Raw genomic sequence first — 57,371 nt, forward strand, 5'->3', positions numbered from 1 at the left:
GCAGTGCAAAGGTGTTCGAGATACTCGTCCAGATCTGCCAAATTGTCCATCTTCACCCCCATCGTCATGGAAGGTTTCAGTATACACAAGGGCTAATAGTTTACAATGCTTTTATGACACAGTAAGACTAAGGGCTCGTCATGAAACCATTTTTTACCAGTGCCCCGGCGCTGGGGATCCTGCTCGCCTGTACCGCCAGCGTGGCGCAGGCCACCCACACGCCCGACAAACTGCCGGTGGTCACCGTCAACGGCGGCCGTCCCAGTTCGCTCCCGACCCAGATTCCGACCACGATCGAATCGATCAGCGGCGCCCAGGTGGAACAGCGCATCAACGCCACCGACAGCGAAGACGCCCTCAAATACTTCCCCAGCCTGAATGTGCGCAAGCGCTATATCGGCGACTACGACCACGCGGTGCTGGCCAGCCGCGCCTCCGGCACCGGCAACAGCGCGCGTTCGCTGGTGTACGCCGACGGCATTCTGCTCTCCAACCTGCTCGGTAACGGCGCCACCTTCACCCCGCGCTGGGGCATGGTCTCGCCCGAGGAAATCGAGCGCGTCGATGTGCTCTATGGGCCATTCTCGGCGGCGTATCCGGGCAATTCGGCTGGCGCCGTGGTCGACTTCCAGACCCGCATGCCGACCCGCCTGGAAGCGCATGTGAAGCTGTCCGCTTTCAGCCAGCGCTATCGCCAGTACGCTACCGACGACCGCTTCGGCGGAGGGCAGGGCAGCGCCTCGCTCGGCAACCGCCAGGGCGCGTGGTCGTGGTGGGTCGATGTGTCGCGCCTCGACAGCCGAGGCCAGCCGATCGCGTTCGCCAACAAGCTGGTGTCAACGGGCGTGAACAGCGCCGCCGGCCTGCCGGTCAGCGGCGCCGTGCCGGACAAGAATTCGGCCAACAAGGACTGGCTGATCATCGGCGCCAGCGGCCAGTCGCACACCGTGCAGGATCACGCCAAGATCAAGCTGGCCTACGACGTGACGCCGGTGCTGCGCGCCAGCTACACGCTGGGCTGGTGGGACAACGACGCCCATCGCGCCGCCGACACCTATCTGCGCGACGCCAACGGCGCGCAGGTAGTCCGTGGCGATGCCAATGGTTTCATCAACATGGGCGGCAAGCGCTATGAGCTCAAGGCCTCGGACCTGGCGCCGAGCATCGGCAAACTGGAACACCTGATGCACGGCTTCTCGCTCAAGCAGCACAGCAAGGGTGTGTGGGACTGGGAAGTCGCGGCCAGCAAATACGACTACGCCAGGGACCTGGTGCGCACACCGGTGGTGCCGGTGGCCGGCATCGGCCAGACGGGGCGCGGCAACGTGACGGACATGGGCGGCAGCGGCTGGACCACGCTGGCGCTCAAGGGCATCTGGCGCCCGATTGCGGCCCACATCGTCGACATGGGCGTGCAGAGCGACACTGCTGCCCTGCGCACGCGCGTGTTTTCAAGCAGCGACTGGATCGGCGCGGGCGATGGCGCCACCGTGTCCACGTTCAACGGCAACACGCGCCTGCGCAGCCTGTACGCGCAGGACACCTGGCGCTTTGCGCCGCAGTGGAAGACCACCCTCGGCATGCGCCTCGAGCGCTGGAGCGCGTACGGCGGCGAAGTATCGAACGCCGCCTCGGTGGCGCCGCTGCCGTTCGGCGAGCGCGGCGAAACGAGCTGGTCGCCGAAAGCGGCGCTGGCGTGGCAGGCCACGGACAAATGGGCGTTGAAGGCATCGGCCGGGCGCGCGGTACGCAACCCGACCGCGGCGGAACTGTTCCAGGGTTCGATCGTGGACCAGCAGATCGTCAACCGCGACCCGAACCTGCGCGCCGAACGCTCCTGGACGGGCGAACTGACGGCCGAACGGATGACAAGCGACACCTCGCTGCGCGCCACCCTGTTCCACGAAACCACGCGCGACGCCCTGTACTCGCAACCGCTGACCAACCTGGTGAACACGGTGCAGAACGTCGACAAGATCCGCACCAACGGCGTGGAAATGGCATGGCAGGGCGACGATGTGATGGTGCATGGCCTGACCATCAACAGCAGCCTGACCTACGCCGATTCGAGCATCGCGCAGAACCGCGGCTTTGCGGCCAGCGTCGGCAAACGCCAGCCGCGCGTGCCGCAATGGCGCGCCAACCTGCTCACGACGTACCATCTGGGCCAGGACTGGGCCGGCAGCGTGGGGGTGCGCTACAGCGGCAAGCAATACGGCACCCTGGATAACACCGATCCGAACGGCGCCACCTACATGGGGGTATCAAGCTATCTGGTGGCCGACCTGCGCGTGCGCTACAAGATCAACAAGCAGTGGAGCGCGGCGCTCGGGATCGACAACGTGAACAATGCGCGCTACTGGGCCTTCCACCCGTACACCCAGCGCACCGCCGTGGCGGAACTGCGCTTCGACCTGTGAGCGCTCAGCGCGGCGCGTCGCCCAGGCGGCGCGTGTTGCCGGAGCCGGCGATCGACTTGCTCACCGTCGGGTCGCCGTAGTAGTTCACGTTGCCCGAACCGGCAATCGACGCATGGAGTCTGGTGCTGGCCCACACGGTCGCCTCGCCGGAACCGGCCACGCTGAGGTTGGCGTCACGCGCCTTGACCTTGCCCAGGTCGACGTCGCCCGAGCCGCCGATCGAGATTGATGCCTTGTTCAGCGACCCGGCGCTGCCCGACAGGCTGCCGCTGCCGCCAACGGCGATGACGGCGTTGTCGGCCTCGATGTTCTTGATGAAGACGCTGCCCGATCCGCCGACGTTGATGCTGACCTTGTCGCCGCGCACGGCGTCCGCACTGATGCTGCCCGCGCCGCCCATCGACAGGTGGTCGATACTTTTGGCCTGCACCACGATCTTCATGTTGCGGGTCATGAGGTGCAGGTTGCGTTTGTTGGGGCGTACTTTGAGCGTGCCGTCTTCGATCACGGTGTCGATCAGCGGCATCAGGTTGCCGTCGGTTTCGATGGTGATGCTTTCGGTGTCGCCGATGCGCACTTCCAGCTTGGCCGGAAGGCTCAGCGCCACGCCGTTAAAGCGGCCCAGCGCGCGTGTTTCGCGTTTCAGGATGTTGCTGCCCTCGACGCGCTCGCCGCTGAACCAGTCGCCGGCCGCCTGCGTGGCGGGCAGCGCGCACGCGAGGGCGGCCGCCAGGACGAGGTAGCGCAGTGGGAAACGGGGTGTTTTTGCTCGGGTCATGGCGGCTTCCTCTGGATAGGTGGATGGACGGGCTCCTGACCAGCATACTAGGCAAGCGTTGATCGCGCCGCGCGCCGTTTGCGACAGACTGCAGCGCGCGCCGGACAGGCCGCAATCTAGCGCGACGAAGCGGCCGGGCGAATCCGTCCGTGCTGTTCCAGCCAGCCGAGCGCCCCTTCCCACAAGGGTTGACAGTGGGCCTTGAAATAGCCCATGTGGCCGATCGGCCCCAAGCCGGCCTGGCGCGGGTCGATGTCGGTCGACTGCCAGGCGGCGTTGCGGTAAGCCGACATGAAGGCGTTGCGCGAGGGCGGGCGCGCCCACAGGTCGTCGAGCGCGTTGCAGGCCATGATCGGGCTGCGCACGCTCTCGTAGGACGCGGCGATGTGGGTCATGTGCGGGTCCTGGAAAAAATAGCGCGGAAAGGTGCACCAGCGCTTCCACTGGCGGTACACATCGATCGGCAGGTCTTCCCCCATCCCCAGCCAGTTCCAGGCCAGGTAGCCCTTGATGCGGACGATGACCGGGCCGACCACGCGCCACATGAGCAGCACCCGCAGGCGCTCGGCCGGCGGCATCCAGCCGTGCCAGCCGGCGCCGGTGGCGAAGGTGTACAGGCCGTCGACCTTGTCGTGGTTGGGCAAGAGGCCGAAGGCGTGGCCGCCGTAGGAGTGGCCGACCATATACAAGGGCAGTCCGGGCACGCTCATGGCGTCGACGGCGGCGGCCAGGTCCTGGCGGCCCCAGTCCAGGTAATCCATGCGAAAGCCCTTGAGCGAGGCTGGCCTGGACAGGCCGATGCCGCGATAATCGAGCGTCATCACGGTGTAGCCGCAACTGCTGGCGTATTTGGCGAAGCGCCGGTAAAAGCCCTGCGGCACACCGGTGGCGCCGGCCACCACCAGATGCCCGCGCGTGGCCCCGGTGGCGGGGTAGCGCAGCGCCGCGATCGGGTAGCCGTCGGCGGTGGTCAGGGTCAGGGATTCGGCATCGACTGGCTTACTCATGATCGGGCTCCTTGGGGCGCTGCAGTTTCAGATAGGTGAGCAGGGCGGCGCTGACCAGCGCCATCGGTTCCGGCGTGCCGGCCACGCGCGCCTGCAGCAGACCGCCTTCGTAGGCGGCCAGCAGCAAGGCGGCGGTGGCGTGGGCGCCGGCGGCGTCGTAGCCGGCCTGGGTCAGGCTGTTGGCGATGCGTTCGCGCAGCGCGGCGAAGCCCTTGGCCAGCGCTGCGCGGATGGCGACATCGTCGGCGGTGGTTTCGAGGGCGATGGTGGCCAGCGGGCAGCCGCGTTCGTAGTGGCTGGCGTCGAGCCGCTTCTGGGCGCCGTTAATCCAGATCATCAGCGCGGCGCCCGGATCGCCGCTCGCGGCCATGCTCGCTTCCATGCTGTCGCACAGGCGCGCGATGGTCGCTTCGATGGCGGCCACCGCCAGTTCAGTCTTGCCGCCCGGGAAATGATGGTAGAGCACGCCTTTGGGCGCGTCGGCGGCGGCCAGCAGTTCGGTCAGGCCGCTGCCGTGCAGGCCACGGCGTTGCAGGGCGTCGATCATGGCGCCGATCAGGCGCTGTTTGGCATCGCTTGGTTTCATGCAATTCATCCTATAGACTGATCGGTCTAGGCGCAAGAAAAATCTTTGCGGGGTAGAGGAGGGGCTCTAAATGGGGCGGCAGGCGGTATCATTCGGTATTGCAATGCATTTTCACTGGAACCACATGCTGATCATCACCATCAAACAGGGCAAGGAAAAGAGCCTGCTCGCCGGCGAGCCCTGGATTTACGCGTCCGCGATCGACAAAGTCGACGGCAAGCCGAACGAAAAAATGAAGGCGGGCGGCACGGCCATTGTGCAGTCGTCGTCGACCAAATTCCTGGCGCGCGCGGCCTACAATTCGAAGTCGCAGATCCGCGCGCGCGTGTGGACCTTCGACGAAGGCGAGCCGGTCGACCATGCGCTGATCAAGCGGCGTGTAAAAGCGGCGCTGGCGAAAAGCGCGGCGGCGGCGAAAAAGGCGCGTCCGGACCAGGTGGTCAAGCTGGTCAATGCCGAGGCGGATAGTTTGCCGGGTTTGCTGGTCGAGCAGTATGGCGGCAAAGACGGTTATCTGATCTGCGAATTCCAGGCCGCCGGCGTCGATGCGTGGAAGGTGCCGATCGTGCAGACCCTGATCGCGGAGACCGGCTGCCGCAATGTGTACGAGCGCGCCGATGAACTGGTGCGCAAGGGCGAAGGATTGCCGTTCGTCGAAGGCGCGCTGGCGGGCGACGAGCCGCCCGATGAAGTGCCGGTGACGGAGAATGGCGTGAAGTATGCGCTGGATCTGAAGACGGGCGAACGCTACAAGTTCCGCTGATACTCCGACACATGGTCGGCAAGAGCGCAGGCCATGCGTCGAATCAAAAAGTGATCGACGGTATTGCCGAATTCGAGTGGCATTGTACGTCTATCTCTGCGCAGAACGATGCGCCCGGCGTCTCTCATCGGAAAGGATAATATGGCTGACACAATGAAGGCATTCTGGCAGGACCTGCATGAAATTGTTGATGAATCGGAAGCGCGCGCATTGACACTCAATGAAGCGCTCGATACATGGGCGGATGGCAGGGCAGTTGAAGGCAACTTTTTTGGCTTGATTGACGAGCAGGACCGCACCATCCAGTTCTGCTTTGTCGACGGCATACCAGACCATGTAGAGGATGCGCGACATTTGCGCATTGTGCACGCCGACTTTCCGGTACCTGATCGCGCGGGCTCGTTTACTGCGCTAATAACGATAGGGGAAGCGTCGGCGTGGATCGAAAAGGCTTTCAAGGTTGGCGCGAACCCTGACAGCTACGAGGGTCTCGGATTTTCATCCTGGCAATAAGTGCTTACATGCCCTGTGCTGCGAACAGGAGCCCTTCGTTGCAAATACGGAGGCTGATCCTGGTTGCCCTGAATTAGGAAAACATGCTGGCTTAAACATTGAAGGGGATTTTTTGATCCCGTGCAGCTCTGCCAGAACATGCCGCACGATAGTGCAGGCAGTGCAGATGGACGTGCCGGACGAAATGACAGCGCGGCCATCAACCCGCAGTCATCGGCGTAACGATTCCCACTGCGGTGCGCACCACCCATTACTCCCTTTTAGGTCCGGTTATGTTGTCTGAACTTGTAGCGCTGTACTGTAGTGAGCCGTGCAGAAACAAGGAGGTAGTCCGGTCATTCGGTATCTGCCCTGAATGCAATAGCGGTTGGGATGGACGTACCCGCGAGCATTACCGAAATAATGCGTGGAAAATATGTGTCAGTTGTTCCGCGACCCAATGCCGATGCATCGTCTGCGGCGCAAAAACAGACGATCTTCTCCCGGATTCTGCTTCAGCGCACTTCCCGACTTAGCCCCGCCATCGATCCTCAATATAGAGGACGCGCATCGTGCACGCCGACGCTCCTGTGCCCGATCGGGGAAGCATCGGCCTTTAGCCGTTGAGCATTCGGCCGCCATCGACCACGATTTCGGAACCCAATGTCCATGTGGACTCGTCCGACGCAAAGTACAACACCGCCTTGGCCACTTCTTCCGGCGTGCCGAAACGGCCGAACGGAATGCTCGCGGTGATTTCCTTGTTGAGCTGATCGCGGTAGGCGGCAGGGATGCCGAGTTTATCGTACAGCGGGGTGTCCACCGGGCCAGGGCTGACCGCGTTGAATCGAATGCCGCGCCCCAGCAATTCGCTCGACAGTGTCTTGGACAGATTCAGGAAGGCTGCCTTGGTCGCGGCGTAGACCGACGAGCGCGCCATGCCCACGTGTGCGTTGACGGAGGTGTTCAACACCACCGAAGCAGGATTGGCAAACACCGGCAACAGCGACTGGATCAGGAAATACGGCCCCTTGACGTTGATATCGAATGAGCGGTCGAACAGCTCTTCCGTCCATTCTTCGATCGGCATCCAGACCGACACGCCAGCGTTGAGGAAGGCGACGTCGAGCTGGCCGTAATGATCCTTGACCGCTTGCGCCAGTTCTTGCTGTGCCGCCACGCTGGCAGAGTCGGCACGTAACACCAGCACGTCGGACCCCAGCTCGGATTGTGCTTTTTCGATGGAATCGGGGTTGACGCCGGTAACGACAACGCGCGCGCCTTCTGCCAGGAATTGCTTGGCTGTTTCAAGACCGATACCGCTGGTACCGCCAGTAATCAGGGTACGTTTTCCTTGTAAGCGAGACATTGACATCCTTTGTTTGGTTCGTTGACATGGACGCAAGCGCCTCCGCTGCATCTCGACCGTCAGGATGGACCTCTTTACAGGAATCGATAAGTGGCTGTATTTGTATATAATTCATGCTTTCAGTGCATGAATGAACGATGGACCGCTTCTTGCTGATGACATGTTTTGCCCGCACGGTAGAGATGGGAAGCCTGTCTGCTGCCGGGCGCGACCTTGGGCTGAGTCAACCCAACGTCAGCCGGTATGTGGCGGCGTTGGAAGAGCATCTGCAAATCCGGCTTCTGCATCGTTCCACGCGCAAGCTCAGCCTCACGCCGGAAGGCGAGCGCTATTACGCGGAGGTGAGGCGTATTCTGACCGCCGTGGCGGAATCGGAAACGGCGCTTCGCGACAACGTGGAGCCATCAGGCCTATTGCGTGTTGCTTGCCCCACCGCACTGACGCATGCGTTCGTATTGCCCCACGTCCTGGAGTTTCTTCGGCGCTATCCGGCAGTCACGCTTGATCTCCAGCTCAACGATGGCTACGTCAATCTGGTCGATGAAAGCACCGAGCTGGCAATTCGCATCGGCCATCTTGAAGACAGCGCATTGCGCGCGCGCCGCATCGGCCAATTCGAGCGGGTCTGTGTTGCAAGCGAGGGATACATCGCTGCGCGCGGCTACCCGGAAACCCCTGACGATTTGCGCGGCCACGACTGTCTGCCCTACACGTTTCTCTCATCGGGCAATAGCTGGCGTTTCCGGACTGCCGAAGTCCCGGTATCGGGCCGGGTGAGTGTCAATTCGCCCGATGCCGTGCGCGAACTGGTCGCAGCCGGTCTTGGCATCGCTTATGGGCCGCAGTGGCTGTTCGAGGCTGGATTACGCGACGGCAGCTTGCGCCTTCTGCTGCGCGAGCATGTGCCGCCACCGGTGCCGATTCATATTCTGTATGTGGCAAATCGCCTCATGCCACGGCGTGTCAGCGTGTTCATGGATTTCATCGCCGGGAAATTCTCGTTAGTCCCCGCATTCAGTGGCACTGTTGCATCGTCCTGTCCAGCGTGACTGCTGGCGATGACGCAAAACCCCGGACCAGATAACACGCACGGGTGCTGCCGCACTTAACTTCCCAGGGTAGCCCCGCCATCGATCCTCAAATCATGCATGGTGATGTGGCGCGCGCTGTCCGACGCCAGATACAGCACCGCGTCGGCAATATCGTCCGGCGTCGCGATCCGCTTTAGCGGAATCCCCAGCCGGAACGACTCCAGCGAACCACCGATAACGCCCTGCGACCCGTCAGCCCCATTCCACAACTGGCGCTGCATCTCGGTATCGGTCGATCCGGGCGACACCACATTGCAGCGAATCCCATGCGGCGCCAGTTCCAGCCCCAGACAGCGCATGAACTGCGTGGACGCCGCCTTCGAGGCCGCATACGCGCCCATCTGCATACGCGGCACGGTGGACGCATTCGAGGCCACCGTCACGATGGCGCCGCGCTTGCGCACCACCATGCCGGCCGCCACCGCGCGGCACAGGCGGAACACGCCGCCGGCGTTGACCGCGAAGGTCCGCTCCCAGTCGTCATCGCTGTAGTCGAGAATGGACCCCATGCGCAGGATGCCTGCCACGTTGACCAGCACATCGATCTCGCCCAGTTCGCGCCGCACGCGCGCCACCGCCGCGTTCACGGCCGCGCTGTCGGTCACATCGACCGCGATGCCGATGGCTGGGCCGCCTGCGGCGCGCAGCGTGGCCGCCATGTCCTCGACCGCTCCAGCCTTGACATCGACCACCGCCACCGCCGCGCCGCCGGCCGCCAGCTTGCGCGCCACGGCCGCGCCGATGCCCTGCGCCGCACCGGTGACCAGCGCGACCTTGCCTTCGAATTGATTTGTCATTCCGTTCCTTTTCTGATTAATGAAAACGCCTGACCGGCACCACCACCGGGGCACCGTCGCCGGGCGCCGACAGCACGTCCACGTCCAGCTCATACAACTGGCGCACCAGCCCAGGGGTGACCACGTCGCGCGGCGCACCGGCGGCGACGATGCGGCCGTCGCGCATGGCCACCAAGGTGTCGGCATAGCGCGCCGCCGCAGCCAGGTCGTGCAGCACGATCACCACCGCGCGCCCATTCGAGGCCAGTGCGCGCACCCGGTCCAGCACATCGACCTGATGCCCCAGATCGAGCATGCTGGTGGGTTCGTCGAGCAGCAGGATCGGCGTCTCCTGCGCCAGGGTCATGGCCAGCCAGCAGCGCTGGCGCTGCCCGCCGGACAGCTGATCGAGCCGGCGCTGCGCCAGCGAGATGACGTCGGTGGCCGACATGGCCGCGTTCACCGCCAGTTCATCGTCGCGCGACCACTGGCGGAACAAGCCCTGATGCGGATGGCGGCCAAAGCGCACCAGAGCGCTGACGGTGATGCCTTCGGGCGCCTGCGGCGTCTGCGGCAGCATCGCCAGGCTGCGCGAGGCCTGCTGCTGACGCATCTGCCACAGGTCCTGCGCGCCGAGGGTGATGCTGCCTTGCTGCGGCCGATGCAGGCGCGCCATGCAGCGCAGCAGGGTCGATTTGCCGCAGCCGTTCGGGCCGACGATGGCGGTGACCTTGCCCGGCTCGATCGCCAGGTCGATCCCGTGCAGCACAGGGCGGCCCGGATGGCCGGCATGCAGGTTCCGCACCAGCAGTTGTGTCATTTGTTTGTCCATTACTGCGTTTCTCCGTTGCGCTCGTGAAGGAGCAGGTACAGCAAAAATGGTCCGCCGAGCAGGTTGCAGATCACGCCGACCGGCAGTTCGGCGTCGCCCAGCACCACGCGGCCAAGGGTGTCGGCGGCAGCCACCAGCAGCGCGCCGCACAAGGCCGACGCCAGCAGCGCGCCGCGTCCGTAGCCCACCAGCCGCTCGCCGATGAAGGGCGCGGCCAGCGCCACGAAGGCAATCGGCCCGCACACGCCGACCGCCATCCCGGCCAGCAGCACGGCGCACAGCAGTACCTGCCACTGGGTGGCGCGCACCGGCAAGCCAAGGCTTGTCGCGATGTCCGCGTCAAAACGCAGCAGCGCCAGGCGGCGGCTTGCCAGCAGCGCGGGTGGCAGCAGCACGAGCAGGGCGACGGCCAGCGGCAGGGCCGAGCCGTAGGTGCGCCCGCTCAGGCTTCCGATGCTCCACGCGTACAGCGCGCTGGCGTGCATCAGCTCCTGCTGCGACAGCACCAGTTCGGCGCCGGCGCGCAGCAGGCTGGCAATCGCGATGCCGACCACCAGCAGGCGCTGCCCACGGCTGTCGAGCGGACCGCTGGCCAACAGCAGCAGGGCCACCGCGCCCAGGGCGCCCAGCGGCCCAACCCACCATGGCCCCAGCATGCCGGTGGTGCCGGCGATGAGGGCCATGAACACGCCCAGCATGGCGCCATCGGCCACGCCGAGCATGTCGGGCGAGGCTAGGCGGTTACGCGTGAGGGTCTGGATCAGGCTTCCGGCCAGGCCGAGCGAGGCGCCGGCCAGCACGCCGGTGAGCACGCGCGGCAGGCGGAATTCCAGCACCATCAGGCGCGTGCCGCCGGGTGCGTCGCCATTGATGACGGCCAGCAGCTGCGATGGCGACAGCCACGCGGGGCCGGCCGACAAGGCCACGCCGACCGCCAGCGCAAGCGCCAGCAGCAAGGCGAATGTGGCGACCAGCGAGCGCCTGGCCACCAGCACCGACAGCGCGCCGCCGCGCAGCACCACCAAGCCTGTTTCGGGCGCCATCATCTAGCGCTCCCGCGCGCCAGCCACACCAGCAGCGGCGCGCCGAGCAAGGCGGTGAGGACGCTGATCGGCGTTTCGAACGGCTGCGCCACCAGGCGCGCGCCCAGGTCGGCGAACAGCAGCACAATCGCGCCGACCCATGCCGATGCCGCCAGTTGCGCCGCCAGTCCCTGCGCCAGCGCGCGTGCCAGGAAGGGCGCCAGCAAACCGAGAAAGGCGATCGGCCCGGTCAGGGCGACCGCGCTGCCGGTCAGCAGCGTGGCCGTGAAGGCGACGGCGCCGCGCAGCATGCGCGGCGAGTGTCCGAGCGAGCGGGCGATGTCGTCGCCGAGCAGCATGGCCGACAGCGGGCGCGCCAGGAACAGCGCGGCCAGCAGTCCAAAAATGATGAAGGGCGCGGCCAGCAGGAGCATGCCGCCGTTCGAGCCAGCGAGCGAACCGAGAACCCAGAAGCGGTACTGGTCGTAACCGGACGGCTGGCTAAGCAGCATGGCCGAACTGAGGCCATGAAACGTCGCGCCCAGCGCCACGCCCGCCAGCACGAGGCGCAGCGGACTGCTGGAGCCGCGTCCGGCGTTGGCCACGCCAAGCACGCAGGCGTTGCCGAGCAGGGCGCCGGCGCCGGCCCACAGCAGGTACGCAAGGCCGGACTCCGCGCCGGCCCAGGTGATGCCGGCCACCACGCCGAGCGCGGCGCCGGCGTTCACGCCGAGCAGGCCCGGTTCGGCGAGGCGGTTGCGGGTGACTGTTTGCATCAGCATGCCGGCCACGCCAAGGGCTGCGCCGACCAGCAGCGCGGCCAGCGTGCGTGGGGCGCGCACGTCGCGCACGATCATGTGCAGGGGCGAGTTGTCGCCGCCGGCCAGCACGGCGCGCAGGTCGGCCATGCCGGCGTCGCCGGCGCCGGTCAGCATCGATGCCAGCAGCAAGGCTGGCAGGATGGGCGCGAGGAGCGCGATGCGGCCGGCTGGACTCAAGGCGCGGCCAGGGCTTTGTCGACGTCCGCCAGGATCGCCAGGGCGGCCAGCGGGCCGCCGGGACTGGTCCAGAGCGAGCCGTCCACCGCGCGCACCTGGTTACGCTGCGCGGCGCCAAGCTGGCGGAATGGCGGCGACTGGCGCGCCGCGGCCAGGGCGTCGTTGGCCGGTCCGCTGGTGCTCAGGGTGCCGACAAAAATCCAGTCGGCGTCGATGGCCGCCAGCGCTTCCAGGCTCAGTGGACGCGAGTGCGCGGCGCCCGGCTGCATCTGCGCTGCGGGGCGGCGCATCTTGAGGTCGGCCAGCACCAGGCTGGCAAACGAATCGCGCAGCATGTACGACGGGCCTTGCGGATTCCAGCGCACCACGCTGACCGTGGTGTCGGCGCGCTCGCCGAGGCGCTTGCGCAAAGCGTCGGCCCTGGCGAGGTAGTCGGCCAAAAATGCGTCGGCTTCGGGCGACTTGCCCATGACCGCGCCGATGCGGCGGAAGGTGGCTTGCCAGTTTTCGCCCGGCTGGTAGGTGACCACCGTGGGGGCGATCTTGGCCAGTTGGGTCAGCAGTTCGGGGTCGCTCATGCCGCCGGCGAGGATCAGGTCGGGCTGCATGCCGACCACCAGGTCGAGCACCGGCGCGGCAAAATTGCCGGCGCTCGGGATCGCGTTAGCCGCCGCGCCGAGGTAGCGCGGCATGGCGGTCTGGCCACGCCCTTTGGTGGCGCCGGCGGGTTTGATCTTGAGCGCCAGCAGGGCGTCGAGATCGAGTTCGGACAGGGCGACCACGCGCTGGGCGCGTTCGGGCACGGTGACGGCGCGGTTGGCGGCATCCACGATCTTGCGCTGCGCCAACGCGGGCGCGGCGCACATGGCCATGAGTGCGAACAGGGCTACGCGGAGCAGGGGTGAGAATGTGATCATGATTCGGCTTCTTCCAGTTCATCCATAATGCGGTGGCGTTCGGCGTGGTACGCCTCTTCGGTGTGTTCGTCTTTCCAGTACGGGACCGCGTACATGCCGGCGCGGGCCACGCCGCGCTCGTGCAGCAGGAAGTCGCGCACGGCCAGCAGCTGGTTACTTTCGCCGGCCAGGGTGACGGACACGCGGCCCGCCGGCCACGCCAGCGCCTTGACGGCGTCGAGCAGCAGGGTGCTGGCGCCAGCGCGCGCGCCACGGCGCGACAGCCAGTGCACTGTGAACGCGGCCGGGTAGGGCAGGGCCTGGACTTCGGAGTGGTCGGGCACTTCGATCAGCACCGTGCCGCGCGCCTTGCGTGGCACGCCGCGCAGGGCGGCGGCGATCGCTGCCAGCGCGCTCGGGTCGCCGATCATCAGGTGGTAGTCGGCGTCGGGCACGAAGCGCGGCGGGCCGCCGGGACCGGCCACGCCGACGGCGTCGCCCGCCTGGGCGTGCACGGCCCAGCGCGAGGCGGGGCCGTCGTCGCCGTGCAGTACCAGGTCCACATCGAGTTCGCCGGCGTCGGCGTCGTAGCGGGCCACGGTGTAGGTGCGGGCGATGGGGCGGATGTCGGCCGGCGGCCACACCGGGCCGTCGGGGCCGAGCGTCGGCAGCACCGGTTCGCGCTGGCCTTCGCGCGCCAGCAGCAGCTTGATGTGGGCGCCGTCGCTCTCTGGCGGGAAGCCGGCCAGCGCGTCGCCGGCCAGGGTGATCCGGCGCATCAACGGGGTCAGTTGCAAGGTGCGGCGCACGTACAGCATCCTTGGCGGTGTGCGTTTGGGAGTGGTCATGATTTGCCTTCCGGGTGAATGCGTTGGGCCAGCACGCGGCCGATGTGCCCGAGGGGCGCCGGCTGGCTCATGGACGAATGGGTGCAATCGACGTCGATGCGTTCGAGCTGGCCGCTCACGTACGGCGTCCAGCCTTTCCAGTCGGGGGCCTCAAGCCCGCGCCGGCTGGCATGGAAGAACAGCACGTCGCCCTCATAGCGCGGATGGCGCAGCTGGCGGTACAGGCGCATCGACAGCAGCGCGGTGGTGGTGATGCGTTCGAGGTGGGCGTCGTCCGCCGTGGCGAGCGAGCTGCCCGGCTGGCGGAACTGCGCCAGCAGCGCCTCGCGCCCGAGCGGCTGGCCGTCGGCGTCGACCGAGGGCGCGCCGATCACATCGAGCATCGCGATCAGGGCGTCGCGCTCTTCGGCTTCCGGCTTGCCTTCCCAGATGTCGCTCGGGTAGGAGTCCATCATCGCCAGCAGCGACACCGTTTCACCCAGCGCTTGCAGGCGCGCCGCCAGCGCGTGGGCGAGGCCGCCGCCCGAGGACCAGCCGATCAGGCGGTACGGGCCGTGCGGCTGCGCGCCGCGCACCAGGCCAAGGTAATCGTCAATCTGCATGTCGATGTCGGTTGGTGGAGTGCCGCTCATGCCGCGCGCTTGCAGGCCGTAAATCGGCGTATGCGGCAGGTAGGCGGCCAGCCCCAGGTAGCACCACGACAGGCCTTCGGCCGGGTGCACGCAGAACAGGGCGGGGCCGCTGCCGCGCTGGATGGTCAGCAGCGGCGCGAACTCGCCACCGGCGGCGGCCGCCGGCGGAGCATGGCCGACGGTGCCGAGCGAGTGCGCCAGCGCGGCCACGGTACGGTGGCGGAACAGGGCCGATACCGCCACTTCGCGCTTGAGCGCCGCGCCGAGGCGGTTGGCGACCTGGATCGCCTGCAGCGATTTGCCGCCGAGGGCAAAGAAGTCGTCCAGCGGCGTCAAGGCCTCCACGCCCAGCACTTCGCGCCAGACGGACATGACCGACTGTTCGAGCGGCGTGGCGCCGATTGCCGTTGGCGCGGCATCGAGCTCCCTGGCGCGCAGCGCGGAGCGGTCGATCTTGCCGTTGGCGTTGCGCGGCAGGCGCGCCAGGCTGGCGTAATTGGCGGGTACCGCCGCCGCCGGCAGGCGTTCGGCCAGGAAGGCGCGCAGGGCCGGTGCATTGAGCTTGCCGGCGGTGGCGACAAAGGCGCGCAGGTGCTTGGCGCCGTCGCTGTGCGACTGGCACACCACCGCCGCTTCGCGCACGCCGGGGTATTGCAGCAGGGCCGCTTCGATCTCGGTCGGATCGATGCGGTGGCCACTGATCTTGACTTCGTCGTCCAGCCGGCCCAGGTAGCGCAGTTCTCCATCGTCGCCCAGCACCACGCGGTCGCCGGTGCGGTAGGCACGGCGGCCGTCGGGCAGGGTGACAAAGCGCTGGGCGGTCAGCGCTTCTCGGTCGAAGTAGCCGCGCGCGAGGCCGCCGCCGATCAGGCACAGCTCTCCTTCTTCGCCGATGCCGACCGGGTGCTCCGCGCAGACGGCGATGTCGACACCGGGCAGCGGGCGGCCGATCGGAACCGCGTCGCCGCTCCAGGCGATGGCGTCGGGGCCGGCCAGTTGGGCGGTGGTGCAGATGACGGTCGCTTCGGTCGGGCCGTAGGTATTGAGCAGCACCAGATGGCCCGGTGCGGCGGTGCGCCAGCGCGCCACCCTTTCGGCCAGCGCGGCTTCGCCGCCGATGATGACGAGGCGCAGGCAGTCGGGCAGCTTTGCGTCAACCTGGCCGACGTGGAAGGCGAGTTCGTGCCAGAACGCGGTCGGCAGATCGAGCACGCTGATGCGCAGGCGCGCACAGGCGTCGACGAAGCGTTCCAGCGATTCGAGCATGGCGTCGTCGCGCAGGATCAGGGTGGCGCCGGCGCCGAGGGTGAGAAAAATCTCTTCGACGCTGGCATCGAAATGCAGCGGCGCGAATTGCAGCACGCGGTCGGCCGCAGTCATCTGGTAACGGGCGCCGGCGCCGGCGCCGAAGTGGGCCAGCGCGGTGCGCTCGATCATCACGCCGTTGGGCCGGCCGGTGGAACCGGAGGTGTAGATGATGTAGGCGAGCGCGCTGTCGGCGACCGGCAGCGGGGCTGGCATTGGATCGCCTGGTGCGGCTTCGTCGATGCACAGCAGCGGCATGGAGATGGGCAGCAGTGGCGCGTACTTGCGCAGGCTGACCACCAGCGTGGGTTTGACGTCTTCCAGCACGGCGGCCACGCGCAGGGCAGGGCCGTCCGGGTCGAGCGGCACGTAGCCGCCGCCGGCCCACATGATGGCCAGCATGGCGATCACGGTATCAAGGCTGCGCGGCAGCAGCAGTACGACCCGGCTTTCTTCGGTCACGCCGGCCTCGCGCAGGCGGCCGGCCATGTTCTGCACCGCCGTCACGAGGTCGGCGTAGCTGAGTTGGGTGTCGCCGTGAATCAGGGCGGTCTTGCGCGCGTCGTGGCGCAGCAGGGACGCGAGCACGCAGACCGGTGCGCCTGGCAGCGGGCCGCCGGCCGCCAGCGCCGGTGTTGCGTGCGGCGCTTGTCCGAGAACGTCGGCAAGTGCCGCGTCGGGCTGCGCGAGCAGGGCGTCCAGCGCGTCGAGGAGCGACGCGTGCAGCGCATGCAGGGTGGCGTCGTCGTAAGCATCCGGATTGGCTTCGATGTCGATGCGGCTGTTCGCCCCTGGCGCGATGGTAATCGACAGGTCTTCGACCGGACCGGCGGACACCGGATGCGAGAGCGCCTGCAAGGGTCCGAATACCGGCGGGCGGTCGAACGGCATCAGGTTGATCACCGCGCCGAACAGGCGGCGCGTGCCGCCGCTCATGCCCAGGTCGTGCTTCAGGTGTTCGTAGCGGTAGCGCTGGTGCGGGCGGATCGCCTTCATCTCGGCGGCGACTTCGCGCGCCAGGCCGGCCAGCGATTGCGACGGCATGGGCGCCAAGCGCAGGGGCACGATATTCATCGCCATGCAGGGAATCGTCAGCGCCACCGAGCCAAGCCGGCCCATGACGGGCAGGCCAAGGGTCAGGTCGCCCGCCGACGAGTAGCGGCGCAGCCAGGCCCCGGTGGCGGCGATCAGCACGGCGGCCCAGTCCACACCGGCGGCGGCAGCCACCGCCTGGCAGCGTTCGATGGCACTGGTGGCGACGCCGCCGCGTACACGGCGCACGCCGCGCGCGACGCTGGCCGCTGGCGCCAGCATGGCCGGTGCGCGGGCGTTCATCATGCGCGCCATCCAGAAGTCGCGGTCGCGCGCGTACGCCGGCGAGGCGAGGTAGGCGGCATCTTCGGCCACCACCGGATCGAGCTTGCCGGCGCGCGCGGGCGGTGCGTCGGTATTGGCGCACAGCGCCGAATACAGGGCCGCCACGCGCTGCGCCAGCATGGCGTAGGCAAAGCCGTCGAGGGCGATGTGATGGGTGCGCAGGTACCACAGCGCTTTTTCGGGGCCGATGTGCAGCAGCGCGCTGGCGAACAGCGGGCCGCGTGCCAGGTCGGCCGGCTGTTGCAGGTCGTCCTGCATCCACAGCCGGGCGTCGGCGCCGCTCATGACGTGCTGCGCGAACGGCCAGTCCTCAACCGGATCGGGCGTTTGCCAGACCGCGTCGCCGTCGCTGGCGAAGCGCATGTGCAGGGCGTCGCATTCGCGCACGGCCTGGCGCAGCGCGGCGTCGAACAGGGCGGGCTCCAGCGGGCCGCTCAGTTCGACCGCTTCCGCCGTCCAGTAGGCCGGGCTTGCGGCGTCGAGCTGCTGTCCAAGCCAGATGCCGTATTGGGCACTGGTCAGCGCCAGGCGCGCGCCGCTCACCGGGTCACCCGGCGCGCGTCGAGCAGTTCCCACCAGTCGGCCAGGGTCGGGCGCTCGGCCAGTTCGACGAAGGTCGTCTCGATGCCGGCGCGGCGCCAGCGTTCGATCAGGCTCATCAAACGGATCGAATCGAGGCCGGCGAACAGCAGGTTGTCGTCCGGGAGCAGGTCCGACGCGGGAACGGCCAGCAGTTCCGCCACTTCGGCCTGGAGGGCGGTGCGCGTGGCGTGCCAGGTGGCGGCTGGCTTGAGCGCGCCCGTCACGGCGGCGGTGCTGGCGACCACGCCGCAACGCTGCGACACGTAGTCAAGGCCCATCTGGTGCTGTTCGGCCGAGAAGTCGGCCAGCGCATCGCCCACCAGGAAAGGCTGGATGTCGCTCATGAAGGCGTCGGCGGCCGTCATCAGGCAGCCGATGTGGGCGTACACGCCGCACACGATCAGCTGGTCGCGGCCCTGTTCGCGCATGCGCGCCAGCAGGTCGCTGCGGAAGAAGGCGCTGTAGCGCCATTTGGTCAGCACCACGTCTTGCTGGCGCGGCGCCAGACTTGCCACCACCGGTGCGCGTTCGGGCCGCGCGGTCAGGCCGGGGCCCCACCAGTCGGTGAGCAGGCCGCGGTCTTCAAACGATTGCACCGCCGGCTGCGCGGTGTAGACGACCGGTACACCGGCGGCGTCGGCGGCGGCGCGCAGTTGGCCGATGTGCGCGATCAGTTCGGGAATCGGCGCGGCGGCGTTGTCGTAGAAGTCGAGGAAGTACTCCTGCATGTCGTGAATCAGCAGCACGGCGCGTTTGGGTTCCGGCATCCAGCTGACGCGGTTGTCCGGCATGGCCGTGGGCATGGGGTAGGAGGCGATTTTCGGGATGGTCATGGTGCTTGCCGATCTTGTGATTGAGTGCCGATCAACTGGGCGATCTGTTCGCGCAGCTGGCGTTTGTTGACTTTGCCGACGCCCGTTGTCGGGAAGCGTTCGACGAATTCGATGCGGTCGGGGATTTTGTATTGCGCCACGCCGCGTTCGCGCAGGAAGCGCGTGAGTTCAATTGCCCGTACCGGCGCGCCGCGCGTGACGATGAAGGCGCAACTGCGCTCGCCCAGGTAGGCGTCCGGCATCGACACCAGCGCGGCGTCGTGCACGGCGGGGTGGGCCAGCAGGTGGTTTTCGACTTCTTCGGCCGCGACCTTGTCGCCGCCCCGGTTGATCTGGTCCTTGGCGCGGCCTTCGACCACCAGGTGGCCGGAGGGCAGGCGCATCACCAGGTCGCCGGTGCGGTAGAAACCGTCGCTGGTAAAGGCGCGCAGGTTATGTTCGTCGGCGCGGTAGTAGCCGCGAATGGTGTAGGGCCCTCGCGTGAGCAGGTGGCCGATCTCGCCATCGGGCAGGTCGCGGTCTTCGTCGTCGACAATGCGTACTTCGTCGGCGGGCGAGATCGGGCGGCCCTGGGTGTTGGCGGTCAGCTCCGGCGTGTCGTCCGGACGGGTGTAGTTGACCAGGCCTTCGGCCATGCCGAATACCTGCTGCAGCGCGCAGCCGAGCACCGGCTTGATGCGGCAGGCCGCTTCGGCGGACAGGCGCGCGCCGCCCACTTGCAGCAGCTTGAGGCTATCGAGTTTGTAGCGCGTGGTGGCGGCGGCGTCGAGCCAGATCATGGCCAGCGGCGGCACCAGCGCGGTGATGGTCACGCCTTCGGCTTCGATCAGCGGGAAGGCGTCGTCCGGCGAGGCCCGGCGCGCCAGTACCACGCAGCCGCCGGCATGGAACACGCCGAAGGAACCCGGGGAGCTCATCGGGAAGTTGTGCGCGACCGGCAGGGCGCACAAATACACGCTGGCCTGGTCAAGTTCGCAGATGTCGGCGCTGGCGCGCACGCTGTACAGATAGTCGTCGTGGGTGCGCGGGATCAGCTTGGGCAGGCCGGTGGTGCCGCCGGAGAGCTGCAGGAAAGCCACGTCGCCCGGCCGCGGGCCGGCGATTGGCGCGGCGTCGGCGTACAGAGAATCGAAGGAAATGAATTCGGCGGGCTCGCCCAGCACGATCACGCGCGTCAGGGCTGGCACTTCGGCCCGCACCTCGCGCGCCAGCGTGCGGTAGTCGAAACCGCCATCGGCGTCGGCGATGATGAAAGCGGCGGCGTCGGTGAAGGCGCACAGGTGGCCGATTTCATGGCGGCGGTGCGCGGGCAGGGCAAACACGGGCAGTGCGCCGATGCGGAACAGGGCGAAGCAGGCCACAAAAAATTCGGCCACGTTGGGCAGCTGCACGACCACGCGGTCGCGCGCGGCGATGCCGAGGCCAATCAAGCCGGCGGCGAAGCGGTCGGCGCGCAGATCGAGTTCGGCGTAGCTCCAGCGGCGCGTGCCGCATACCAGCGCGGTGCTGTCGGGGTATTGGTTTGCGCGTTCGCGCAGCAGGGAACCGAAGGTTTCACCCGTCCAGTAGCCGGCTGCGCGATAGCGCGCCGCAAAGTCGTCGGGGTATGGAACAACACCGGGGGTGAAACCGGGCAGATAGTCACCGCTCATGCCGCTTCCTCCAGAACCGCTTCGAGGCCCATCGCGCGCAGCATGGTGCGCAGCTTGCCGGACGTTTCGAGATATTCGAGTTCGGGGTCGGAGCCGGCCACGATGCCGGCGCCTGCGTACAGGGTGGCGCTGTGGGCGCGCACGTCGGCGCAGCGCAGGGTCACGGCCCATTCGCCGTCGCCGTTGGCGTCCATCCAGCCCACCAGGCCGGCGAAAAAGCCGCGGTCAAAACCTTCTGCTTCGCCGATGAAGCTGCGCGCGTCGGCGGCGGGGTGGCCGCAGACGGCGGGGGTGGGATGCAGCGCCATGGCCAGGGCGAGCGAGGTCATGCCGGGCTCGTTCAGTTCCGCTGTCACTTCGCTGCCCAGGTGCCACATGGTGGGCGTGGCGATCAGCGAGGGCACGGCCGGTACGCTGACGGAGTGGCACCAGGGGCGCAGCGAGTCGGCCACCATGTCGGCCACCAGCGCGTGTTCGTGCAGGTCTTTTTGCGATGCCAGCAGGCCCTGGGCACGGCGCTGGTCTTCATGCGGGTCGGCGCTCCGCGGGATCGAGCCGGCCAGCGGATGGCAGCGCACGCGGGTGCCGGTACGCGAGAGCAGCAGCTCGGGACTGGCGCCGATCAGGGTGCGGCGTCCGTCGTCGTCCGGCGTCAGGTCGATGGCGAAGGTGTAGCCGTGCGCGTTGCGGGCGCCCAGGCGTGCCAGCAGGGCGGCGACGTCGATCTCGGTTTCCAGCGTCAGTGAACGCGACAGGACCACCTTTTCCAGCTGGCCGGCGCGGATGCGTTCGACCGCCCGGGCCACGGCGCGGCGGTACTGGTCCTGGTCGGGGACGGCGGCGATGGTGCGCGGGAAGCGCGCGCGCGCCGCCGGCGCCTGCGGCGTGGACGCCGGCAGGTTGGCCGGGCCGGTGGCGATGAGCACGTGCTCGGGGATGAACAGGTGGGCCGGGGCGTCGGCCAGGAAGGGCACGGCGCCGATCATCACCGGCAGCGCTTCGCCGTCGCGGCGCGCGGCGCGCAGGAGGCTTGCCGCGGCATCGGCCAGCGTCGCCCCGGACTGCGGCGCCAGGATGCTGCGCTTGCCGCTGGCCAGCAGCGTGTGGCCGGGCGACGAAAACAGGGTGGCGCCAGCTTCGTAGTGCGCGCACAGGTCGGCCGCGCTGGTGCGGCTCAGGTAGTGGCCGTGCAGTCTGTCATTCATGGTGAGGTTCCTTGCGTTAGGAGGGCAGTCGGAGCGTATCGCCGGGTAGGCGGGGCCGAACTATAGATCGAAATGATAATCATTTACAACCTAAATATTAATGCAAATGAGATTGATTCGCATTTATCGAGTATGGTATGCTTAAGTTTCACACCTGTCAACGATGGCAATTGTTCATCCCACTTGAGAAGACCTACCATGCCCGCACTTCACTTCACCGCTCGCCAACCGGGTGCGCTTTTGTTCGCCGCGCCCGCCGCGCCGGCCCCCGCCGCCCCCGCCACCACCCGCGGCGAGCGCGCATGAAGCGCGACCTGTCTCCGCTGTCGCACGATACGCCCGGCCCGCTGCCGTCGCCCGCCGAGCTGCGCGCGCAACTGCCGCTGTCCGATACCAGCGCCCTGACGATCGGCGCCGCGCGCCAGACCGTGCGCGATATTCTCGACCGCCGCGACCCGCGCCTGATGGTGGTGGTCGGTCCCTGTTCGATCCACGACCTGCACGCGGGACGCGATTACGCGCGCCGGCTCAAGGCGCTGGCCGACGAAGTGGCCGACACGCTGTTCGTGGTCATGCGCGTGTACTTCGAAAAGCCGCGCACGCGGGTTGGCTGGAAAGGGCTGATCAACGATCCGCGCATGGATGGCTCGTTCCGCATCGACGAAGGGCTGGCGCTGGCGCGGCGCTTCCTGATCGAGGTGGCCGACCTGGGTTTGCCGGCGGCGACCGAAACGCTCGACCCGGTGTCGCCGCATTACGTCGGCGAGTTGATCAGCTGGGCCGCGATTGGCGCGCGCACCACCGAGTCGCAGACGCACCGCGAGATGGCGTCCGGCCTGGGCATGCCGGTGGGTTTCAAGAACGGCACCGACGGCAAGGTCGATACGGCGGTCAACGCGATCGCATCGAGCTCGCATCCGCATGCGTTCCTGGGCATCGACGCCGATGGCCGGGCGGCGGTGATCCGCACGCCGGGAAACCCGTACGGACACCTGGTGCTGCGCGGCGGAGGAGGGCGTCCGAACTACGATGCGGCCAGCGTGGCGCTGGCCGAACAGGCCTTGGGCAAGGGCGGCCAGCCGCCGAACATCGTGATCGACTGCGCGCACGATAACTCGAACAAGAACCACAGCTTGCAGGCCGGCGTGATGGCCGACGTGGTGCGCCAGCGCCTGGCGGGCAACCGCAGCGTGGCCGGGGTGATGGTCGAGAGCTTCATCGAGGCGGGCAACCAGGCGATTCCCGCCGAACTGTCGGCCCTGCGCTACGGCTGTTCGGTGACCGACCCGTGCGTGGACTGGGACGAGACGGCGGCCATGCTGCGCGCCGCGCGCGAAGCGTTGCGCGCGGACGTGGCGGCACGGCGGAAAGGCGCCGATGTCTAAGCAGTCGCGCGCAATCCTGCTGGTCGCGGCGCTGCAGTTCGTGTACCTGGTCGACTTCATGATGGTGCTGCCGCTCGGCCCCGACCTGGCGCGCGAGCATGGCTTTGCGGTCGACCGCCTGGGATGGCTGGCGGCGGCCTACACGCTGGCGTCGGCGCTATCGAGCCTGGTCACCTTCCGCCTGCTGGACCGCTTCGACCGTAAACCAGCGCTGCTGCTCACCTTCGGCTTGCTGGCGCTGGCGACCCTGGCGACCAGCTTTTGCCACGGCTTGCCGGCGTTGATGGTGGCGCGCGCGCTGACCGGCGCCTTTGGCGGGCCGGCGGTGGCGATCGGCATGGCCATCGTGATCGACATGACGGCGCCCGAGCAGCGCGGCAAGGCCATGGCCAAGGTGATGCTGGGCTTTTCGCTGGCGGCGATTGCCGGCGTGCCGCTCGGCCTGGAGGTGGCGCGGATCGGCGGCTGGCAGGCGCCGTTTTACATGGTGGGGGCGCTGGCGGCGCTGGTGCTCGTCGCCATGGCGTGCCTGCTGCCCGCGCTGGAAGGGCACCTGAACGCGCGCGAAAAGGTATCCGCGCGCATCCTGCTGGCGCGGCCCGCGGTGCGCCTGGCGATGCTGCTGCAGGCTGGCAGCGCGTTTTCGGCCTTTTTGGTGATCCCGCATTTTTCGGCGTACTTCTTGCTGAACCTGGGCTTTCCGCGCGCGCAGCTCGGCATGCTGTATTTCGCCGGGGGCGTGGTGGCGCTGCTGACGGTGCAGCTGCTCGGGCGCCTGGCCGACCGTTCCGGCCCGGTGCTGGCCGCTTCGCTGGCGTCGATCGCTTTCTGCGTGGGGATGGCGCCGTTCTTCGGCCTGGGCGCGGCGCTGCCGATCCTGTTCTTCGTGCTGTTCATGGCCGGTAACGCGGGACGCAATGTGACCATGGCCGCCACCGTCAGCCAGGTGCCGTCGCCGCACGAGCGGGCCGGTTTCATGTCGCTGCAAAGCCTGGTGCAGGATGTGGCCATCGGCGCGGCCGCGCTGGTGACCAGCTGGCAGCTGGGCGAAGCGGCCGACGGCCGCCTGACCGGCATGGCGCCGGTGGCGGCGCTGGCGGCCGTGATGGCGGTGGGCGTCGCCTGCGGGCTCGCGCGGCTGGCCAGAGCGCGCCGCGCTGTTGCGCTGGAGTGACACAGGAAGGGCTGCGATGTGACCATCCTGAAAAATTATCTTTCAGGATTGCAATTTTTTGCGGGGACTGGTCTTATAATTATCGGCACTATTGACCACGCCAAGAGCCAGATGGAAAACCACCAGTCCTCGCAGATCCGTACCCTGTCCTATGTCGAGAATGAAGACCATCCGGTGTTCGGCACCCTGGTCGAACAGATTCTTCACCTGCTCAATTCGAAGCTCATTTTCAGCGACATCATCATTCATCAGAATAGTCCGCTGATGCTGCGCCAGCCGAAAGGGCTGGTGGCGGTGACCGATTCGCCGATCACCAAGGAGGAGCTGGAAGAGTTCTTCGAAGTGATCGAGCCCGCCTGGGCCGAGCGCATCGCCGACCGTGCGTTCGACCGCTCGATCGACCTGCACACGGCGCGCATCCGCGCCAACTGCTTTACTTTCCAGGGCAAGAAGCGGCTTGGCTGCGTGGTGCGGCGCTTTCCGCGCGAGCCGCTGCCGCTCAATCAACTGGGCCTGCGCGCGGCGGAGCAGGACTTTGCGCTGCTCACCAGCGGCCTGGTGCTGATCATCGGCGACACCTGCCAGGGCAAGTCGACCACCATCGCCTCGATGATCGACCAGATCAACAAGACGCGTTCGGGTCACATCATCACCATCGAAGACCCGGTCGAGACCCTGATCCCGCAGCGTAAATGCATCATCACCCAGCGCGAAGTGGGCTTCGACGGCGACGTCGAGAGTTACTACCTCGGCGCGCTGGACGCGCTGCGCGAGCGGCCGGACGTGATTGTGATCGGCGAGATCCGCGACGCCCAGACCGCGCAGGAAGCGCTGGCGCTGGCCGAATCGGGGCCGCTGGTGCTGGCCACCCTGCACGCGCGTTCGACCGAGCTGGGTTTGCAGAAGATGCTGCGCCTGCTGGGCAATTCGGATGCGCAGGCGCAGGCATTGGCGAGCGCCCTGCGCGGCGTGCTGTGCCAGGCCTTGCTGCCGTCGGTCGGCGGGGAGCGCTATTACCTGGCGACCGAGTGCCTCAGTTCGAATCCGGAAGTGGTGCGCATGATCGAATCGGGCCGCGTGGGCGAAGTGCGCTCGCTGATGGACGGCGGCACCGGCAAGTTCAACGCGGGCTGTCATTCGATGAACACGGCGCTGGTGAACCTGCTGCGCGAGAAGAAGATCAGCGTCGAAGATGCGCGCAACGCGACCACCGACCGGATCGGGTTTGCCGATGCGTGTTATAGCGGGATGCTGGACGCGGCGTAAGGAACGCTTGTCCGTATTCGTAGCGAGACGCGAGTACGGACATACCGATTGCATGACATGCAAAAAGGCGGTCCAGGCATGAAGAGATGGCGGGCCGCGAACGCCACGTCCTCGTGCAGTGGGTGATGGGAACACACGGCCGCCCCACGTGCGGATTATCAACAGCGGTGCTGGTCCCAGCGCGCTGCGGGGCTGGCATATGCTCTTGTGTCCGGCTGTTCAGGGTTATGCCGCTGCCCATCAGCGTCGGTCGACAAGTCCTTACGATGTGAGGATGAATTATCTGCACGCTCCAGGCTTCGCCCTGCCTTTTTGCTCGCCATATTCAAGAGCCTCCGCCCAAGTGCAGACAGGGACAGACTCTGTCCACCGAAGCGAGCCGTTTGTAATGCAAATCGGGAAAAATTGTATAGTGCCGCCTCCCGGGCACGAGCGGTCGGACGGCGTAGCCCAAGTCGCCACGCCCTCGCGTTTGAGAACCGGCGCGCCCCTGTCTTGGATGTAGAGATGCACGTCGTTGGTGGTGGCTGTGGTCCATGTGCCTGAGTTCCAAACCGCAAGCGCTGGTGTGACTGCCGTGTCGTACACAACAAAGTTGCCATCCGGTTGCACGACTGCGAATTTCCCATTGTACGCCTATGTTGCCCATATTGGCTTCATGTCGGCCGTACGATAGACGACCAAATTACCGTCGCCAGCTTGTAGTGTCAGTACATATTTTTTGTTTGACGAGTAAAGTGCGTCGCCGGATTGCAATCCTGTGTTGGCGGACAAACTGATCGAGTATTCCTTTGCCAATGTGCTGAGCGACACTGCGACCAAGGTGCAGAAAACGGCCGTTCTGATTGACGATTTCATAATTTTGACTCCCATGAATGGCGGATAGCCGCAGTGGTTTGGTCGAATTCGCTGGAACAAGCAATACCATCTTCGTCGCGTCGCGGCATGCGGGCAACGACCGATGTGGAGAAGGCAGATGAGCTGAGTCAAATCGATCTCACTCGTCGTAGAAAAATGAATTTTGGTACTGAAAAGGAGTTCGACGGCGAGGTGGACGAGAAATGCCTGTCAGAACGATGCAGTCTACCGGTCGAGCGAAAATCATGACGCAAGTGCCGAAAACGCGCATGGGGAACACGCCATACGGTACGAATCTTCAATACGATGGTCGGCGGAGGAGCAATTCGCGTGCGCCTTGTTCCCATGGTGATGTTTGATCTGGCGCAAACATCAGCCTAAGCAGCGGACTACGATGACGAACTACCTCGTAGAAAATGCGCAGCTCGCTTCTGTAGGCATGCCGGAGGAGCAGGCTACCTGATACCGCTTTTCGTCCGCACATCCCGGCATGGAACCGAACAGGAGCAGACCATGAAACCGCTGTACGCGCCCATCTTCGCCGCCTTCATCCTCCCCACCGCCTTTGCCCAGTACAGCGAGTGCCGGCAATCGTGGATGCCGCCCGATGCGCCCGCCTTCTGTCCGTTCGAGCCCGAACCGTCGCTGCCGGAAGCGCGCACTTACCACGCGGTCACGAACACCGGCAAGAACATCTATGTTGCAGGCGGCTACCAATTCACCGCGTCGACCGGGGTGGTGACGTACTACAACAGCGTGCTGCTCGCGCGCGTGGGCACGACTGGCCGCCTGGGGGCGTGGAGCGTCGAACCGGCCTTTGCCACGGCGCGCGCGGGCACCGCGCTGGCGCAGGCCGGCAACTGCCTGTTCCTGGCTGGCGGCAGTTCCTCGACGCCGACCTCGCTCAACTACTACGACGATGTTCAGTTCGCGCGGGTGCAGACGAACGGGCGCTTGTCCGCCTGGACCAGCAGCCCTTCGAAACTCAAAACGCCGCGCTCGAACCACAGCCTGCTGACCATTAGCGGCGAGCAAGGCACGTTTCTGTATGTCGTGGCGGGCGTTACACAGATCGGGGCCGATACGGTGCACCTGGACGATGTGGAGGTCGCCAAGGTCGGCAATGACTGCGCGCTTGGTCCCTGGCAGGGGGCCAACTTCCACATGAAAGGCGGGCGCAGCTCGCCGCAGGCGCTGGCGGTGCGCAAGCATATCGTGACCATCGGCGGCTGGGGCGACCTCGATTTGTATGATGTGTACGATGACGTGCAGGTCAGTGCACCGCGCCCGGATGGCACTCTGGCCCCATGGCAAACGGCGCCCGCGCGCCTGACCTCGGGTCTGTACGGCCACGCGGCGGTATTCGTTCCCGCGCCGCAAGGGCCGCAGGCGCCGATGCTGCTGACCGTCGGTGGCCAGCCCGGCACCGGCGCCTACGCCAACTGGATCAATTACAACTATGTGCGGCGCAACGAGAGCTTGCCGGATGCACTGGGCCGCTGGCGCATTGCTCCCAGCGGCAAGCTGCCGAACGGGCGCGCCGGATTGGGCGCCGTCGAGGTGGACGGGCGCCTGTTCGTCATCGGCGGCAACGATTCAGCCGGTGTGTATTACCGCGACGTGCTGTCGGCACGCTTCGATGCCGGGCGGCCGTGAAGGTGGCCAGCTGTCAGCGCTGGCCAAACAGGGCTCGTGCCCCCGGTCGGCAAGATCGCGCTAACGCCAGTCCGAGTCCGTCGAGTTTGGCGGCGGGGCACGAACATCATGCCCCGCGGTCTACTCAATCGAGCGGCACGCCCCGATACTTGTTGACCTCCGACGCTGTCACCGGCGGCGCCTTGTTGCTCCAGCTATTGCGCAGGTAGCTCACCACGGCCGCCACTTCATGATCATCCATGACGTGGCTGTACGGCGGCATGCCGTACGGACGCGGATTGCCGGCCGTGCCCGGCGCAAAGCCGCCGTTGAGCACGATACGGATCGGGTTGACCGCTTCCTTCATGGTCAGCGCGCGGTTGCCGTCCAGCGGCGGATAGTGCGGCGGCAAGCCTTTGCCGTCGGCGCCGTGGCACTCGATGCAGTTCGCTTCGTACAGCTTCTTGCCCTGCGCCAGCACCGTGATCACGCGCGGATCGGTCGACGCCTCCAGCGGCGGCGCCGGCGTGGCCGGCAGCGACTTCAGATACACCGCCATCGCCGTCACATCCTCGGTCTCCAGGTGCTGCAGGCTGCGCTGCACCACTTCGGCCATCGGTCCGAACACGGTGGCGCGCGGCGATACGCCGGTCTTGAGCAGGTCGACGATGTGCGGCACTTCCCAACTGCCCAGGCCCGCTTCGGCGTCGGAGGTGAGCGATGGCGCATACCAGCCGATCGTCGGAATCAGTCCGCCCGACAAGCCTTCTTCGCTAGCGCCGAAGCTGTTGCGCGTGCTGTGGCAGGCGGCGCAGTGGCCCAGGCCTTCGACCAGGTAGGCACCGCGGTTCCACTGGGCGTTCTGGGTGCCGACCGGCACGTATTCGCCCGGCTTGAAGTACAGCAGGCGCCAGCCCGCCAGCATGATCTGCTGGTTGTAGGGGAACGACAGACGGTGCGGCTGGTTCGGCGCTTTTTGCGCGGGAATGCTCTGCATGAAGGCGTACAGCGCGTCCGAATCGGCGCGGCTGACCTTGGTGTAGTTGGTGTACGGGAAGGCCGGATACAGCAGGCGGCCATCGCGCGACTTGCCGTTGTGCAGCGCGTTCCAGAAGTCGTCGGCGCTCCAGGCGCCGATGCCGGTCTCGCGGTCGGCGGTGATATTCGGTGCGACCAGGCTGCCGAACGGGGTCTGGAGCGCGCGCCCGCCGGCGTATTCGGCCCCGCCGCGTTCGGTGTGGCAGGCCATGCAGTCGCCGGCCTTGGCCAGATAAGCGCCACGGGCGATGTTCTGGGCGGTCGGCGCGAAGTCGGCCGGTGACTTGGAGGCGATGAAGTCGTTGCGCGGCCAGGCGACGGCGACTGCCACGCCAAGCGCGCTGGCCAGCAGCGCGAGGCTGATGAGTAATTTCTTTTTCATGGATCGGTTCCTGGCTTAGTCCGGGGCGCTGCCGCAGTTGATCGGCAGGGGGCGCGCGATGGCGGCGGCCGGGCGGGTCTCGGGCGCCACCTGCTGCGTGCCGAGCCAGGACGAGACGGCGTTGACGTCTTCCAGGCTGAGGCGTTCGGTGATGACGGCCATGCAGTCGGGTGCGTGGGTGCGGCGCGTCTTGTTGCGCCAGGCGCCGAACTGGGCGTTGATATAGTCGCGCGGCAAGCCGGCCAGGCCGGGAATCGACGGGGTCACGCCGGTCAGTTTTTCGCCATGGCAGGCGATGCAGGCCGGCACCTTGAGGGCCGGGTCGCCCTGCAGGGCCAGCTGGCGGCCGCGCGCGAGCACGGCCGGCGTGGCCGAAGTCGCCTGCGGCGGTGGCGGCGGCAAGTGCTCGGCGGCGAAATGTGCGGCGATCTCGTGCAGGTAGGCGTCGGGCAAGTGATCGACCATGTAGGTCATCAGCGGATACTGGCGGCGGCCTTCGCGGAAATTGACCAGCTGGTTGTACAGATAGCCGGCCGGCTTGCCGGAAATGCGCGGGAAGTAGGCGTCGTTGACGTCCTTCTTGGCATGGCAGGAGGCGCAGGCCAGCAGGCGCTGGGACATCGTGTCCGGCAGCACGGCGGGACGCTCGGCCGCGTGCAGCGGGGCCGCAGCGAGCATGCCGAACGCAAGCGCGCCGAGCACGAGTGCGCGGGTAGGGGTGTTTCGCATGGATGATTCTCTGATAAGGTGACCGGTGACAGCATCATAGCGTGTCACGTAAGGGGGCGACAGGTGCAGTGCGCGGCGGAAAAGCGGATCAGTCCGGTACGGCCGGTCAGGCACGGCCGGTCAGGCACGGCCAGTCAGGCACGGCCATTTCAGGAAAGGCAGGAAACTCGTTCATGATCGACAAGCTGGAGATCAATCACTTAAGAATGCTCGACGCCTTGTACAAGCACGGCAAGCTGTCGGCGGCGGCCGAGCACCTGGGCGTCTCGCAGCAGGCGATCAGCCTGCAATTGAAGAAGTTGCGCGCGCTATTGCGCGATCCGCTGTTCGTGCGCACCGGGCACGGCATGGCGGCCACGCCCTACGCCAGGTTGATCGAGCCGCATATCGAGCAGGTACTGGTGCGCATCAGCGCCATTCCGCTGCCCGATTCGGTCACACCGGCGCAGATCGAACGCACGCTGGCAATCTGCGCCACCGACTATACGCAAAAAGTCATCGTCGGCCCGCTGCTGCGCGAGCTGCGCCTGCTGGCGCCCAAGGTGAAGATCATCGTCAGCGCCATCGAGGTCCATCACCTGACCCAAAAAATGCAACGCGGCGATATCGACCTGACCTTCACTTCCGACGCTTACGTGCCGCCCGGGCTCATCTCCGAGCCGCTGTTCATCGAACAGTACCGCTGCGTGTCGGCCGACCAATCCATGCCCGCCGGCGGCGTGATGGCGCTGGACAAACTGGTCGGCTACGACTTTGTCATCACCTCGCCCGGGATCGGCAGCTTCAAGGGATCGGCGGATACCTGGTTCGAGCGGCAGGGCTTGCGCCGCAACGTGGTCATGTCGGCGCCATCGTTTTTCATGGCGATGGACTATCTGAAGCAGTCGACCATGGTCGGCTTTGTCCCGACCCGCCTGCTGCCGTGCGATGGCTTGTTCGACGTCCCCCTGGAAAAGTACCCGCCCGGATATGCAGTCGTGGCGGCCTACCATCCCAGCGCGAACAACGATCCCTTTCTGCGCTGGCTGCTGGGGCGGGTGCGCCTGCTGCTGGCGGCCTGACCATGGGTTCGCTTGTATCGCTTACAAGCGCGCCTCGATTGATGGACCGGTGGCGTCCCCGCATACTGCGGCCTCGTGTCGTTCACCAGTGAGGTTTTTCATGAGTATTGTGCAGATCAATCCGGCCGCCTTGTACGACGGCGCGCCGTTCGGCATGTCGCAGGCGACAGTCGACAGCGGCAGTGGCCTGGTGTTCGTCTCGGGACAGGTCGATTGGGGTAGCGATTACCAGGTCAGGCACGGCGCCATCGAGGCGCAGGCCGAGGGCGCCATCAGGCATCTGCTGACCGTGCTGGAGGCGTCTGGCTCATCGCTCGGGAATGTGCTGCAACTGCGCGTGTATGTCAGGGGAGAGCTCGGCGAGCACATGGACAAGCTGGCTCCGCTGATGGCCCGGTATTTCGGCGCATCGCGGCCGGCGCTCACCGGCATCGGCGTCGCCTCGCTGGCGTCGCCGGAAACCTTGATCGAAATTGAAGCGGTGGCAAGGGTATGCGATGCATAGATAAAGTGCGGGGTCAAGGATAGGGAAGGGCTGAAGGCGGCCGGTTTGCCGGGCTGCGTGAATCTAACTGTCCAGCCCGCTATTGGGGCTGTATAGTTATAAAAAGTTCATGTATGCACCTTGACTGGCGACCCTCGTTGCGGTCCTGGTGCAGCGTGTCGATGGATCGTTTCACACTGCGCCAACTTTGCCCGGGCGTACCCCTCCCACCGCATTCATGAGGATGAATCTGATGCGACCTATCCCGAACGACGCACTATATTCCTGTTTACAGGCTCCTCGCTTCACCGCGCGCCGCCGCGCAAGCCGCTTTGCGGTGATGCATGCGATTGTCGCCTTTGGCGCAGTGAGCGCCGTGCCGGCATTGGCGGCAACGCCCGCAACGCTCATCAGCGGCGCTTCGCAACGCTGCCTGGAGGTCGCCCAAGGCAGCCAGCAGCCCCGCACACCCGTCGTCATCTTCGACTGTCACGGCGCCGCCCATCAGCAATGGGAATTTTCCGCCGCCGGTGAATTGAAAACCTTCGACGGCGCCCGCTGCCTGGATGTGCGCGGCGCAAGCACCCAGCCGCAGGCCGTCGTGCAATCAACGACATGCAATGGCGGCGCCAATCAAAAATGGACGCTCAGGCCCGACAAAACCATCGTCAATGCGCAGTCCGGGCTGTGCCTGACCGTGAAAGGCGGCGCCACCGCCAATGCGACCGGCATCGATATGTGGCGATGCCAAGCCAGTTCCCATCAACAATGGTCAGTCGGTGCGACAACGCCTCCGCCGGCCGACACGCAGGAGCCGACGCCCCCGAGCGGCCTGGCCATCGCCGCCCTGGCCTGCCGTTCGGCCACGCTCACCTGGAAGGCATCGACCGACAACGTCGGGATTGCCTATTACGACATCTACCGCGACGGGCAGGCGCTCGGCACGGTCAACGCCAGCACGCTCACTGCCCAGCTCGTGCTGACGCCGGGAGCGAACTGGGGCGTCTACGTCAACGCGCGCGATGCGGCGGGCAACGTGTCGCAGGCCAGCACCTCGCTTCCAGTCAAAGTGCCGCAGTGCCAGGTGGACACCCAGCCGCCATCCGTCCCCACCGACTTCCGGGGAACGGTTGCCGGCACCACGGCGACCTTGAACTGGTCCGCCGCCACCGACAACGTCGCCGTGACCGCCTATGACATCTACCGCAACAACAGCATCGCCGGCAGCACCGGTTCGCTCGGATACACCGACGCCGGGCTCGCTGCCAACACGACCTATCAATACACGCTCGCTGCGCGCGATGCGCAGGGCAATGTGTCGCCACGCGGCACGACCTTGTCGCTGACGTCCGGCAGTGCCTGCGCCGACGTCATCTGCTCGGCGGCGCAGGTAGCGGCCGACACCGATATTCCATGGGGCCTGGCCGCTTTGCCGGACGGAACGGTGTTGTATAGCCGCCGCGACGCGCGCGACATCATCTTGTTGAACCCGGCGTCGGGCGTGAAGAAGACCGTGGGCGTGATCCCCAACGTGCAGGGGACCAATGGCGAAGGCGGGCTGCTTGGCCTGGCCATACCGCCCGGATTCCCGGACAAGGATTCCTGGCTGTACGTGTATCACACCAGCGCGACGGACAACCGCATTGTCCGCATCCGCTATGTGAACGGCACGCTCGACATCGCATCGCTCGAGGTTCTGCTCAAGGGCATCGGCCGTAACAAATACCATAATGGCGGGCGTCTGCGCTTCGGCCCGGACGGTAAACTGTATGCCACCACGGGCGACGCCCAGAACGGCGCTTATGCGCAAGACACCGGCAATCTCGCCGGCAAAGTCCTGCGGCTCAATCCCAACGGCACGCCGCCGGCCGATAACCCGTTCGGAAACTATGTCTGGAGTTACGGCCACCGCAATCCGCAGGGACTGGCCTTCGACGCAAGCGGACGTTTGTGGGAGCAGGAGTTTGGCGATTCGCAGGACGAAACCAATCTGATCGTCAAAGGCGGCAACTACGGCTGGCCGAATTGCGAAGGCGTCACCTCGCGCGCCGGGGCCGGCTGTGCAACGGCGGGCTTCATCGCGCCGAAAACGACCTATCGTAACTCGGAAGGATCGTGCAGCGGCATCGCCATCGTCCGCAATGCCCTGTATGTTGCCTGCCTGGCCGGGAAGCGTTTGTATCGCAGCGACATCAGCGGAGACAAGCTGATCAATGCCCGGCAGTTTTTTGTCGGCACCTACGACCGCCTGCGCACGGTGGAGCCTGGCATTGACGGCAATTTGTGGATGGCCAACAGCGATGCCGCCGGCGACAAGGATAGCGTGCCGAACAATACGAATACGCGAATCTGGAAGGTGACCTTGAAGCCGTAAATGGATGCGGGCTGCCCGGACGGGCAGCCCGCTTGCCGGCATGAAGACTTACAGTGCGGCCTTGGCGGCGGCCTGGTCCGAGCGCCAGCGCCGATACACGCGCAAGGCCACATGCGCATCGTCGGCGGCGTACAGGATCTGCTTGTCGCTCAAACGCGGCAAGGACCAGTTGGTGGTGGTGATCTTCTTGGACTTTTGCAGCTTCTGGCCGAAAAAGCGCGCCACCGCGGTCTTGGCGCCCAGGGTGTTGCGCTCGCCCTTGCGCAGCGCGTTCGACAGGTCGAGCACATTGTGCGCGCCGATGCCGAGTTTGCTTTGCAGGCGCAGGATGTCATCTTTCAAACCGAAACCCACCTTGAGGATGGTTGTCGATTCGAGCACGGCCCGGAGCACCTCGACGGCCGCCTCGACCGTCGGCCTGGCGCCGATCTGGAACAGGTAGGCGACCTCGTCGGTTGCCAGCTGCACCAGGTGCGGGCCGGTCGACTGCTCCCCCTTGAGGAAGGTCGGCTTCGATTCGGTATCGAAGCCGAGCACGTCGGTCGACGAGAGCGCGGCCAGCGCCTCGGCCGCATCCTGTTCGGAGCGGACCATGCGCACGCTGGCCATCGTGATGCCGTCGTAAGGCGGCAGCAGCGCGTCCGGATCGCTCGTCATTGCGGCGGGAATCAACCGTTGCGCGAGAACTTGGAGGCGAGCTGGAGCAGCTTTTCCTGGCGCAGGCGGTTCGCTTCGTCGGCCTGGGCGGCGTCGCGTTCGGCCTTCTTGCGTTCGGCTTCTTTCTTGAAGCGCTGCTGCAAGGTTTCTTTGGCGTGGGTGCGGTGGATGTCGGTCACTTCCGCGCCGGCAACGCCGTCGAGGTCGAAACGGACTGTCGCCTTTTCCATCGCGCGCAGGTAGCGCAGGGATCCGGTGTGGATGCCCAGCGCGGCGCGCATGGTCTTGCGGTCCAGGCCGGGAACGCGTGCCAGCAGTTGCTTGTCGATGCCGATGGCCAGGGGCAGGCAATCGCGGAAAGCAGGGAACTGTTGTTGTAATTGCTTGAGCAGGGAGCGCGCGCTTTGCGCGGGTGCCGGGGCCGGGTTCGGCGCGGTAGCCGACGCGGTCGCCGGAGCGGCAGCCGGTGCGGTAGCCGGTGCGGTGACGGGAACGTCCGCGGTGTCGGCGGCAAGACTAGTTGTATTCATTGACTTCATTGTAAGAGCTGGAACCGGAAGGATAGCATGCGGCCATAGGCGCGTGCGCGGATTTTATTCGCTTTTGGGCATTGCGCGCATGCGCGGAAGACCGGGAAATCGTGTATGATGCTCCTCTTGTCCTGCGCGCGGGTTGACGAAGCGCAGAAGGTTCAGCCAGTTGGAAGAGGGCGTCCCGGCACCGGCGGTATCAGCCAAGATTATATCTTTGGCTTATATCTGGTATTCGATATATCAATTATCGCGATATCTCTCCATGGTGCATAATGGTGATTGTCTCCTCTATTCTTCATCTGAAAATAGATTCAAGCCCGTTTTGCCACGGGCTTTTTTTCGTTCCGCCATGCACAGCGCCATTTTGATCATAGCACACGCACCACAGCACCCCCGCACGGGGTACGCCCAACCGGGCCATCGATGCATACGGTCGTGCTTGCAATTCGGCTACATCGCCCTTAGCTAGGGCCATCCTGATACACGTTCCATCGAGCGCGGTACGCCGGGCTCGGGTGGATTATTGACTGGAGTTTTAATGAAGAACACCGCGAAGACCTTAACCCTGACCGCCACCAAAGCGCCGCGCAAGAGCAGTGCCCAACTGGCCGTACCGAAAACCGCAACCTCCTACTTCCTCGAAACGGAAGCGGCGGCCAAGGTCACGGTGGTCAAGAAGGGGTCGCGCCTGGCTGCGGTGATGGCTGCCGCCGATCCGGTCGAGCTGGTCGAGGTGGGCACGCCTGCCGAGATCACCCAGGACGCGCTCCAGGACGCGGTCCAAAACGCAAGCGCGTACAGCGCCGAGACCATGCTGGCGTCGGCCCCGGCCGCCGACGGCGCGGCCGTGCCGGTCGTGGTGCGCAAGCGCTCCAAGCTGGCCGTGCGTCCCGACCTGGCCGCCGGGGTCGACGCCGACCTGGTGCCGGGCATGAAAGTGGCGCCGAAAGCGCGCACCGCCGTCAAGAAGATGGACCCGGAACCGACCATGATCCAGACCGCCGGCCAGGCTGTCAGCCAGACCACCGACGCGGCCGCGCTGGCCGCGATCGACACCTCCGGCTACCTGCTGCCATCGGTCAAGGTACCGGGCCGCCGCGGCCGTAAACCAAGCGAATTCACGCCGGAAAACGACGAAGTCGCCGCGCTCAACGCGGTCGAGCGCGCCGAACTGAAAGCGGTTTCGAAAGCCAAGGAACGCAAAGCCAAGGGCGGCGTGAACGGCATGCTGGCCGCCGATCCGAAAGCCTCGGAAGCGGATATGGAACGGCGCCGCCAGCAGATCAAGAACCTGATCAACATGGGCAAGGAGCGCGGCTACCTGACCTATGCAGAGATCAACGATCAACTGCCGGAAAACATCATCGATCCGGAAGCGGTCGAAGGCATCATCGCCACCTTCAACGACATGGGCATCGCTGTCTACGAACGCGCGCCGGATGCCGAAATGATGCTGCTGACCGACACGGTCGCCACCGCCACCAGCGACGACGAAGTCGAAGCGGCTGCGGCCACGGCGCTGTCGACGGTCGATTCCGACTTCGGCCGCACCACCGATCCGGTCCGCATGTACATGCGCGAAATGGGTGCGGTCGCGCTGCTCACGCGCGAAGGCGAGATCGAAATCGCCAAGCGCATCGAGGGCGGCCTGAAGGACATGGTCCAGGCCATTTCGGCCTGCCCGACCACGATCGCCGAAATCATCGCGCTGTCGCACAAGATCGCCAACGACGACCTCAAGGTCGACGAAGTGGTGGACGGTTTCGTCGACCACAACGAGAGCTCGGCCCCGGCAGCACCCGTGGTGCACGCCGCGCCATCGGAAGATGACGAGGAAGAGGAAGAAGAAGTCGAGGAAGAAGACGGCGACGCCAATGGCGGCGCGGCTGGTTTCTCGGCCGAACAGCTGGTCCAGCTGCGCAAGAACGCGCTCGACAAGTTCAAGATCATCGAAACCGAATTCGACAAGATGGCCAAGGCCTTCGAGAAGGATGGCTACGGCACCAAGAACTACGTCAAGGCGCAGGAAGTCATTTCCAACGAGCTGCTCGGCATCCGCTTCACCGCCAAGGTCGTCGAAAAGCTGTGCGACACCCTGCGCGGCCAGATGGATGAAGTGCGCCATATCGAAAAAGCCGTGCTGGCGATCTGCGTGGACCGCTGCGGCATGCCGCGCGCCCACTTCATCAAGGTGTTCCCGGGCAATGAGACGGACCTGGCCTGGGTCGACCGCGAAGTCGACTGCGCCTATCCGTACAGCGTGGTACTGAGCCGTAACGTTCCCGCGATCAAGGAACTGCAACAGCGCATGATCGACCTGCAAGCGCGCGTGGCATTGCCGCTGGCCGACCTGCGCAAGATCAACAAGCAGATGGCCGCCGGCGAAAAGCGTGCGCGCCACGCCAAGCGCGAGATGACGGTTGCCAACTTGCGTCTGGTGATTTCGATTGCGAAGAAATACATCAACCGCGGCCTGCAATTCCTCGATCTGATCCAGGAAGGCAATATCGGCCTGTTGAAGGCCGTGGACAAGTTCGAATATCGCCGCGGCTACAAGTTCTCGACCTATGCGACGTGGTGGATTCGCCAGGCGATCACGCGTTCGATCGCGGACATGGCGCGCACCATCCGCGTGCCGGTGCACATGATCGAAACGATCAACAAGATGAACCGCATTTCGCGCCAGATCATGCAGGAAACCGGCAGCGAGCCGGACCTGGCGACCCTGGCCCTGAAAATGGAAATGCCGGAGAACAAGGTTCGCGAGATCATGAAGATCGCCAAAGAGCCGATTTCGATGGAAACGCCAATGGGCGAGGATGGCGACTCGCAACTGGGCGACTTCATCGAAGACAACGCCACCCTGGCGCCGCTGGACGCCGCCTTGCACGCCTCGATGCGCAATGTGATCAAGGAAGTGCTCGATTCGCTGACCCCGCGCGAAGCCAAAGTGTTGCGTATGCGCTACGGTGTCGAGATGTCGAACGACCACACGCTGGAAGAAGTGGGCAAGCAGTTCGACGTGACGCGCGAGCGGATTCGCCAGATCGAAGCGAAAGCGATGAGCAAGCTGCGCCAGCCGTCGCGCTCGGACAAGCTCAAGAGCTTCCTGCACAACCATTAAGGTACGCTGGTCGCGTCGGCCCTGGCCCGCGCGATGGCGAAAAACCGTGTCCACCCGTCGGGTGCGCACGGTTTTTTTACGTCCGCGCGGCAGCGGCATCGGCCTTCCTGATCGTCCGGCCTCATCGCATTGATTTAATGACAATAAATGTTTCCTGTTGCATTGCTAAAAATGCTATGCTTGCGGGCTATTGTTTCATGATTGATTGAGGAAAAAAATGCAGATCACATCCCCACGCCGTACTTCCCGCCGCGCCTTGCTGCTCGCTCTGGCCTTGATGGCGTCGCCGGCGGCCCTCCTGGCAGCGAACACAATGGCCACGCCCGATCCGGCGCTGGTGGCGCGCTATATGGGCGACACCGCGGCGAGGCACGCGAAACTGGCCGAGTGCAAGAAGAAATACGATCCGGTCGGTTTCATGAGCGATGTGGCGTGCATGAGCGCAGAGAACGCCAACCGTAAAGCGGCGAGCAACAACCTGGCGTCGACCTGCAACGCGATCGACACCTTTGTCTACGTTCCCGGGAAACTGACGGGAAAAGCGCGCGAAGACTACTTTATTGCAAATACGCCATCGGACGCCATCTTGAAGAACTGTAATCTGACCAAAGAAAAATGGCTGAGCGACAGTATGAAGAGAGCGCCGCGATGATGGAATTGGAGAAAACCATGCGGACCGCATCGACACGCCATCCGTCCCTGCGCACATTGCTGCTCTCCCTCGCCCTGATGGCATCGCCAATGGCCGTGTTCGCAGCCACCATCGCCAAGCCCGATCCCGCGATGGTGGCGCGCTATGGCAGCGACGCCAAGGCATTGGACGCGAAACTTGCGGAGTGCGGGTCGAGAAAGGACATGGCCGCAGCGCTTTCCGATGTCGCTTGCATGAGCGCGGACGAAGCCAGCAGAGTAGCGGAGCGGAAAAATCTCGCTTCAAAATGCAACGCGGCGGACACCTTTGTCTACATTCCAGGCACGCTGAAGGGAAAAGAATACGAAGACTATGTGATCAAACGCGCGCCCTCGGACGCTCAGTTGAAAAACTGCAATCAGACACGCGCACAGTGGGTGCGTGACAAATTGGCAAAAACGCCAAAATAATTCGCCCAAAAAAATGCGCATCCGGAAAGCCCGGACGCGCAAACAGGGGGGAGTCAATAAACCAGGCCGACCGGGTCGCGCCTGTTTCATCGCGGCCCATTGTACATACGTCACGGCCGGCGCGACTTACATTTTTCGTATTGTTGTATCCGCGCTAATCCTCAAGCGCCGCCGCCTCGCTTTCCAGCGGAATCATCATGGCCAGGGTGGTGCCGCCGCCCGGCCGGCTGTCGATCACCATCTGCCCGCCGAACACATCGACCCGCTCGCGAATCCCGCGCAGGCCGAACGAGGCCACCTTGGCCGCATCGCCCGGCCCCATGCCGACCCCGTTGTCGACGATGGTAATCGTCAGGTATTCCATGCCGATATCGAGCCCCACCTCGACCCGGGTCGCCTTGGCGTGCCGCAAAATGTTGAGCAGGCACTCCTGGATGATGCGGAAAATGACGTCGGTGCGGTGGCTGTCGGGCAGCGGGCCGTCGCCTTCGGCCACGGTCAGCGAGGTGGCGATGCCGCTGCGCTTTTCGAACTGCTGCACGAGCCACTCGGCGGCCGCCGGCAAGCCCAGTTCCAGGGTGCTCGGATGCAGATCGTTCATGATCGCGCGCACCGAGCGGATGGTCAGGTCGATGGTGTCGAGCACGTCGCCCACCTTGCGCTTGAGCAGCGGATGGCGCAGGCCGGCGCGCGCATGCAGCATCTCCACGTCGATCTTGAGCGCCATCAGGTTCTGCCCCAGTTCGTCGTGGATGCCCTTGGCGATGCGCTTGCGCTCTTCTTCCTTGATCGTCTCCAGATGCGAACTCAACTGGCGCAGCTCGCGGAACGACTCGGCCAGCGCATGCTCGGCCATCACGCGCTCGGCCACTTCGATGCGCAGCTGGGCGTTGCTGCGCTCCAGCTCGGCCGTACGCATGCGGATGCGCACTTCCAGGCCGATCTGCACCGCCGCCAGTTCCAGCTCGGCCGCCTTGCGTCCGCTGATATCGGTCAGCATCAGCAGGGTGCCCTCGGCCACGCCGTCGTCGCCCAGCATCGGCCGCCCGCTGACGATGGCCCAGCCGATCGTGCCGTCCACCCGGCGGTACGACAGGTCGTGGGTGCAGCCGACATGGGCGGCGTCGGTGCTGGTCATTTCGGCCAGGTCGCGCGGCGGATTGTCGCCCAGGAAGTCATGCATCGGGCGCCCCAGCAGCGTGCCGGGGGTGGCGCCGAACATCTTGGCCAGGCGGGCGTTGGCGAAGGTGGTGCGGGCCGCGCCGTCGAGCGTCCAGACGCCTTCGTGGGCGGTGTCGATGAAGTGCCGGTAGCGGCTCTGGGCATGGTTGCGCGCCATGGCCAGGGCGCGGATGCGCAGGCTGGCCGCCAGCGCGGCGCCGGACAGCGCAATGGCCACGGAGAACAGCCAGCGCGGCACCGCGTGGGCGTCGCCCAGCGCGATCAGGGCCACCAGGGAGGCCAGCACCAGGACGATGGCGGCTACGGTCAGGCAAAGCGACTCCACGCTCCACGTTTTCATGCGCACACCCCTCGTGTTTCAGACAGGTTGTTGGTCAGTTCATTCTATGCCAACTTTTTGGAAATAGTTCAATTTGTACAGGACACGAATCGGGCGTATGCCCCTTGCATGGGGTGGCGGAAATCACCGCGGTGAACGTTGGTCATTGCTCATAGGACACTTTGCTGCCACACTCGGTGCTCAACGACAACCATCGAACCCCCCATGCCGACACGTCCGTTTTACCTCGCCCTGCTGGTCGCCGCCGTCCACGCGGGCGCCACCGCCCAAGTCATCAAGTGCACGGATGCGGGCGGGCGCACCACGTACCAGAGCACGCCTTGCGCCGCAGTCCAGGGCGCTCGCGAGCAGAAAATGGCCGCGCCCGGGCAGAAGTCCGGCAGCGCGGCAGCCCCGGCGCCGGCAGCGCCGGCGCAACAGACCGAGCTGGACGCCCTTAACCAACGGATGCGCGTGCGCATGTGCGAAATACACCGCATCTCGCTCAAGCGCTTGAAGGAGTCCGACACCATGCTGGTGCCGAATGGGAATGGGAATGGGATTGTGAAGGCGGACGCCGCGCGCCGGGCGAGCGAAATCGCCCAGGCCGAGAAAAGGGTTGCCGATACCTGCAAATGACAGGCGGCGCGCCGTGCAGGCGCGCCGCCTGGCAGGGCTTAACCTGTGTTGCGCAGGCCGGCCGCCACGCCGTTGATCGACAGGTGGATGCCGCGGTGAACCCGCTCGTCGACCTTGCCCGGTTCGCCCGACAGCGCGCGGTGGCGGTGGATCAGCTCGACCTGCAAGTGGTTCAGCGGATCGAGGTAGGCGAAGCGGTTCTGGATCGAGCGCGCCAGCAGCGGATTGCCGGCCAGGCGTTCATGCGCGCCGGTGATCATCTCCAGGCAGCGCAGGGTGGTGCCGTGTTCGGCCGCGATGCGCTTGAAGATGCGCTCGCGCAGTTCGACGTCGGCCACCAGCCCGGCGTAGCGCGAGGCGATCGCCAGGTCGGTCTTGGCCAGTACCATGTCCATGTTCGAGAGCAGGGTGGCAAAGAACGGCCACTCCTTGAACATGGCTTGCAGGGTCGCGATTTTGTCGTCGCGATTGCCTTCTTCGATCCATTGCGTGATGGCCGAGCCGAAGCCGTACCAGCCCGGCAGCAGCAGGCGGCACTGGCCCCACGAGAAGCCCCACGGAATGGCGCGCAGGTCTTCGATGCGCTTGGTCGACTTGCGCGAGGCCGGGCGCGAACCGAGATTGAGTTCGGCGATTTCGGCGATCGGCGTGGCCGAGAAAAAGTAGTCGGTGAAGCCCGGCGTTTCGTAGACCAGGTTGCGGTAAGCCTTGTAGGCGCGCTCGGACAGGTCGGCCATGATGGCTTCGAAGCCGGCCAGCTGCTGCGCCTTGGCGCCTTCGGCCGCATGCGGCATCAGGCTCGCCTCCAGGGTGGCCGCAACCAGCAGTTCCAGGTTGCGGCGGCCGATTTCGGCGTTCGAGAACTTGGAGGCGATGATTTCGCCCTGTTCGGTCAGGCGGATCTGGCCATTGACGGTGCCCGGCGGCTGCGCCAGGATCGCCTCGTACGACGGTCCGCCGCCGCGGCCGACGGTGCCGCCGCGGCCGTGGAACAGGCGCAGCTTGACGCCGGCGTCGGCGAACACCTTGACCAGGTGGATTTCGGCCTTGTACAGCTCCCAATTGGACGTGAGGAAGCCGCCGTCCTTGTTCGAGTCCGAGTAGCCGAGCATGACTTCCTGCAGCTGGCCCTGGTGCGCGATCAGTTCCTTCACCAGCGGCAGCGCCATCCACTCGTTCATGATGCCGGCCGCGCGCTGCAGGTCGGGAATCGTTTCGAACAGGGGAATGACCATGGCGTCGAGCTGCTTGTCGCGCGCGCGCAGCAGGCCGGTTTCCTTCTGCAGCAGCAGTACCTCCAGCAGGTCGGACACGGTCTCGGTATGCGAGATGATGTAGTTGCGGATCGCGCGCTTGCCGTAGCGCTGGCGGATATCTTTCGCCGCGCGCAGGATCGCCAGTTCGGACGCGGTTTCCTCGCTCAAGTCGGCGTACGGCGAATACAGCAGGCGCGGTTGCGCCAGCTCGGCCAGCAGCAGCTGGACCTTCTGTTGTTCGGAGAGTTTGGTGTAGTCGGCTTCGACGCCGGCGCCGGCGAACAGTTCGGCCAGCACGCGTTCGTGCACGTCGGAGGTCTGGCGCATGTCGAGCGAGGCCAGGTGAAAGCCGAAGATGGCGGCGGCGCGCTGCACCGTGGCCAGGCGCGGCTTGATCAACAACTGGCCATGATTGGCGCGCAGCGACTCGGCCAGTACTTTCAAGTCGGCGCAGAAGTCAAAGGCATCGCCGTACGGCGCGGCGTGGCCGACTTCGCGGCGCATGATGTTGGTCGCGCCCAGCGCGCGCGCGGTGGCGGCCAGCCGTGCGTAGATGCCGATCAGGGCGCGCCGGTATGGCTCGTCGCTGCGGTGCGGCGACTGGTCGGGCGAGGCGTCGGCCAGCGCCTGCAGGGCCGGGCTGGCGCCGACCATCAGGGTCGAAATCGACAGCTCGGCGCCGAGCGCGTGCACTTCGTCGAGGTAGAAGTCGAGGATGGTGGTGGCCTGGCGCACCAGCGCGTGCTGCATGGTGCCGGCGTTGACGTTCGGGTTGCCATCGCGGTCGCCGCCGATCCAGCTGCCCATCTGGACGTAGGAGTTGTCGGTCAGGGCAGCCTCGCCATCCGGATAGTGCGCGGCGATTTCTTCTTCGATGTCGTCGTACAGGCCGGGCAGCTCGTGCAGGAAGGTGATGCGGTAGTAGGACAGGGCGTTGTCGATTTCGTCGGCCACGGTCAGCTTGGAGTAGCGCAGCATGCGCGTCTGCCACAGGGTGGCGATGCGCGAGTGCAGCAGCGCCATGTTGGCCACCCGTTCGCGCGGGGTCAGCGGCAGGTCGCGTTCGGCCAGCAGGCGCGCGATGTCATGCTCGGCGTCGAGAATGCTCTTGCGCTGGACTTCGGTCGGATGCGCCGTCAATACGGGCGCGATCAGGGCGTCGCCGAAGAAGGTGCGCACGGTGTCGCTGGCGACGCCGGCCGCTTTCAGCTTGGACAGCGCGAAGCTCACGCTGCCCTGTTGCGGGGCCGAGCCGGCCAGCAGGTGGGCGCGGCGGCGGCGGATGTGGTGCTGGTCTTCGGCGATGTTGGCCAAATGCGAAAAATACGAAAACGCGCGCACCACCGAAATGGTTTGCTCGCGCGTGAGCTTGTGCAGCAGGGCGGTCAGGTCCTGGCCGGCCTGGGCGTCGTCTTCGCGCCGGAAGCGCACCGCCGTCTGGCGGATGGTCTCGACGACATCGAAGACGGCTTCGCCCTCCTGATCGCGCAGCACGTCGCCGAGCAGGCGGCCGAGCAGGCGGATATCTTCTTTCAGCGGGGCGTCCTTGTCGAGGAGGGGAGGGTTTTCTTGTGCAGCGGATGAATTTACCATGTTGGACCACAGAGTTAAAGTTGGTGCAAAGGCTTCTGGCCAGGTTCTGCAAAGGGGACGCATGATAAAATTTGTGATCTTATGCATGTGCCGATGACTGCCATAACCGGTTTGAGGTTTTACGACAGTGAAAGAATCCGTTTTGAAAGCAACTGAATTGACTGGTACGCCTTCGCGTCCGCAGCAGCCCTCCAAGCTCATTATCGCTTCGCGCGAAAGCCGGCTCGCCATGTGGCAGGCCGAGCATGTTCGCGCGCAATTATCTTTATTATATCCGCAGTGCAGCATCGAGATTCTGGGAATGACCACCCGGGGCGATCAGATCCTGGACCGTACTTTATCAAAGGTCGGCGGCAAGGGTCTGTTCGTCAAGGAACTTGAGGTGGCCATGGCCGAAGGACGCGCCGACCTGGCCGTGCATTCGCTCAAGGACGTGCCGATGGACTTGCCCGAAGGCTTCGAACTGGCCGCCGTGCTGGAACGGGAAGACCCGCGCGACGCCTTCGTGTCGAACGATTTCGGCAGCCTGGACGAGCTGCCGCCGGGTGCGGTGGTGGGCACCAGCAGCCTGCGCCGCCAGTCGCTGATCGCGGCGCGCTATCCGCACCTGGTCATCAAACCGCTGCGCGGCAATCTCGATACGCGCCTGGGCAAGCTCGATCGCGGCGATTATGCCGCCATCATCCTGGCTGCGGCCGGGCTCAAGCGTCTGGGGCTGCCGCAGCGCATCCGCTCGCTGATGGACCCGGCGCACTCGCTGCCGGCGGCGGGGCAGGGCGCGATGGCGATCGAAATCGTTTCCGGCCGCACCAATGGCATCGACCTGCGCGACGTGCTGGCGCCGCTGAACCACATGCCGACGGCGCAGCGGGTGGCGGCCGAGCGCAAGGTGTCGAAGGTGTTCGGCGGCAGTTGCCAGATTCCGCTGGCCGCGTTCGCCACCATCGAGGGCGACGTGATGCACCTGCGCGCCATGGTGGCCACGCCGGACGGCAAGCGCAGCGCGCATGCCGAACTGCGCGGGCCGGCCGACGATCCTGAACTGCTCGGCCAGCAAGTGTCGGACCTGCTCGACACCCAGGACGCGCGCGCGATCCTGGCCGAGTGCAAGGCCGATGCCGCCATCGGGGACGCCGCCGTAGCGGACGCCGCGCCCGTGGCGCCCCCGGCCGATGCCTGACCCCGTCATCATCACCCGTCCGCTGGCGCAAGCCGGCGCGCTGGCCGAGCAGGTGAGGGCGCTCGGGCGCGAGGCGGTGCTGCTGCCGCTGCTCGACATTTCGCCGCTGGACGACCAGGGGCCGCTCAAGGCGGCGCTGGCCGGCATGCACGACTGCGCCATGGTGGCCTTCGTGTCGCCCAACGCGATCGATGCGGCGTTTGCCCACATCACCGTGTGGCCGACCTGGGTGACGGTGGCGGTGCTGGGCGAGGGCAGCCGGGCGGCGCTGGAGCGGCATGGGATCAACAACAACACGGCGACCATCGTCAGCCCGCGCGATCCGACCCGCAGCGACTCGGAAAACCTGCTCGACACGCTCGACCTGGCGGCCCTGGCCGGCCAGAAAGTGCTGATCGTGCGTGGCGAAAGCGGGCGCGAGCTGATGGCCGACGGGCTGCGCGCGGCCGGCGTGATCGTGGTCACCGTGCCGGCCTACCGGCGCAGCGTGCCGCTGCTGACCGATGCCCTGGCGCAGCAGCTGCGCACGCTTTTGCAAGGCGATAACGACTGGATCATCACCAGTTCCGAAGCCCTGCGCGGCCTGGTGGCGCTGGTGCGGGAGATGGGCGATCCCGCCCTTGTGGAAAAAATGCAACAACAGCACCTGATCGTGCCGCACGCCCGTATTGCCGAGACGGCAAGCTCGCTGGGCCTGGGCCGGTTGACGCTGTGCGGATCAGGCGACGAACGTTTGCTTGCCGCGTTACAATCACGAGCATGAACGAATTGCCTACATTACCTGAACACAACGCAGCGCCCGGCGCCGCACCCCAGCCAGCTCCCGCGGACCAGTACAGTGCGCCGCCGGCGCGCGTCGCGCGCGGCGAGAGCATGGGCGAGATCTTGCAGCGTCCGATGACGGTGGTGGTGATCCTGCTGGCGCTGCTGCTGGCCGCGCACGCCTGGTCGACGCGCAGCAATCTGCTCAAGCTGCGCATGGAAATGGCCAACCGCCTGCAAAAGGGCGAAGTGGTCAATACCGAAACGAGCGTGCTGGCGCGTACCGTGCAGGACCAGACCAAGGACTTGCAGGCCAAGGTGAGCCTGCTCGAAAACCGCCAGGTCGAAGCCCAGAGCCAGCAACTGGCGCTGGAACAGCTGTACCAGGATTTGTCGAAGAACCGCGACGAGTGGGCGCTGGCCGAAATCGAACAGGTGCTCTCGACCGCCAGCCAGCAGTTGCAACTGGCCGGCAATGTGCAGGGCGCGCTGATCGCGCTGCAAAACGCCGACCGTTCGCTGTCGCGCTCGGACAAGCCGCAATTCATCACGATCCGGCGCGCCATCGCAGGCGATATCGACAAGCTCAAGGCCTTGCCGGCGCTGGACCTGACCGGTGTCGCGCTGCGCCTGGACAACGTGATTACCCAGGTCAATACGCTGCCGATGCTGGCCGACGAAAAACCGGCGCTGCCGGCCAAGCCGGCCCGGGCGGCCAAGGTGGCGGCCGCGCCGGTGGCACTCAAGCCGGGCGTGGCGGGCGCGGCCGATGCGGTGGTGGTCCCGGCCGTGGCCAAGGACACCATGCTCGACAAGGTCCAGGACGTGTGGCAGAGCTGGACCGGCGAAATGTGGGATGAAATGCGCCAGTTGATCCGCGTGCGCCGCGTCGACACGCCGGAAGCGCTGATGCTCTCGCCCTCGGAAACCTACTTTGTGCGCGAAAACGTCAAGCTGCGCCTGCTGAACGCGCGCATGGCGCTGCTGGCGAGGAATGAAGTCGCCTTCCGCAACGACCTGGTGGCGGCGCAGGATGCGCTGGCCAAGTATTTCGACACGCGCGCCGGCAGCACCCAGACCGCGCAGGCGCTGCTGCGCCAGGTCCAGGCCAGCAATCTGGCGATCGAGATGCCATCCCTGTCCGACAGCCTGAACGCCGTGCGCAACTACAAGGCGAAGCCATAACATGCGTCTTCTTCTCTGGTTAGTCGCGCTGATGGCAGCGGCCATCGGCATTGCCGTGACGGCACGCTTCAATCCGGGCAACGTGGTGTTTTTCTACCCGCCGCACCGGATCGACATGTCGCTCAATTTCTTCGTGGTGGTCGTGGCGCTGCTGTTCCTGGTGGTGTACGCGCTGCTGCGCGCCGCGCGCGCCACCTTCGGCATGCCGGCCCGGGTCGCCGCCTACCGCAAGAGCAAGCGCGAGCGCGACGGCAACAAGGGCTTGCGCGATGCGCTCAAGGCCCTGTTCGAAGGCCGTTTCGGGCACGCCGAAAAAGCCGCCATGCGCGCCGCCGAACTGCCCGAAAACGCCGGCATCGCCGCCCTGATCGGCGCCCGCGCGGCGCACCGCATGCGCCAGGGCGCGCGGCGCGACAACTGGCTGGCCGGCGTGGTGCACGACAATGCGCTGAAAACCGCGCGCCTGATGACCATGACCGAACTGCTGGTCGACGATCACCAGCCGCACGCGGCGCTCGACGCCGTGGCCGAACTCAATGCCAGCGGCACGCGCCACATCCATGCGCTGCAATGGTCGATGAAGGCGCACCAGCAAGCCAAGAACTGGCCGGAAGTGCTGCGCCTGGTGCGTTCGCTCGACAAGCACAAGGCGCTGCATCCGGCCTTGTCGGCGCGCCTGCGCGAGCTGGCGTATGACGCCTTGCTGTCCGACAGTTCGCACGACGCCGAATCGATTTTGCGCGTGTGGTCGACCGTGCCGACCGCCGACCGGGTGAAACCGTACGTGGCGGCGCGCGCCGCGGCGGCCCTGAACGCGCGCGGCTTGCATGATGAAGCGCGCGCCAGCGCCGAGGAAGCGCTGCGCGCCGACTGGGACGACCGCGTGGTGCGCGCCTACCGCGAGTCGGCCGCGCAGGCGGGGTCGCCGGCGCTGCTGGCCCAGATCGAGCATTGCGAAGCGTGGATGAAACAGCGCCCGACCGACGCCGAACTGGCGCTGACCCTGGGCTCGCTGTGCCTGAAACAGAAACTGTGGGGCAAGGCGCAGCGTTACCTGGAACAGGCCTTGTCGGACGCGACCGAGCCGCGCATGGTGCGCGAGGCGCACTTGAAGCTGGCGCAGATGCACGAAGCGCTCGGACAGCAGGAAGAGGCGAACGCGCATTTCAGGCAGTGTGCGCTGGCGAGTATTTTGTAGGCGTGTGATGAAGACCGCTAGCCTGTAGACCGTCCAAGACCGCTAGCCTTTTAGGTTGGCGGTATTACCACTTAGCTCACCGATTCCGCATGCGTTAGAGCAAGTTTCTCGGGTTTGCCTGAACTACCGTGCTTGCTGCAATGCACAAGCCTGCATGAAATGTCGTTATAATGTCGGCCATTGACCCCCTCAGCAATCTAAGGATATCCCATGAGTTTGAATAAAGTCTCCTCCGGCCGCGACGTGCCGAACGATTTCAACGTGATCATCGAAATCCCGATGAATGCCGATCCGATCAAGTACGAAGTGGACAAGGAATCGGGCGCGATTTTCGTCGACCGTTTCATGGGTACCGCCATGCACTACCCGTGCAACTACGGCTACGTGCCGAACACCATCGCCGATGATGGCGACCCGTGCGACGTGCTGGTCATTACCCCGTTCCCGCTGATCCCTGGCGTCGTGGTTCGTTGCCGCGCCATCGGCGTGCTGAAAATGACCGACGAAGCCGGCGGCGACGCCAAGGTGCTGGCCGTTCCTGTCGATAAGATCCTGCCGATCTACAAGCACTGGCAGAAGCCGGAAGACATGAACGAACTGCGCCTGCAGCAGATCCAGCACTTCTTCGAGCACTACAAAGACCTGGAGCCAGGCAAGTGGGTCAAGATCGAAGGCTGGGGCGGTCCTGAGGATGCCAAGGCAGAAATCATGGGCGGCATCGCCGCTTACGATAAAGACATCGCCGCCAAGGCGTAAGCCTTCACCCGCCGTTGCCAACGGCAGCGGCGGGTTCAGGTAGTACGCCGACGCGCTCCCCAGGGAGCGCGTCGTGCGTTTACAGCGCCGTTTTACCAGCCAATATCCTGCAACAAGGGAAAGGTCAGGTCATGCGGCGGAATCACATCGTGCGCCAGGCCGGGGTTGATGGACGGCTCCATCAACTGGTTCGGCCTGGTGTCGACCGAGTAGTGCGACACCGACGAGCCCGGCGAGTATTCTTCGGGGCTGTACATGCGCACGCGCCGCACCCAGTCGGTACCCGCCAGTTTGTCGGGATCGACGCCCAGGCTGGCGATCACGCCCGACGAGGTGCGCGAACGCCGGTACATCGCCGTCTTGAGCTGCTCGCCGGTAGCCTTGTCGATACGGACCGCCGGGATGCGCACGGCCGGGTCGCTGCCGCCCAGCGGGCTGACCGGATCGCCGGTGTTTTCCATCACCACCATGCCGCGCGCTCCCGCATTTTGCAAAATGCGCGCCTTGGTCACGAAGGGGCAGGCGCCGCGGTCGACCAGGGCGATATTGCCGCGCACCGCCATCGCGTTGGCCGGACTGAGCGGGGTGCAGGCCAGGCCGCTGCCGTTGGCCTGGTCGATCAGCGGCATCAGCTCGCCCGTCACCGCGTTTTGCCCAAGTGGCGGCCCGAACGAGGCATCGCCCACCGGGTGCTTGCCGCCGGCCCGGCCCGCCGCCATGCCGCTGATGAGCAGTTGCGGCTCGGGCGAGAGGATCCGCGCGGCGGCCTTGTAGACGCGCTCGCCGTTCCACGACAGGGTGGCGCCGCCGATGGCCGACAGGCGCCGCTCTTCATCTTTCATGTTGACCCAGGCTTTGTTGTTGCGGATATCGACCAGGAAGTGGTCCCAGATCGATGGCGTGCCGTAGAAAAACTCGCCGGTGCCCTCGTCGGTGAAGTTCTGGAAGCCCAGCCCATGCGCCAGTTCGTGCAGCAGCACGGCCACCAGGTCGATTTGCTCGCCGGCCTGGCGGTCGAGCCCGAGGTAGAAGGGCGAGCCGGGCAGGCAGTCGGGGAACAGGCCGAGACGGGAATTGAAGCGCGCGCGGATGTGCGCTTCGCCCGGCGTCGCCATGTCCTTGCCCGCCAGCTTGCTGGCCAAGGCCCCCGGATACCAGGTGTCGGCCTTGGGCGCGCGCGGAAAATCGGAAAAGACTTCGACGGCGCCGGCCGAGCCGAGTACGGCGCCCCCGGCATTGCAGGCGAGCGGCTCGAACGAGGCGGCCACCCTGACCGGGACCGGGCTGGTGATGGTGCGGGCCCAGATGTCGGCCGCGTGCTGGAACGCAATGAGGCGTTGCGCACCGAGCGTACGCCCGCTGTTGCCGCCGACCGGCTGCGCCGGCGTGGGATCGTTGAAGCCCACGTTGGGGGCATTGCCGTTGACGATGGTGATGGTGATGGTGGTGGCGGCCACGGCGGCGCCGACGGTGCAGCAGGCGAGGGCGAGCGCGGCGGCGGCCTGGCGCAGGAAGCGGTGTTTATTGCTCATGCTGGCGCTCCCCGGCTGGCTTGGCAGCATCATGATGGGTGGCATGCCGGGCGGCGCTTTCGCCTTCCACGCAGTGCTGGACCAGCTTGCCGTCGGGCGTGCGCGACACCACGGAATACACCATGCCGCGCTCGCCGAGGCTCACGCTGCGGGTGCCGTCGGCACGCACGCTGGCCTGCGGCTGCGGAGGCGCCACTTGCGGTTGCGGCAAGGCGGCGCGCATGGCGCGCAGCTCGGCGGCGGTGGCCGGACGCAGCTGCCCGGATTGCTTGTCGCGCACCACGGCCATGCCATCGGATTGCTCTGCCGCCACGGCTGCCGTCGACAAGGCGGCCAGCGCGCAGCAGGTGATCAGGGTTTTACTGAACATATCGGGTTTCTCCTGGATGGATTCACGTTAGCTGCCGGCGCCGAAGCACGACCAGGGCGCCCAGGCCGGCCAGCAGCATCAGATAGGTGCCTGGTTCGGGCACCGTGGTAACTAAGACAGCGTCGATGCCGATATAGTTCGCCGCCGAGGCGTCGCCGACGTAACGAAATGCGAATCGCCCCTGGCCGTTGTAGTCGATACTGGAAATAACTTGCTGCCAGACAGTGGGATAGTCGGAGATGCCGCCCAGCACGCCGAGCACCGTGTTGAAGCCGCCGGTCTCGCTGCCCGTGCCGGCGGAAAAGCGCACCTCGAGCGTGTCGCCGAAGCCGCTGGCGCTGGCCGAGCGCGTGAAGAACGACACTTCGCTGGGACCGATCAGGCTCACGACCGGCGTGATCAGCCAGTTGTCGACGCTGCCCATGCCGTTTTGCGCGCTCAGGTAATTGGCGGCGACGTAGGACGACGCCGGACCGGACGGGGCCGGGAAGACCCCGGGGTTGCCCTGCGACCAGGCCAGGCCCGGCGGCACGCTGTTGTTGACGCGTAGCCAGTTATTGAGGGTGCCGATGTCGTTGAATTCTTCGTTGAGGACGACGATGGGGACGCTGGTCTGAGCGACGGCGGGCAGCGCGGCGGCCATGGCGATGCTCGCCACGGCAATCAGGTTTTGATGGGGTTTCATGGTCGTTCTTTCAGCAATTGCCAGAAGGATGGCGCTTCACTCGCGCTGGCAGGCGCGAGGCCACGGTTGACCCCATCATAGGAGTGGGCGGGGCGGCGGCATTGATGTGCGCTTAAAGAACGGGGGGCGTTTTCAGGCTATTCCGGGGAACTTAACTGAAGAAGCGTGGCGAAGTTTGATGGAGCGGGGGAGGCGCAGCAAAAAGAGCGTCCCTGCGAGCGCAGGGACGCCGCAAGGATCGATCAGTGGGCGCCGCTGCGCGCGGCGAGCCTGCGCAAACGCAGTTTGCCGACAATGCCGATCGGGAAGAAGTAGATCGACAGCACGAACAGCACGCCCAGCCACAGCATCCAGCGGTCCGGATGCAGGGCCTGGGCCAGCACGGGCACGCCCTCCAGCGCGGCCGAGCCTTGCGCCATCAGCGACTTGAGATAGTTCTGGGCGATGATGAACAAGGTGGCGCCCACCACCGCGCCGTACATGGTGCCCATGCCGCCGATCACCACGATCAGCAGGATGTCGGTCATGACCTCGAAGCCGAGCATGGTTTTGGGGCCGACGTAGCGCAGCCACAGCGCCATCAGCGCGCCGGCCAGCGCCGCCACCAGCGCCGCCAGCACATTCGCCCAGATGCGGTACAGCACGGTGCGGTAGCCCAGCGCCTCGGCGCGGAACTCGTTTTCGCGGATCGCTTGCAACACGCGCCCGAACGGCGAATTGACCAGCCGCAGCAGGAACAGGAACAGCAACAGGCAGCCGCCGAACACGATGTAGTACGTGATCAGCTTGCCGTCGATGGCGCGCCCGAACAGCTCGCTTTCAAACAGGCGAAAGCCCGGCGTGAGCAGTTCCGGCACGCTGAAGGTCTTGCCGTCTTCGCCGCCGGTCAGGTCGGACAGTTGCGAGGCCAGCACGGCGAACGAGGCCGCCACCGCGAGCGTGATCATGGCGTAGAAAATGGCGCGCACGCGCAGCGCGAACAGGCCCACCACCAGGGCCAGCGCCAGGGTCAGCAGCAGGGCCAGCGCGATGCCGATCAGCATCGCGCCCCAGGTCGGTTCGCCATGCGAGAGCCCCAGCCCGACGCCGTAGGCGCCGATGCCGAAGAACATGGTGTGGGCGAAGGACACGATCCCGGTGTAACCGAGCAGCAAGTCGTAGGAGGCCACCAGCACGATGTAGACGCAGATGGTGGCGGCGGTGTTGAGCGGACGCGCGCCGCTGGTGATGAAGGGCGCCAGCGCCAGTCCCAGCAGGATCAGCAGCAGGGTGGCGGACAGGGCCCGGCTGCGCGGCATGTCGCCGGATAACAATTGATTGAGCATGGAATGTCCTTAGCGCCGCAGGTTGGAATACAGGCCGGCCGGGCGCCACAGCAGGATGGCGATCATCAGGGCAATGTTCGACACCAGCGCGAATTTGGGCAGCAGAAAGCCGGCATAGTTGGCCACCAGCGCCATCAGCAGCGCGCCGATGAAGCAGCCGCCGACCGAGCCCAGGCCGCCGATGATGATGACGATAAAGATCATCACCATCATCTCGCCGCCCATGGCCGCGTTCAGGGTTTCCTTGTACAGGCCCCAGAGCACGCCGCCCAGGCCGGCCAGCGCCGAGCCGGCCGCGAACACGGCCACGAACAGGCGCCGGATGCGGTAGCCCATGGCTTCGACCATCTCGCGGTTTTCGACGCCGGCGCGGATCAACAGGCCGACCTTGGTGCGGTTGAGCACCAGGAACATGGCGACGAACACCACGAGGCCGATCACCACCGCCACCAGCCGGTACTTTTCGACGGCCGCGTCGCCCAGCAGCACCGCGCCGCGCAGGCTGGCCGGCAGCGGCAGGGGAATCTGCTCGGCGCCCCAGATCACGCTGATCAGTTGTTCGGCCACGATCATGCCGCCCATCGTGATCAGGATCTGCTTGAGATGCTGGCCGTACACGGGCGCGATGATGATGCGCTCGAAGGCCCAGCCGAGCAGGGCGGTGGCAAGCATGGCCACCGCGATTGCCAGGCCAAGCACGCCCAGGTTGATCAGCAGAGAATCGACGTCGAGCCAGCCGCGCATGGGAATCAGGACCATGGTGGCGGCATAGGCGCCGACCGAGACGAAGGCGCCATGGCCGAAGTTGAGCACGTCCATCAGCCCGAACACGAGCGTCAGGCCGCTGGCCATGATGAAGATCATCATGCCCATCGCCAGGCCGGCGATGGTCAGGGTGACCCAGGTGGGAAAGCTGCCCACGAGCGGCAGCATGAGCAGGATCAGGGCCGGCACCAGCAGCAGCGGCGCGAGGTCGCGCCTGGCTGCCGGCAAGGGCGCGTCGTTGGATGCGGCCGGCAGGGCCGTGGCCGCGCTCACCGGAGGCGATTTGGTGGTCACGTGGTTGGTCTCCGTGTTCATTATTGATGTGCGCTCAGCGAAAGCCCGAGCAGGCGTTGCTGCAAGTTGTCGTCCTCGACCAGTTCGCGCATGGCGCCGGCGTGGACCACTTTGCCGTCGTCCATCACCGAGACCGTGTCGCCCAGATGCCGGACGAAGCTGAAGTTCTGCTCGACCAGCAGGATGGTGGTGTCGGTTTGCTTGAGTTCGCGAAAGGCGGCGATCAGGCTCTGGATGATGGCCGGGGCCAGGCCCTTGGTCGGTTCGTCGATCAGGATCAGCTTGCGCGGCTCGACGATGGCGCGGGCGATCGCCACCATCTGCTTTTGCCCGCCAGACAAATTGCCGGCCGGGTAGTGCCAGAATTTGCGCAGCGCCGGAAAGAAGCCGAAGATCCATTCCACGCGCGCCTCGTCGAGCGGCCCGTTGCGCGCCGCCAGGTACAGGTTCTCGCGCACGGTCAGGTCGGAAAACACGGCCATCGATTCGGGCACGTAGGCAATGCCGAGCTGGGCGATGTCGGGGGTGGGCAGGGCGGCGATGTCGCGTCCGTCGAAGCGCACCGTGCCGGCGGACGCTTTCCATAGCCCCATGATGGTGCGCAGGGTGGTGGTCTTGCCGGCCCCGTTGCGGCCCAGCAGCACCGACAGGCCGCCGCGCGGCACCGTCAGATCGACCCCTTGCAGGATGTGGTATTCGCCGATGTGGGTGTGGACCCCGCGCAGTTGAAGGATCGGATCAGGCATAGGGTTAAGCATGCTCGGGCGTCCCCTCGGGTGTCCCCAAATAGGCTTCCTGGACGATGGCCGAGGCCATCACCTCGGCCGGATTGCCGTCGGCCACCAGGGTGCCGTTGTGCAGGACGATGATGCGGTCGGCCAGCGAGCGCACCACGTCCATCTTGTGTTCGACCAGCAAAATGGTCTTGTTGCGCTCGGCCTTGACCTGGTGGATCAGGTCGAGCACGACCGGCACTTCGTCCACGCTCATGCCGGCGGTCGGTTCGTCGAACATCATCACGGAGGGCTCCAGGGCCAGCAGGATCGCCACTTCGAGCTTGCGCTTGTCGCCGTGCGACAGGGCCGCCACGCGGGTGTCGCGCCGGCCGGCCATGGAGACCCGTTCGAGGTAATGGTCGGCGCGCACGATCAGGTCCTGGTGGCTGGACCAGCGCGAGAACATGTTCATGCCGATCCGCGCCCGGCTCTGCACCGCCAGGCGCACGTTTTCGGCCACCGTCAGGTGCGGGAACAGGTTGGTCAGCTGGAAGGCGCGCCCGATGCCCAGCGCGGTGCGTTTGGCCGCGCCGTGACGGGTGATGTCGGCGCCTTCGAGCAGGACCGTGCCGGAGGTGGCCGGCAACTGGCCCGACATCAGGTTGAAGTAAGTGGTCTTGCCGGCGCCGTTGGGGCCGACGATCACGGTCAGGGTGCCGGGATAGAAATCGGCGCTGACCTGGTTGACCGCCACGTGCCCGCCGAAGCGAATGCTCAGCTCGCGCGTGGACAGCGACGGCATGGCCGCCGGCGTCATCGCTTGTTCCTCACCGGCAGCGGCAATTCGCTGGCCGGGATTTCGCGCACCAGTTCCAGCAAGTCCCACTCGTTCTTTTGATCTTTCTTGATCTTGAAGTGGTACATCGACTGCAGCGCCTGGTGGTCTTCCTTGCGGAAGGTCATCTTGCCCTTGGGCGTCTCGAAGTCCATGCCTTCCATGGCCGCGATCAGCTTTTCGGTCTCGCCCGAATTGGCTTTGGTGAGCGCGGTGACGACCGCGCTGGCCGCCGCGAAGCCGCCGGCGGTAAACATGTCGGGCGGCCCCTTGAAGCGCTTGCTGTGCTCGGCCACGAACCAGTCGTTCATCTTGTTCTTCGGGAAGCCGTGATAGTAGTAGATGGTGCCCTGGGTGCCGCCGAAGTTCTTCCAGGTTTTCATCACCGGCAAGATGTTGCCGCCCGGCGACAGGATGACGCCGTAGCGCTCCGGCTTCATGTCGGCCAGCTTGTTCATTGGATTCGGTCCGGCCCAGACGATTTGCAAGAGGCGCGGCTCGGGCTTGTTCTTCAGGGCGTCGAAGATGCGCTGGGCCGGCGCCGTGAAGTCGGTGGTGCTCTGGGGCGCGTACTCCTCGTGCACCACCTGGGCCTTGCTGCCGGTGGCGGCCAGCGCTTCGCGGCCGGCCTTGACCGCATCCTTGCCGAAGGCGTAGTCCTGCGCCAGGAAGGCCACGCTGCCGGCCTTGAGCGTGCTGGCGGCGGCCAGCGCGTCCTGCATCGAGCTGCGCGCGGTGCGGAAGATGTAGCGGTTGAACTTTTCGCCGGTGATGGCGTCGGCCACGGCCGGTTCGATGATCAGGATCTTCTTGTATTCCTGCGCCACCGGCAGCATGGCGATGGCCGAGCCGGACGAGGTGGTGCCGACCGCAATGTCGGCCTTGTCGTCGCCGTAGGCTTCGGCCAGCAGGGTGCGGCCCAGGTCGGGCTTGCTCTGGTCGTCCTTGACGATCACCTTGAGTTTACGGCCGTTGATCTCCATCTTGCCGCCCGTCAGGTACTCAAGGCCCATCATGAAGCCGGTTTCGGTTTCCTTGGCATAGGTTTCCAGGATGCCGGTCTTGCCGGCGATGAGGGCGATTTTCAGGTCGGCCGCGGCCAGCGCGGGCGTTGCCAGGGTGGTCGCGAGGGTGGCCAGGACGGCGGCTGCCAGGGTGTTCAATTTGTACATCGTGTCTCCTCTTGGGATGGCTGTTTTATAGGTATATGGCGGGGCCGGGGTGATTGCACCGGTTCAGTCGACCTGCGCCAGGAAGCGTTCGATCGCCTGCCGCGCCGGCGCTTCGGTCAGCATCGGCGCGTGGCCCACGCCGGGCACTTCGGCGTACTGCATGCGCGGTGCGGCGCGCTGCATGTAGCTGGCCTGTTCCGGCTCGACCAGGTCCGACAGGCTGCCGCGCACCAGCAGGGTGGGGCGGTTGCGCGCCAGGCGCCGGAACGCCATGCGCGAGGTCCACGACGACGGTTTGAGCTTGCCGTTCTGCAGGGGCAGGGCGATGTTCGGGTCGTAGCG

General features: G+C 65.8%; 49 protein-coding genes (1 of these 49 running past the window's edge). 20 read left to right on the top strand and 29 right to left on the bottom strand.

The genetic code is table 11. From position 1 onward, the window contains the following. The first annotated feature begins 140 nt into the window (after positions 1-140). Entirely contained in the window at positions 141-2,420 is a 2,280-nt protein-coding gene (locus F2P45_RS24660) for a TonB-dependent receptor (protein ID WP_166880801.1), read from the top strand. A gap of 4 nt (positions 2,421-2,424) precedes the next feature. Here F2P45_RS24660 and F2P45_RS24665 read toward each other — a convergent pair whose 3' ends face one another. From F2P45_RS24665 to F2P45_RS24675, 3 genes are all read right to left on the bottom strand, one after another. Beyond that, complete coding sequence (locus tag F2P45_RS24665; protein ID WP_166880803.1) at positions 2,425-3,198, bottom strand: head GIN domain-containing protein; 774 nt, start codon at positions 3,196-3,198, stop codon at positions 2,425-2,427. Positions 3,199-3,314: 116 nt separating this feature from the next. Then, positions 3,315-4,205, bottom strand: coding sequence for an alpha/beta hydrolase family protein (locus F2P45_RS24670; RefSeq protein ID WP_166880805.1), 891 nt, complete (start codon positions 4,203-4,205; stop codon positions 3,315-3,317). Continuing rightward, positions 4,198-4,791, bottom strand: a complete 594-nt coding sequence (locus F2P45_RS24675; RefSeq protein ID WP_166880807.1) for a TetR/AcrR family transcriptional regulator — start codon at positions 4,789-4,791, stop codon at positions 4,198-4,200. The genes F2P45_RS24670 and F2P45_RS24675 overlap by 8 nt, the downstream gene beginning before the upstream one ends. A gap of 124 nt (positions 4,792-4,915) precedes the next feature. On the opposite strand from F2P45_RS24675, the gene F2P45_RS24680 reads away from it, so the two are divergent. Beyond that, positions 4,916-5,554, top strand: a complete 639-nt coding sequence (locus F2P45_RS24680; protein ID WP_166880809.1) for a class I SAM-dependent rRNA methyltransferase — start codon at positions 4,916-4,918, stop codon at positions 5,552-5,554. 141 nt (positions 5,555-5,695) lie between these two features. Then, entirely contained in the window at positions 5,696-6,067 is a 372-nt protein-coding gene (locus F2P45_RS24685; protein WP_166880811.1) for a hypothetical protein, read from the top strand. Positions 6,068-6,662: 595 nt separating this feature from the next. Here the strand turns inward: F2P45_RS24685 and F2P45_RS24690 are convergent. After that, complete coding sequence (locus tag F2P45_RS24690; RefSeq protein WP_166880812.1) at positions 6,663-7,415, bottom strand: SDR family oxidoreductase; 753 nt, start codon at positions 7,413-7,415, stop codon at positions 6,663-6,665. Positions 7,416-7,552: 137 nt separating this feature from the next. Between F2P45_RS24690 and F2P45_RS24695 the strand changes: the two genes are divergently transcribed. Then, positions 7,553-8,464 carry a LysR family transcriptional regulator gene (locus tag F2P45_RS24695; RefSeq protein WP_166880814.1) on the top strand — a complete coding sequence of 304 codons (912 nt, stop codon included), beginning with the start codon at positions 7,553-7,555 and terminating at the stop codon, positions 8,462-8,464. A 56-nt stretch (positions 8,465-8,520) separates the two neighbouring features. Here the strand turns inward: F2P45_RS24695 and F2P45_RS24700 are convergent, their stop codons facing one another. The 10 genes from F2P45_RS24700 to F2P45_RS24745 are packed head-to-tail and all read right to left on the bottom strand — an operon-like array spanning position 8,521 to position 21,464. Beyond that, positions 8,521-9,303: a 2,3-dihydro-2,3-dihydroxybenzoate dehydrogenase gene (locus F2P45_RS24700; protein WP_166880815.1), complete on the bottom strand. Its 783-nt coding sequence runs from the start codon at positions 9,301-9,303 to the stop codon at positions 8,521-8,523. Positions 9,304-9,319: 16 nt separating this feature from the next. Continuing rightward, positions 9,320-10,102, bottom strand: coding sequence for an ABC transporter ATP-binding protein (locus F2P45_RS24705; RefSeq protein ID WP_223164826.1), 783 nt, complete (start codon positions 10,100-10,102; stop codon positions 9,320-9,322). 11 nt (positions 10,103-10,113) lie between these two features. Further along, the gene (locus F2P45_RS24710; RefSeq protein WP_166880819.1) at positions 10,114-11,160 is read right to left on the bottom strand and encodes a FecCD family ABC transporter permease; all 1,047 of its coding nucleotides are present in this window, start codon (positions 11,158-11,160) and stop codon (positions 10,114-10,116) included. Further along, positions 11,157-12,134 (bottom strand): FecCD family ABC transporter permease, encoded by a 978-nt coding sequence (locus F2P45_RS24715; RefSeq protein ID WP_223164827.1) that lies wholly within the window; start codon positions 12,132-12,134, stop codon positions 11,157-11,159. The genes F2P45_RS24710 and F2P45_RS24715 overlap by 4 nt, the downstream gene beginning before the upstream one ends. Then, complete coding sequence (locus tag F2P45_RS24720; RefSeq protein WP_166880821.1) at positions 12,131-13,051, bottom strand: ABC transporter substrate-binding protein; 921 nt, start codon at positions 13,049-13,051, stop codon at positions 12,131-12,133. The genes F2P45_RS24715 and F2P45_RS24720 overlap by 4 nt, the downstream gene beginning before the upstream one ends. Beyond that, the gene (locus F2P45_RS24725) at positions 13,048-13,878 is read right to left on the bottom strand and encodes a siderophore-interacting protein (RefSeq protein WP_166880823.1); all 831 of its coding nucleotides are present in this window, start codon (positions 13,876-13,878) and stop codon (positions 13,048-13,050) included. Before F2P45_RS24725 ends, F2P45_RS24720 begins: the two co-directional genes overlap by 4 nt. Beyond that, positions 13,875-17,768, bottom strand: a complete 3,894-nt coding sequence (locus F2P45_RS24730; RefSeq protein ID WP_223164828.1) for a non-ribosomal peptide synthetase — start codon at positions 17,766-17,768, stop codon at positions 13,875-13,877. Before F2P45_RS24730 ends, F2P45_RS24725 begins: the two co-directional genes overlap by 4 nt. Next, positions 17,732-18,607, bottom strand: a complete 876-nt coding sequence (locus F2P45_RS24735; RefSeq protein WP_166880825.1) for an isochorismatase — start codon at positions 18,605-18,607, stop codon at positions 17,732-17,734. Before F2P45_RS24735 ends, F2P45_RS24730 begins: the two co-directional genes overlap by 37 nt. Next, positions 18,604-20,259, bottom strand: coding sequence for a (2,3-dihydroxybenzoyl)adenylate synthase (locus tag F2P45_RS24740; RefSeq protein WP_166880827.1), 1,656 nt, complete (start codon positions 20,257-20,259; stop codon positions 18,604-18,606). Before F2P45_RS24740 ends, F2P45_RS24735 begins: the two co-directional genes overlap by 4 nt. Then, positions 20,256-21,464 carry an isochorismate synthase gene (locus F2P45_RS24745; protein WP_166880828.1) on the bottom strand — a complete coding sequence of 403 codons (1,209 nt, stop codon included), beginning with the start codon at positions 21,462-21,464 and terminating at the stop codon, positions 20,256-20,258. Before F2P45_RS24745 ends, F2P45_RS24740 begins: the two co-directional genes overlap by 4 nt. Positions 21,465-21,766: 302 nt before the next feature. On the opposite strand from F2P45_RS24745, the gene F2P45_RS24750 reads away from it, so the two are divergent. The 4 genes from F2P45_RS24750 (at position 21,767) to F2P45_RS24765 (ending at position 27,803) form a co-directional block, all read left to right on the top strand. After that, on the top strand, positions 21,767-22,849 hold the full coding sequence (locus F2P45_RS24750) for a 3-deoxy-7-phosphoheptulonate synthase (RefSeq protein ID WP_166880830.1): 1,083 nt from the start codon (positions 21,767-21,769) through the stop codon (positions 22,847-22,849). After that, the gene (locus F2P45_RS24755; RefSeq protein WP_166880831.1) at positions 22,842-24,023 is read left to right on the top strand and encodes an MFS transporter; all 1,182 of its coding nucleotides are present in this window, start codon (positions 22,842-22,844) and stop codon (positions 24,021-24,023) included. The genes F2P45_RS24750 and F2P45_RS24755 overlap by 8 nt, the downstream gene beginning before the upstream one ends. Positions 24,024-24,134: 111 nt before the next feature. Then, on the top strand, positions 24,135-25,289 hold the full coding sequence (locus F2P45_RS24760) for a type IV pilus twitching motility protein PilT (RefSeq protein ID WP_166880833.1): 1,155 nt from the start codon (positions 24,135-24,137) through the stop codon (positions 25,287-25,289). 1,371 nt (positions 25,290-26,660) lie between these two features. Beyond that, entirely contained in the window at positions 26,661-27,803 is a 1,143-nt protein-coding gene (locus F2P45_RS24765; RefSeq protein WP_166880835.1) for a Kelch repeat-containing protein, read from the top strand. 124 nt (positions 27,804-27,927) lie between these two features. On the opposite strand, the gene F2P45_RS24770 is transcribed toward F2P45_RS24765, so the two are convergent. Then, positions 27,928-29,202, bottom strand: coding sequence for a c-type cytochrome (locus F2P45_RS24770; protein WP_166880836.1), 1,275 nt, complete (start codon positions 29,200-29,202; stop codon positions 27,928-27,930). Positions 29,203-29,217: 15 nt separating this feature from the next. Next, on the bottom strand, positions 29,218-29,931 hold the full coding sequence (locus tag F2P45_RS24775) for a c-type cytochrome (protein WP_166880838.1): 714 nt from the start codon (positions 29,929-29,931) through the stop codon (positions 29,218-29,220). A 173-nt stretch (positions 29,932-30,104) separates the two neighbouring features. On the opposite strand from F2P45_RS24775, the gene F2P45_RS24780 reads away from it, so the two are divergent. The 3 genes from F2P45_RS24780 (at position 30,105) to F2P45_RS24790 (ending at position 33,850) form a co-directional block, all read left to right on the top strand. Then, positions 30,105-30,992, top strand: a complete 888-nt coding sequence (locus tag F2P45_RS24780; protein WP_166880839.1) for a LysR family transcriptional regulator — start codon at positions 30,105-30,107, stop codon at positions 30,990-30,992. 100 nt (positions 30,993-31,092) lie between these two features. Then, entirely contained in the window at positions 31,093-31,497 is a 405-nt protein-coding gene (locus tag F2P45_RS24785) for a RidA family protein (RefSeq protein ID WP_166880841.1), read from the top strand. Positions 31,498-31,816: 319 nt separating this feature from the next. Beyond that, complete coding sequence (locus F2P45_RS24790) at positions 31,817-33,850, top strand: PQQ-dependent sugar dehydrogenase (protein WP_166880888.1); 2,034 nt, start codon at positions 31,817-31,819, stop codon at positions 33,848-33,850. A 48-nt stretch (positions 33,851-33,898) separates the two neighbouring features. On the opposite strand, the gene F2P45_RS24795 is transcribed toward F2P45_RS24790, so the two are convergent. Together F2P45_RS24795 and F2P45_RS24800 are read right to left on the bottom strand one after the other, a co-directional pair. Then, a complete protein-coding gene (locus F2P45_RS24795) occupies positions 33,899-34,507 on the bottom strand; it encodes a 3'-5' exonuclease (protein ID WP_166880843.1) in 609 nt (202 codons plus the stop codon). An 11-nt stretch (positions 34,508-34,518) separates the two neighbouring features. Further along, positions 34,519-35,037, bottom strand: coding sequence for a ProQ/FINO family protein (locus tag F2P45_RS24800; RefSeq protein WP_166880844.1), 519 nt, complete (start codon positions 35,035-35,037; stop codon positions 34,519-34,521). A 541-nt stretch (positions 35,038-35,578) separates the two neighbouring features. On the opposite strand from F2P45_RS24800, the gene rpoD reads away from it, so the two are divergent. The 3 genes from rpoD (at position 35,579) to F2P45_RS24815 (ending at position 39,265) form a co-directional block, all read left to right on the top strand. Then, a complete protein-coding gene (gene rpoD, locus F2P45_RS24805) occupies positions 35,579-38,164 on the top strand; it encodes an RNA polymerase sigma factor RpoD (RefSeq protein WP_166880846.1) in 2,586 nt (861 codons plus the stop codon). A gap of 217 nt (positions 38,165-38,381) precedes the next feature. Beyond that, on the top strand, positions 38,382-38,816 hold the full coding sequence (locus tag F2P45_RS24810; RefSeq protein ID WP_166880848.1) for a hypothetical protein: 435 nt from the start codon (positions 38,382-38,384) through the stop codon (positions 38,814-38,816). Next, on the top strand, positions 38,780-39,265 hold the full coding sequence (locus F2P45_RS24815) for a hypothetical protein (protein WP_166880850.1): 486 nt from the start codon (positions 38,780-38,782) through the stop codon (positions 39,263-39,265). The genes F2P45_RS24810 and F2P45_RS24815 overlap by 37 nt, the downstream gene beginning before the upstream one ends. Before the next feature lie 154 nt (positions 39,266-39,419). Here the strand turns inward: F2P45_RS24815 and F2P45_RS24820 are convergent, their stop codons facing one another. Then, the gene (locus F2P45_RS24820; RefSeq protein ID WP_166880851.1) at positions 39,420-40,787 is read right to left on the bottom strand and encodes a PAS domain-containing sensor histidine kinase; all 1,368 of its coding nucleotides are present in this window, start codon (positions 40,785-40,787) and stop codon (positions 39,420-39,422) included. Positions 40,788-40,991: 204 nt separating this feature from the next. Between F2P45_RS24820 and F2P45_RS24825 the strand changes: the two genes are divergently transcribed. Beyond that, entirely contained in the window at positions 40,992-41,405 is a 414-nt protein-coding gene (locus tag F2P45_RS24825) for a DUF4124 domain-containing protein (RefSeq protein WP_166880853.1), read from the top strand. Positions 41,406-41,443: 38 nt separating this feature from the next. Here the strand turns inward: F2P45_RS24825 and ppc are convergent, their stop codons facing one another. Further along, positions 41,444-44,254, bottom strand: coding sequence for a phosphoenolpyruvate carboxylase (gene ppc / locus F2P45_RS24830; RefSeq protein WP_166880854.1), 2,811 nt, complete (start codon positions 44,252-44,254; stop codon positions 41,444-41,446). 157 nt (positions 44,255-44,411) lie between these two features. On the opposite strand from ppc, the gene hemC reads away from it, so the two are divergent. From hemC to ppa, 5 genes are all read left to right on the top strand, one after another. Next, on the top strand, positions 44,412-45,434 hold the full coding sequence (gene hemC / locus F2P45_RS24835) for a hydroxymethylbilane synthase (RefSeq protein WP_267877378.1): 1,023 nt from the start codon (positions 44,412-44,414) through the stop codon (positions 45,432-45,434). Beyond that, positions 45,427-46,197, top strand: a complete 771-nt coding sequence (locus F2P45_RS24840; RefSeq protein WP_166880856.1) for a uroporphyrinogen-III synthase — start codon at positions 45,427-45,429, stop codon at positions 46,195-46,197. The genes hemC and F2P45_RS24840 overlap by 8 nt, the downstream gene beginning before the upstream one ends. After that, complete coding sequence (locus F2P45_RS24845; protein ID WP_166880858.1) at positions 46,194-47,381, top strand: uroporphyrinogen-III C-methyltransferase; 1,188 nt, start codon at positions 46,194-46,196, stop codon at positions 47,379-47,381. Before F2P45_RS24840 ends, F2P45_RS24845 begins: the two co-directional genes overlap by 4 nt. 1 nt (position 47,382) lies before the next feature. After that, positions 47,383-48,579: a heme biosynthesis protein HemY gene (locus F2P45_RS24850; protein WP_166880860.1), complete on the top strand. Its 1,197-nt coding sequence runs from the start codon at positions 47,383-47,385 to the stop codon at positions 48,577-48,579. Positions 48,580-48,789: 210 nt separating this feature from the next. Next, the gene (gene ppa / locus F2P45_RS24855) at positions 48,790-49,335 is read left to right on the top strand and encodes an inorganic diphosphatase (RefSeq protein ID WP_166880862.1); all 546 of its coding nucleotides are present in this window, start codon (positions 48,790-48,792) and stop codon (positions 49,333-49,335) included. A 92-nt stretch (positions 49,336-49,427) separates the two neighbouring features. Here the strand turns inward: ppa and F2P45_RS24860 are convergent, their stop codons facing one another. The 9 genes from F2P45_RS24860 to F2P45_RS24900 all read right to left on the bottom strand — a co-directional run. Beyond that, positions 49,428-50,867, bottom strand: a complete 1,440-nt coding sequence (locus F2P45_RS24860) for a PA domain-containing protein (RefSeq protein WP_166880863.1) — start codon at positions 50,865-50,867, stop codon at positions 49,428-49,430. Continuing rightward, a complete protein-coding gene (locus tag F2P45_RS24865; RefSeq protein ID WP_166880865.1) occupies positions 50,857-51,237 on the bottom strand; it encodes a post-PEP-CTERM-1 domain-containing protein in 381 nt (126 codons plus the stop codon). Before F2P45_RS24865 ends, F2P45_RS24860 begins: the two co-directional genes overlap by 11 nt. 22 nt (positions 51,238-51,259) lie before the next feature. Continuing rightward, positions 51,260-51,922 (bottom strand): choice-of-anchor J family PEP-CTERM protein, encoded by a 663-nt coding sequence (locus F2P45_RS24870; RefSeq protein WP_166880867.1) that lies wholly within the window; start codon positions 51,920-51,922, stop codon positions 51,260-51,262. Positions 51,923-52,164: 242 nt separating this feature from the next. Beyond that, entirely contained in the window at positions 52,165-53,247 is a 1,083-nt protein-coding gene (locus tag F2P45_RS24875; protein ID WP_166880868.1) for a branched-chain amino acid ABC transporter permease, read from the bottom strand. A 9-nt stretch (positions 53,248-53,256) separates the two neighbouring features. Then, positions 53,257-54,285: a branched-chain amino acid ABC transporter permease gene (locus F2P45_RS24880; protein ID WP_166880891.1), complete on the bottom strand. Its 1,029-nt coding sequence runs from the start codon at positions 54,283-54,285 to the stop codon at positions 53,257-53,259. Positions 54,286-54,326: 41 nt separating this feature from the next. Next, positions 54,327-55,052, bottom strand: a complete 726-nt coding sequence (locus F2P45_RS24885; RefSeq protein WP_166880870.1) for an ABC transporter ATP-binding protein — start codon at positions 55,050-55,052, stop codon at positions 54,327-54,329. A gap of 4 nt (positions 55,053-55,056) precedes the next feature. Next, positions 55,057-55,839: an ABC transporter ATP-binding protein gene (locus F2P45_RS24890; protein ID WP_166880872.1), complete on the bottom strand. Its 783-nt coding sequence runs from the start codon at positions 55,837-55,839 to the stop codon at positions 55,057-55,059. Then, the gene (locus F2P45_RS24895; RefSeq protein ID WP_166880874.1) at positions 55,836-57,029 is read right to left on the bottom strand and encodes a substrate-binding domain-containing protein; all 1,194 of its coding nucleotides are present in this window, start codon (positions 57,027-57,029) and stop codon (positions 55,836-55,838) included. Before F2P45_RS24895 ends, F2P45_RS24890 begins: the two co-directional genes overlap by 4 nt. Positions 57,030-57,092: 63 nt before the next feature. Beyond that, positions 57,093-57,371: the final stretch of an alpha/beta fold hydrolase gene (locus F2P45_RS24900; RefSeq protein WP_166880875.1), read on the bottom strand. It continues 669 nt past the right edge of the window; the window shows 279 of its 948 coding nt (coding positions 670-948); the start codon falls outside the window, past its right edge; the stop codon is at positions 57,093-57,095.

Origin of the sequence: Massilia mucilaginosa (assembly GCF_011682145.1) — a bacterium.
Taxonomy (GTDB): Bacteria; Pseudomonadota; Gammaproteobacteria; order Burkholderiales; family Burkholderiaceae_D; genus Telluria_A; species Telluria_A mucilaginosa.

Bases quoted from the DNA above. Each gene is read 5' to 3' on its own strand.
- F2P45_RS24765 (WP_166880835.1), top strand. From the start codon at position 26,661: ATGAAACCGCTGTACGCGCCCATCTTCGCCGCCTTCATCCTCCCCACC.
- F2P45_RS24790 (WP_166880888.1), top strand. From the start codon at position 31,817: ATGCATGCGATTGTCGCCTTTGGCGCAGTGAGCGCCGTGCCGGCATTG.
- F2P45_RS24785 (WP_166880841.1), top strand. From the start codon at position 31,093: ATGAGTATTGTGCAGATCAATCCGGCCGCCTTGTACGACGGCGCGCCG.
- F2P45_RS24890 (WP_166880872.1), bottom strand. From the start codon at position 55,839: ATGACGCCGGCGGCCATGCCGTCGCTGTCCACGCGCGAGCTGAGCATT.
- F2P45_RS24865 (WP_166880865.1), bottom strand. From the start codon at position 51,237: ATGTTCAGTAAAACCCTGATCACCTGCTGCGCGCTGGCCGCCTTGTCG.
- F2P45_RS24820 (WP_166880851.1), bottom strand. From the start codon at position 40,787: ATGAAAACGTGGAGCGTGGAGTCGCTTTGCCTGACCGTAGCCGCCATC.
- F2P45_RS24870 (WP_166880867.1), bottom strand. From the start codon at position 51,922: ATGAAACCCCATCAAAACCTGATTGCCGTGGCGAGCATCGCCATGGCC.
- ppa (WP_166880862.1), top strand. From the start codon at position 48,790: ATGAGTTTGAATAAAGTCTCCTCCGGCCGCGACGTGCCGAACGATTTC.
- F2P45_RS24795 (WP_166880843.1), bottom strand. From the start codon at position 34,507: ATGACGAGCGATCCGGACGCGCTGCTGCCGCCTTACGACGGCATCACG.
- F2P45_RS24725 (WP_166880823.1), bottom strand. From the start codon at position 13,878: ATGACCACTCCCAAACGCACACCGCCAAGGATGCTGTACGTGCGCCGC.
- F2P45_RS24825 (WP_166880853.1), top strand. From the start codon at position 40,992: ATGCCGACACGTCCGTTTTACCTCGCCCTGCTGGTCGCCGCCGTCCAC.
- F2P45_RS24860 (WP_166880863.1), bottom strand. From the start codon at position 50,867: ATGAGCAATAAACACCGCTTCCTGCGCCAGGCCGCCGCCGCGCTCGCC.
- F2P45_RS24770 (WP_166880836.1), bottom strand. From the start codon at position 29,202: ATGAAAAAGAAATTACTCATCAGCCTCGCGCTGCTGGCCAGCGCGCTT.
- F2P45_RS24810 (WP_166880848.1), top strand. From the start codon at position 38,382: ATGCAGATCACATCCCCACGCCGTACTTCCCGCCGCGCCTTGCTGCTC.
- F2P45_RS24755 (WP_166880831.1), top strand. From the start codon at position 22,842: ATGTCTAAGCAGTCGCGCGCAATCCTGCTGGTCGCGGCGCTGCAGTTC.
- F2P45_RS24885 (WP_166880870.1), bottom strand. From the start codon at position 55,052: ATGCCTGATCCGATCCTTCAACTGCGCGGGGTCCACACCCACATCGGC.
- F2P45_RS24670 (WP_166880805.1), bottom strand. From the start codon at position 4,205: ATGAGTAAGCCAGTCGATGCCGAATCCCTGACCCTGACCACCGCCGAC.
- F2P45_RS24845 (WP_166880858.1), top strand. From the start codon at position 46,194: ATGAACGAATTGCCTACATTACCTGAACACAACGCAGCGCCCGGCGCC.
- F2P45_RS24840 (WP_166880856.1), top strand. From the start codon at position 45,427: ATGCCTGACCCCGTCATCATCACCCGTCCGCTGGCGCAAGCCGGCGCG.
- rpoD (WP_166880846.1), top strand. From the start codon at position 35,579: ATGAAGAACACCGCGAAGACCTTAACCCTGACCGCCACCAAAGCGCCG.
- F2P45_RS24895 (WP_166880874.1), bottom strand. From the start codon at position 57,029: ATGTACAAATTGAACACCCTGGCAGCCGCCGTCCTGGCCACCCTCGCG.
- F2P45_RS24695 (WP_166880814.1), top strand. From the start codon at position 7,553: ATGGACCGCTTCTTGCTGATGACATGTTTTGCCCGCACGGTAGAGATG.
- F2P45_RS24685 (WP_166880811.1), top strand. From the start codon at position 5,696: ATGGCTGACACAATGAAGGCATTCTGGCAGGACCTGCATGAAATTGTT.
- F2P45_RS24800 (WP_166880844.1), bottom strand. From the start codon at position 35,037: ATGAATACAACTAGTCTTGCCGCCGACACCGCGGACGTTCCCGTCACC.
- F2P45_RS24775 (WP_166880838.1), bottom strand. From the start codon at position 29,931: ATGCGAAACACCCCTACCCGCGCACTCGTGCTCGGCGCGCTTGCGTTC.
- F2P45_RS24710 (WP_166880819.1), bottom strand. From the start codon at position 11,160: ATGATGGCGCCCGAAACAGGCTTGGTGGTGCTGCGCGGCGGCGCGCTG.
- F2P45_RS24780 (WP_166880839.1), top strand. From the start codon at position 30,105: ATGATCGACAAGCTGGAGATCAATCACTTAAGAATGCTCGACGCCTTG.
- F2P45_RS24735 (WP_166880825.1), bottom strand. From the start codon at position 18,607: ATGACCATCCCGAAAATCGCCTCCTACCCCATGCCCACGGCCATGCCG.
- F2P45_RS24680 (WP_166880809.1), top strand. From the start codon at position 4,916: ATGCTGATCATCACCATCAAACAGGGCAAGGAAAAGAGCCTGCTCGCC.
- F2P45_RS24720 (WP_166880821.1), bottom strand. From the start codon at position 13,051: ATGATCACATTCTCACCCCTGCTCCGCGTAGCCCTGTTCGCACTCATG.
- F2P45_RS24665 (WP_166880803.1), bottom strand. From the start codon at position 3,198: ATGACCCGAGCAAAAACACCCCGTTTCCCACTGCGCTACCTCGTCCTG.
- F2P45_RS24760 (WP_166880833.1), top strand. From the start codon at position 24,135: ATGGAAAACCACCAGTCCTCGCAGATCCGTACCCTGTCCTATGTCGAG.
- F2P45_RS24705 (WP_223164826.1), bottom strand. From the start codon at position 10,102: ATGACACAACTGCTGGTGCGGAACCTGCATGCCGGCCATCCGGGCCGC.
- F2P45_RS24700 (WP_166880815.1), bottom strand. From the start codon at position 9,303: ATGACAAATCAATTCGAAGGCAAGGTCGCGCTGGTCACCGGTGCGGCG.
- F2P45_RS24850 (WP_166880860.1), top strand. From the start codon at position 47,383: ATGCGTCTTCTTCTCTGGTTAGTCGCGCTGATGGCAGCGGCCATCGGC.
- F2P45_RS24750 (WP_166880830.1), top strand. From the start codon at position 21,767: ATGAAGCGCGACCTGTCTCCGCTGTCGCACGATACGCCCGGCCCGCTG.
- F2P45_RS24740 (WP_166880827.1), bottom strand. From the start codon at position 20,259: ATGAGCGGTGACTATCTGCCCGGTTTCACCCCCGGTGTTGTTCCATAC.
- F2P45_RS24745 (WP_166880828.1), bottom strand. From the start codon at position 21,464: ATGAATGACAGACTGCACGGCCACTACCTGAGCCGCACCAGCGCGGCC.
- F2P45_RS24690 (WP_166880812.1), bottom strand. From the start codon at position 7,415: ATGTCTCGCTTACAAGGAAAACGTACCCTGATTACTGGCGGTACCAGC.
- F2P45_RS24815 (WP_166880850.1), top strand. From the start codon at position 38,780: ATGGCTGAGCGACAGTATGAAGAGAGCGCCGCGATGATGGAATTGGAG.
- F2P45_RS24660 (WP_166880801.1), top strand. From the start codon at position 141: ATGAAACCATTTTTTACCAGTGCCCCGGCGCTGGGGATCCTGCTCGCC.
- F2P45_RS24875 (WP_166880868.1), bottom strand. From the start codon at position 53,247: ATGCTCAATCAATTGTTATCCGGCGACATGCCGCGCAGCCGGGCCCTG.
- ppc (WP_166880854.1), bottom strand. From the start codon at position 44,254: ATGGTAAATTCATCCGCTGCACAAGAAAACCCTCCCCTCCTCGACAAG.
- F2P45_RS24675 (WP_166880807.1), bottom strand. From the start codon at position 4,791: ATGAAACCAAGCGATGCCAAACAGCGCCTGATCGGCGCCATGATCGAC.